We start from the raw sequence: 56001 nt of genomic DNA on the forward strand, positions 1-56001 counted from the left end.
CGGCCCAGCTCGAACTCGGTCACGTGGCGGCGGTACTCGCGCCACTCGGCCCGCTTGTTGCGCAGGAAGAAGTCGAAGACGTGCTCCCCCAGCGTCTCGGCGACCAGCTCGCTCTGCTCCATGACGGCGATGGCCTCGTCGAGCGACTGCGGCAGCGGCCGGATGCCGAGGGCGCGGCGCTCGGCGCTGGTGAGGGTCCAGACGTTGTCCTCGGCGGCGGGCGGGAGCTCGTAGCCCTGCTCGATGCCGCGCAGCCCCGCCGCGAGGACGAGCGCGAAGGCCAGGTAGGGGTTGCAGGCCGAGTCGAGCGAGCGGAACTCGATGCGGGTCGAGCCCCCCTTGTGCGGCTTGTACATCGGGACCCGGACCAGGGCCGAGCGGTTGTTGTGGCCCCAGCAGATGTAGGAGGGCGCCTCGCCGCCCTGGCCGGCGATGGCCTCGGCCCCGCCCCACAGACGCTTGTAGGAGTTGACCCACTGGTTGGTGATCGCGGTGATCTCGGCGGCGTGCCTGAGCAGCCCGGCGATGAACGACCGGCCGATCTTGGAGAGCTGGTATTCGGCGCCGGCCTCGTAGAAGGCGTTGCGGTCACCCTCGAACAGCGACATGTGGGTGTGCATGCCGGAGCCGGGGTGCTCGGTGAACGGCTTGGGCATGAACGAGGCCCAGATGCCCTGCTCCAGCGCGACCTCCTTCATGACCAGGCGGAAGGTCATGATGTTGTCGGCCGTGGTCAGCGCGTCGGCGTAGCGCAGGTCGATCTCCTGCTGGCCGGGGGCGCCCTCGTGGTGGCTGAACTCCACCGAGATGCCCATCGACTCCAGCATCATGATCGCCTGGCGCCGGAAGTCGTGGCCGGCGCTGTGCGGGGTGTGGTCGAAGTAGCCGCCGGAGTCGATCGGCTCGGGCCGCTGCCCCGGCTCGGGCCGCTGCTTCAGCAGGAAGAACTCGATCTCCGGGTGGGTGTAGAAGGTGAACCCCATGTCGGCGCACTTGGCCAGCGTGCGCTTGAGCACCCAGCGCGGGTCGGCGTGCGACGGAGAGCCGTCGGGCATGAGGATGTCGCAGAAGATGCGCCCCGCCCCCGGTGTCTCGCTGCGCCACGGCAGGATCTGGAACGTCGCGGGGTCGGGCTTGGCCAGCATGTCGGACTCGTAGACGCGGGCGAAGCCCTCGATGGCCGACCCGTCGAACCCGATGCCCTCGGCGAAGGCGCCCTCCAGCTCGGCCGGTGCGATGGCGACCGACTTGAGGAAGCCGAGCACGTCGGTGAACCACAGCCGGATGAACCGGATGTCGCGCTCCTCGAGCGTGCGGAGCACGAACTCCTGCTGGCGGTCCAAGGCATCCCCTCGCGGAAGTACGGTACGGCTGTTGCTACCAGAATGCCGTGTCGTTGTTTCGCACAGGTTACGGCAGCCGCCGGTGCGAGCCTCGCTGACAAACAGTCCGCCCCCACCTACTGTGATCTTCGCAGTCAGTCTCGGGGGAGGCACGGGTGGCCATCGACCTGCTCAATCACAAGCTCGATCGAGCGTTCGACCACATCGACGCGGCCGGCCGGGAGGTCGTGGACCGCGAGGATCTGCTGGGGCTCGGCGCCCGCATCCTGGTCGGCTTCGGTGAGTCGCCGACCTCGCTCGCCGGCAACCGCCTGGTCGGCGGTCTCGGCGGGATCTGGGCGAGCCTGTCGGACGCGCTCGGCCGTGACGGCGACTGCCGGCTGACGCGGGAGGAGTTCCGTACGGCGATGACGAAGGCGTTCGTCGCCGGCGACGCCTACGAACCGGTGTTCCACCCGGCCGTCGTGGCCGTGGCGGAGATCTGCGACGGCGACGGGGACGGCCTGGTCGGGGCGCGGGAGTTCCGGACGCTGCTCAGCGCGTACGGCACCGCCTACGACGACATGGACGCGGCGTTCGACCGGCTGGATCACACGGGCAGGGGCGTGCTGACCGTGGCGGAGCTCATGGTGGCGGCACGGCAGTACTACACGGGCACCGACCCGGACGCGGCGGGCAACTGGCTCTTCGGGCCCCTGTGAGCCGGCTGTGAGCACCATGTCGAACGGCTCCGCGAACGACTCCGCGGGCGTGATGACGACCGTCCGGACCGCGCTGCGGTCCGTGCTGCAGTGGCGGCCGCCCGCGCCGCGCCGGGGCGCCCCGGCCGCGCACGCGCTGCTGCGGCTGACCGAGCGGGTGCCGGCGCTGGCCACTCCGTGCCGCATGCATCCCGCCGTGTACGCCATCGAGGCCGCCGTGATCGACTGGGCTCGGCGCACCGGGCTGCGCGCCGATCCGGGGGTGGGCTTCCACCGGATCGCCGGACGGGCGTTCGCCGAGTTCGACGCCGCGGCGGCGGCGCTGTTCGCGCAGTGGCTGACGTGGCTGTTCCATCTGGACGACGAGATGGACGAGGGCCCGGCCCGGCTGGAGATCTTCCACGGCATGCTCGCCGGCGGCGCGTCCCACCCGCTGGAGGCGGCCTTCGCCGACCTGTGGCGGGTGACGAGCGCCCGGATGAGCGACCAGTGGCGGGCCAGGTTCGCGGTCAACCTGCGCCGGCAGCTCGACGCCTGCCGGGTGGAGGCGGCCAACCGGGCGGCGGGCCGCATCCCGTCGCTGGAGCAGTACCCGGCGCTGCGCAGGGGCACCGTCGGCCCGTACCTGTACGACCTGGTGGAGCCGTGCCTGCGGGTGGAGGCGCCGGCGTGGCTGCACGGCTGCGAGCCGTGGCGGGAGCTGGTGGACGCCTGCAACGACGTGACGGCCTGGTGCAACGACGTGGCGTCCCGGCCGAAGGAGCGCGGCGACGGCCACAACCTGGTCGTCGTCGCCATGCACGAGCTGCGCCTGGACGAGCGGCAGGCCGTGGGCTGGGTGCTGGACCGGATCGCCGAGCGCTGCGAGGACATGCGCCGGGCGGCCGGGCGGCTGCCGCTGGACGAGCTGGGGCCGCGCGCGGCCAGGGACGTCAGCAAGGTCGCGTGCGCCTACCTGGCGGCGCCGCGCGCCCACATCGACTGGCTGGTGGAATCGGCCCGGTACGCCTGATCCCGTCACGGCGTACCGGATCCGCCGGTGCCTTCGTCCGGCCCCGGCGGGGCGCGCGCCCGCTACAGCCGGCCGGCCGGGCAGGCCAGCGCGTCGCCCGTGGGGGTGCGGCGGTAGACGACGTCCTTGCCCACGCGCATCCCCACCGCCAGGCCGCTGCCCCGGAGCACGCCGAGGTGCTGGCTGACCGCGCCCGGGGTGAGCGCCATCCGGCGGGCCAGCGCCGAGGTGGTGCTCGGCTCGGCCAGCGCGAGCAGGATCTGCGCCCGGCTGCGGCCGATGAGGGCGGCCAGCGCGCCCGGCGCGGGCGGCGGCCCCTCCTCCCACAGCGTGCCGATCCCGCGCACGGGGTAGATGAGCGTCGACTGGTAAGGGGCCGACAGGACGGCCGTGGACGGCCAGTAGAAGGCGCTCGGCACCAGCAGCAGCCCGTCGCCGTGCAGCCCGTCGGCCGAGAACACGCAGGGCCGCTCGACGACGAGCCGCTCCCCCGTCCAGGCGACCGACGGGTCCAGGTCGGCGAACAGCTCCCGCGCCCCGCCCCGCGCGAGCTGCCGCGACCTGCGCAGCACGTCGCGCTCGAGCAGCGCGTACACGCGCGGCCAGAACTCGGCGAAGCACGCCTCCCAGTACGCCCGCAGCGCCCCGGCCACGCGGGCGACGCCGGCCGCCGGGTCGCGCCTGAACCGTTCGATGGCCGCCGGGTCCTCGCTGACCACCCGCCCGGCCTCCTCGCCGGCCAGGTCGGGCGGCGTGCACCGGACCCGGTCCAGCTCCTCGGCGAAGTCGGGCAGCGGCGTCTCGGGCGGCGGGGTGAGGAAGTCGGGCAGGTAGCCGGACGGCGGGACGAGCGCGAGCAGCTCGGCGAGGTCGAGGTCCGCCAGGCGGGGCCGGACGGCCTTGATCCACGGCAGGTGGACCGACTGCCTGGCCGGGTCGCGCAGCGTGCGCAGGCTGGCCACCAGCTCCCACATCGGCGAGAACGCGAACCTGATCCGCGCCACGTCCTCCGGCCTCATCACCCAGGTCACCGCCACACCTTTTAGTGTGCACTAAATGGATCGCCCGCCGCGCGACGGGTCGGCACGCTTGGGCGGGTGAGCATGCGATTCGTTGACAAGCCCGGCTTCCTGCGTTCCGCGATGGGCGGGCTGCCCCGCCCGTTCTGGGCCCTGTGGAGCGGCACCCTGGTGAACCGCCTGGGCACCATGGTCATGCCGTTCACCGGCGTCTACCTGACCCAGGCGCGCGGCATGTCGGTGGCCACGGCCGGGCTGGTGATGGCGGTGTTCGGGGCCGGGTCGCTGCTCTCGCAACTGCTGGCGGGGGTGCTGGCCGACCGGATCGGCCGCCGGGCGACGCTGGCCGGCAGCATGGTGGCCACGGCGGTGACGATGCTGGCGCTCGGCTACAGCACGTCGCTGCTCGCCGTCACCACGTCGATGTTCGTGCTCGGCCTGGTGATCGACGCCTACCGGCCCGCGTCGAACGCGCTGGTCGCCGACCTGGTGTCGCCGTCGGAGCGGCCGCGCGCCTACGGGCTGCTGTTCTGGGCGATCAACCTCGGGTACGCGGTCGGCATGACGGCGGGCGGCTGGCTGGCCGGGATCGGGTTCCTCTGGCTGTTCTGGATCGACGCGGTCAGCTGCGTGGCCTTCGCGCTCCTCGTGTGGCGGGCGGTGCCGGAGACCCGGCCGGCCGGCCGCGAGTCGCAGGGTGGTTTCGGGGTGGTGCTGAGGGACCGGGTGATGATGGGCTTCACGCTGACCGCGCTCGGCAACGCCGTCATGTACATGCAGACCGTGACGATGCTGCCGGTCGCGATGACCGAGGTGGTGGGGCTTCCCACCGGCCAGTTCGGCCTGGTCATGGCGTTGAACGGGGTGCTGATCGTGCTCGTCCAGCCGCTGGTGTCGAGCCGGCTCGGCCGCTTCGACCCGTCCCGGTCGCTGGCCCTGGGCCTGGCCGTCATGGGGGCGGGCTTCGCGCTGACCGCGTTCGTCACCTCCGCCGCGGGGCTGGCGGCCACCATCGTGGTGTGGACTGCCGGGGAGATCGTCACCGCGGGACTGGGGGGCGCCATCGTCGCCTCGCTCGCCCCTGCCCACCTGCGGGGCCGCTACTCGGGCATGTACGGCTTCGCCTGGTCGGCCGCCAGCGTGCTCGCGCCGCTGACCGGTGGCGTGCTGCTCCAGGCGGGGCCGGAGGCGCTGTGGTTCACCGTCGGCGGCGTGGGGGTCGTGTCCGCGGCGGGGATGCTCGTGCTCGGCCCGGCGATCAGGCGCCGCGCCGCCACGGGGCTGGGCGAGCCGGCCGCGCTCAGCGCCGCCTGACGCGGCCGGCGGGGCGCCCGCGACGGCGGCCCGGCGGGCACTGTGCAGATCCGCCATATGCTCACGCGCCGTTCGGCCCTACGCTTACCCCTGCCATGCTGACATTCACCGCACTAGGACCGTTCCAGGCCTGGACCGGCGACACCCCCCTCGACCTCGGCGGCCAGCGCCAGCGGGCGGTGCTCGCGCGCCTGCTCGTCGCCGGCGGCCGGGCCGTACCCGTGACCACCCTCATCGACGAGCTCTGGCCGGGCCGGCCGCCCGCCCAGGCGCTGTCCACCATCCAGGGGTACGTCTCCCGGCTGCGGCGCGCGCTCGAACCCGGGCGGGCTCCCCGGGAGGAGGCGGCCGTCCTGGTGTCGGCCGCGCCCGGCTACGCGCTGCGCGCCACGGTGGAGCAGGTGGACGCCTGGCGGTTCGAGGGCCTGGTCCGCGCCGACGGCGACCCGGCCGCGGTGTGGGCGGCCATGGACGCCGCGCTCGGGCTGTGGCGCGGGCCGGCGCTGGCCGAGTTCGCCGACCTGACCTGGGCGGTGACGGAGGCGGGGCGGCTGGAGGAGCTGCGGCTCGTCGCCGTGGAGCGGCGCGCGGACGCCGGGCTGGCGCTCGGCCGGGCGACCGCGCTGGTGGCCGACCTGGAGGCGCACGCGTCGGCGTATCCGCTGCGCGAGGAGGCGTGGCGGCTGCTGGCGCTGGCGCTCTACCGGACCGGGCGGCAGGGCGACGCGCTGGGCGCGCTGAGGCGGGCCCGGAAGGTGTGGCGGGACGAGCTGGGCCTGGACCTCACGAGCGGGCTGCGCCGGTTGGAGGGCGACATGCTGGCCCAGCGGCTGGAGGAGCCTCCGGCCCCGCCCGCGGCGCGCGCTTCGGGCGGCGCCGCGAGCGGCTCTTCGGGCGGCGCTTCCGGGGGCGCTTCGGGCGCGGCCCCGTTGCGGGTGCTGGTGGCCGACGACCAGGCGCTGGTGCGGGCCGGACTGCGGACCGTCCTGAGCGACGAGGACGGCATGGAACCGGCCGGGGAGGCCGCCGACGGCGAGGAGGCCATCGCGGCCGTGCGCGCGAGCCGCCCCGACGTGGTGCTGCTCGACATCCAGATGCCGCGCCTGGACGGCCTGGCCGCCGCCCGGCGCATCCTGGCCGAGGACCGGCCGCCCAAGGTGATCGTGATGACCACCTTCGGCAGCGACGAGAACCTCTACGCGGCGCTGCGGGCCGGGGTGAGCGGGTTCGTGCTGAAGACCTCGCCGCCCGAGCAGCTCGTGGCCGCCGTCCGGGCCGCCGCGGCGGGCGACGCCCTGATCGACCCGGCCATGACCACCCGGCTGATCGCGGGCTTCGCTGGCACGCCCGACCCGGCCGGCCCGCCGGGCCTGGCCGGGCTGTCCGACGGCCGGCTCGACGTGCTGAAGCTCGTCGCCCGCGGCCTGACGAACAAGCAGATCGCGCAGACCCTCTGCCTGCCTGAGCCGGTCGTCGCCGACGAGGTGGGGGCGCTGCTGGCGCACCTGGGGCTGCTCGACCGGGCGCAGCTCGTCGTGGCGGCGTACGAGTCCGGGCTGGTGACACCCGGGGCCGCGGTGTGAAACACCCCACTTCTCGTCGTTTGGACGATAAAAATCACCGCGTACTAGTCTGGTCGGGTGGCACACCTCCGCATTGCCCTGGCCCAGACCAACCCGACCGTGGGCGACCTCGCCGGCAACGCCGCCAGGCTCGTCGCCTGGACGCGCGAGGCCGCCGGCCGCGGCGCGCATCTGGTGGTCTTCACCGAGATGTTCCTCACCGGCTATCCGGTGGAGGACCTCGTGCTGCGCACCTCGTTCGTGGACGCCAGCGTCAGGACCCTTGAGGAGACCGCGGTCCGGCTGCGCGAGGAGGGGCTCGGCGAGCTGCCGGTGGTCGTCGGCTACGTCGACCGGGCCGGCCTGGCGCCACGCGTCGGCCAGCCGAAGGGCGCCCCGCTCGACGCCGCCGCCGTGCTGTGGCGCGGGGAGGTGGTCACCCGGACGGCCAAGCACCACCTGCCCAACTACGGCGTGTTCGACGAGTACCGCTACTTCGTCCGCGGCGACCGGCTGCCGATCTTCCGGCTGCACGGGGTGGACGTCGCCGTCGCCGTCTGCGAGGACCTGTGGCAGGAGGGCGGTCCCGTGGCCGTCGTCGGGCAGGCCGGCGCCGGTCTGCTCGTGGTGCCGAACGCCTCGCCGTACGAGAAGGAGAAGGACGACGTCCGCCTGGAGCTGTGCGCGCGCCGGGCGCGCGAGGCCGGCTGCGCGCTCGTCTACGTCAACCAGGTCGGCGGGCAGGACGAGCTGGTGTTCGACGGCGACTCGATCGTGGTCGACGCCTCCGGCGAGCTGGTGGCGCGGGCCGGGCAGTTCCGCGAGGAGCTGCTGACCGTCGACCTCGACCTGCCGGAGTCGGCCGCCGAGCCGGGCCGGTTCCCCTACGACGCGGGCGACGGCTCGACCATCACCGTGGACCGGATCGTGCTGTCGGACGAGCCCGTCCCGCCCTACCCGGCGCTGCCCGCCACCGTCGCCGACCGCCTCGACCTGCCCGCCGAGGTCTACTCGGCGCTGGTGCTGGCCGTGCGCGACTACGTGGCCAAGAACGGCTTCCGGTCGGTGATCCTCGGCCTGTCGGGCGGCATCGACTCGGCACTGACCGCCACCATCGCCGCCGACGCGATCGGGCCCGACCGTGTGCACGTCGTGCTGATGCCGTCGCGCTACTCCTCCGACCACTCCGTCCACGACGCCGAGGAGCTCGTCCGCCGTCAGGGGCTCAACGCGCGGATCGCGCCGATCGCCGACATCGTCGACGCCTTCGAGAAGGAGATCGACCTGTCCGGCCTCGCGGCCGAGAACCTCCAGGCGCGCGTGCGCGGCATGATCCTCATGGGTCTGTCGAACGAGCACGGCCACCTCGTGCTGACCACGGGCAACAAGAGCGAGCTGGCCACCGGCTACTCCACCCTGTACGGCGACTCGGCCGGCGGCTTCGCCCCGATCAAGGACGTGCCGAAGACGATGGTGTGGGAGCTGTCCCGGTGGCGCAACGCGCACACCGACCCGTCGTTCCTGCTGCGCGCCGAGCGGCCGATCCCCGAGAACTCGATCACCAAGGAGCCGAGCGCCGAGCTGCGGCCCGACCAGCGCGACACCGACTCCCTGCCGCCGTACGAGGTGCTCGACCGGCTGCTGGACGACTACGTCGAGAAGGACATGGGCTCGCGGGAGCTGATCGCCGCCGGGCACGACCCGGACCTGGTGACGCGGATCATCCGGCTGGTGGACCTGGCCGAGTACAAGCGCAGGCAGTATCCACCGGGCCCGAAGATCACGCCGAAGAACTTCGGCCGCGACCGGCGGCTGCCCATCACCAACCGGTGGCGCGAGAGCACCTGAGCCCCGGCCCGGGCCCGGCCGGCGGCAGGGTGCCCGAGCATGGTGGCCGCCGGCCGGCGGTGCCCGAGACGCCGGCCCTCACGGGGGGAGGGCTGCGGCGACCGCCTCGAGTCTCGTCCTGGGGCCGGCGATCGGCTCGCCGTGGCCGACGCAGGCGACGTTCGCGTCGATCTCCGCGAGCTTGCCGAACGAGCGCAGCGTCTCGGCCCGGTCGAGGGTGAACACCCCCGCTGCTGCCCGTGGCACCCCTGACGCCGCGTCCCCGGCCCGTGCGACCGTGGACGAAACCGGGCGGATCGTGAGGGATCTTTCAGCCGGAACGTGGCCACGGCGCCGCAGGAGTGGGACCATCCTGCCGAGGAGGTCCGCCGTGAGGAGCCGTTACCCGATCGTCCGGCACCGTGAGCTGCGGCCGTTCTTCCGGTACGGCGCCCTGCGCCAGCGCAGGCGTCCGCTGGCCGCCGGGCGGGACGAGGCCCTCGTGTACCGGATCGGCGCGCAGTGCACAGCGGGCGACGTCGACGCCGTGACGGCCAGGCGAGCCACCGCCGTGAGTGTGGTGGATCTCCGCCCCAACGTGATCGTCGCTGTCGGCCGGGACGTGGCGGCAGCCGGCCACGTGCTGGACTTTCCCGTCACGGTGACCTTCGCCTGCACCGTCGTCGATCCCGTCGCCGTCGTCCACGCGCGTCACACCGAGGCCGTCGGCGACATGGAGCACTTCCTCGCCCAGGATCTCGTGTCCCTGCCGGACGGCGTCCATCCTCCCGGCGAGGGCGAGGAACTCCGCCGGGCTGTCACCGCGTGGCTCCGACCACGGGCGGCCGAGTACTGGATCCCCGGGGTGGATGTCGTCTTCGCCGGCGTCGACGTGGGCCCCGCCTACATGCAGGAGGCGTGACCTCCGCGGCTCGGCGCGCTGCCGGCCCTCGGCGCCGCCGAGCGGATCCGCGCCAGCTCCCGGGTGAAGTCGCGGGACGACAGCCACAGCTTGAACATGATCGCGGCCTCGAAGACCAGCAGCAGCGCGGCGGCGCCGAGCGTCACCGGGGCGACGGCCCCGGTGAGCGGGCCGACGACGAAGACGGCCATCTGGAACTCGATGCCGCTGACCAGGTGGGCGCGCACGCGGTGGTCGCGCAGCCAGTCGCGGACGCGGATGTACCAGGCGAACCGCGCGCGGAAGTTCTGCTGCAGGTCCACCGCGTCGGCCGAGGGGACCCCGTCGGCCGCCGGGTGTTCGGCGCCGGTGGCGGCCGGGACGCCGGTGACCTCCTCGATCGCCTCGATCAGCCTGCGGCGCATCTGGCGGCGCACCTTGGCCACTTGCAGCGCGTCCACGTACCGCAGCATGTCGAGGAAGACGATCAGGACGCCGAGCAGCAGGTAGGACTCCTCGCCGGTGGCCTCGAACCGGCCCCAGGTGAGCGCCAGCGCGCAGGCGAGGACCCGGATCCGGTCGAAGACGTAGTCGAGCCAGCCGCCCATCACGGTGCCGGTCCCCTTGAGACGCGCGATCTTGCCGTCCACGCAGTCCAGCACGAAGCTCAGGTGGTAGAGGACGGCGCCGGCGAGCAGCCACTCCCAGCCGGCCATGAGGAAGCAGGCCGCCGAGCCCAGGCCGAGTGCGAACGCGCCCCAGGTGACCTGGTTGGGGGTGACGGAGGTGCGGTTGGCCAGCACGACCACCAGCCGGCCGGCGAGCGGATCCACCAGGAACACCGTCCACCAGGCGTCCCGCGGCTTGTAGGTGCGTGACCGCACCTCCTCCAGGGTGAATGCGGGCATGCCGAACAGAGCCATCGTCGAGCTCCCTGTCAGATCAGTCGGTACGGGTCAGTGAGTGCAGGCCGGTCAGTGCGGGCCGGGCGGTGCGGGCCAGTCGGCGGTCAGTCGGCGGGCCGGTCGTCGGTCCAGCCGATCTCCTGGTAGGCGGTGAAGGAGCCGACCTGGGCGTCTCCGCCGTCCGCGAGCCTGGCGGCGCTCCTGGACTCCACGGCCAGCGGCAGCCCGCTCGCCGGGTCGATCACCAGCCGCTCGTCGCTCGGCCGGCCGTCCTCGACCACCTGGTAGGTCAGCGCCTGGCCGGTGCGGCCGAGCGGGTCGGTGACCTCGCCCTGCGCCGTCATGCCGGGCAGCGAGGCCAGGATCCGGTACGCCGCGGCGCGCAGTTCGGGCGACACCGGCAGCCGGGAGATGATCTCCATGCAGGTCTCGCGGAGTTCGGCCTCCATCTCCCGGCCCACGTACGCGCCGTTCTCCCGGGCGATGCGGGACACCAGGTAGGCGCGCAGGCGGGCGGGGTCGTCCGGGAGGCCGTCCAGGGCCGTCCAGCCGGTGAGCTGCTTGGTGAGGATGCCGTCCGCGTCCCGCCAGCCGACGCGGTGCGGCCCGCTCGCGGGGGCGCCGGGGGCGGCCTCCACCAGCGCCTCGGGGGCGACGCGGCCCAGACCGGCCACGTCGGCCGGGTACCGCCACGCGGACGGCGAGCCGGCCGCCCGCCAGGCGGCCTCGTCCCGCGGGGTCGCCGGTCCCGCGCCGAGGTACCGGCCGCTCCACCGGTCCCGCCCGCCCTCCCGCCCACCGTCCCGCCCGCCGTCCCGTCCGCCGTCCCGTCCGGCGAGCCAGGTCTCGCGGGTGGAACGCCGCAGGATGACGTAGCGCCGGTCCGGGGAGAGGAGGTACTGCCCGGTGACGACCCTGGTCCGCCAGTAGGCGCCGGCCGACGGCTCGGCGGTCGTGGCGGTCGCGGCGGCCAGCAGCACCTGCCTGGCGTCCGGCCGCTCCGACCCGGCCCCGTCGCGACCCGGTCCGTCGCGACCCGGTCCGTCGGGACCTGGCCGGGCGGGATCGCTCGCCGCCGGGCCGGGCGAGAGGTGGATCGGCGAGCCGGACGGCAGGGTCAGGGCGAGCGCCAGCGCGCAGGCCGCCGCCACACCGGCCAGCCCGCCCCGGACCTGCCCCCACCACCGGGCCCGGCCCCGTGCAACCGCCCGCCTCCCGCTCCCGACCCCGAACAGCAGTCCCCGGCCCGGCCTGGAGTTCAGCCCCGAGCCCGTCCCCGAGCTTGTCCCGGAGACCAGCTGGAGGCGAGGCCTGGAGCCCGTCCCGGAGTTCGGTCCGAAGTTCGGTCCGGAGCGGGGCCCCGGGCTCGGGTCGGGGCCCGGGCTCGGGTCGGGCCCCAGAGCGTGCGTCCGGGCGGCGGGTGTCGGCACCGTCACCTCGCCCGTCCGGGCGGTCTCGGCCATCTCGGCCAGCAGCCTCGCCCGGCCGGACGCGACCGCCTCCGGTGAGGGCCCGGGCCGGGAGAAGACGGCGCGTACGGCGTCCAGTTCGTCGGCGGGGTGGCCGTTCCGCTCATCCATCGGAGCCTCCGATCATGGGATTGACGCCGCCAAGCCCGCTACGGAGCTTCCTGCGCACCCGGTTGAGCCGGGAGCCGACGGTCCCGAACGGGATGCCGAGCGTCTGCGCGACCTCCTGGTAGCTGAGGTCGGCGAGCGCCACGAGGAACAGGACGTCACGATCGCCGGCGGACAGCCGCCTGATCGCGGCCGCGAGCCGCCCCTGTACGCTCGCGGCCGTCACCCGTGTCGCCACGCTGTCCTCGTGCCCGCCGTCGAACGCCTCTCCGGCGGGTGCCCGCCGCAGGGCCTCCAGCCCGCGCGTCTCCCTCCGCCGATGGTCGGCGAGCAGGTTGGTGGCGATCCCGTAGAGCCACGGTCGCACCGCGCCGCGGTCGGGGTCGAACGTCCGCCGCTTCCTGAACGCCACCAGGAACGTCTCGGCGGCCAGGTCGTCGGCGAGGTGGGTGCCGAGCCGGCCGGCGACGTAGCGGTGGATCTCGGCGAAGTATCGGTCGTAGAGCACGGCGAACGATTCCGGGTCGTGCCACGACCGCTCGACGAGTGCGGCGTCGTCTGCTGCCACCGGCGCGTCCGGAGGAGCGGCCATGCGCGAGATGTCCCTTCTGTGGGTTACATGACTATTCCGCCGCAACCCGCATCCCGCTTCACACTTTTTTCGCCCCAGGCCGGATCTCCCGGTCCGGCCTGGGGCTCAGGCTGCGAACAGCAAGGTCAGACCACCGAGGGTGTAGGCCAGCATGAGCACGAACAGCGGGATCTGGCCCGCCACCGCCCGCGCCTCGGGCAGCAGCCGCACGGACCGGTCGTGGGCGGCCACCACACCTGCGACGTGCCCGGCCACGATGGCCAGCACCTGCACGATCGCGATCGTCTCCGGGGCGACGGCGTTCTGGTCCACCACGAGGTCGAGGCGCAGGGCCAGGACGAGGGTGCGCTGCCCCTCGATGACGAACAGCGAGAAGTAGTGGGCGACCAGGTAGCCGAGGGCGATCGGGACCAGCGTGTGGGCGAACCGGGGCGCCAGGCCACGGGTTCCGCCGATCAGCCCGGCCAGGCCGAGGCACCCGCCGTACAGCAGGGCCACCACGGCGACCGTCGCGAGCAGCCCGAGCGTGCCGAGGGCCGTGCGGCCGAGAGGGCCGGACTGCAGGGCGTCCACCCACGCGGGCGCGGTCGAGAAGCCGTCGTAGCCGGTGCTCCCCAGCAGCACGCACACCGTGGCGACCAGGCCGGGCGCGGGTTCGACGGCGTCCAGGCCGTCGAACGGGTTGCGCAGCACCCGTGTCCCGTCGGCCCGCCTGCCGAGCGGTGACAGCTGGCCGACCAGCGTCGAGTACGCCTCGAACGGGTCGCCGCGCTCCAGCCAGGCGTGCCCGTACACGCGGGTGCCGGCGAGCTGGACGGCGGCGTACCCGGCGCCGAAGACCAGCAGGGTCGGCGGGGCGGCGGGCTCCGGCGCGACGAGTTCCGTCCAGGTGAAAGCCAGCAGTCCTCCGGCGGCCGGCCAGTAGCCGAGCCGGGCGGGCAGCGCGCGCCGCGGCCGGTCCGGGAGCAGCCGGAACGGGCTCAGCGACCGCCACACCGGCCCGAACAGCAGCGACGCCGGCACCAGGCCGACCCAGAACAGCACGTACACGAGGTGGGGTGCGGCGTTGTCCTCGACCGGCCCCAGCAGGAGCAGGCCCGTGGTGTGGAGCGCCAGCAGGAGCGTGACGATCCGCGCCGGCCGGCCCGGCAGGCGCAGCGGGACCACCCGTCCCGCGCGGTCGCCGCGGAACCGGGAGTCCGCCCACAGCAGCCCGAGTGCCAGGAACGACACCACGAGCGCCGCGAAGGCCCCGGCGTAGGCGTAGAACAGCGGGATCGGCAGGTCGCTCCGCTCCCCCACCCCGTGCGCCAGCGCCTCCGTCATCGCACGGCCAGCTGGGTCAGCACGAGCCCGCTCCGGTGCGTCTCCACCTCGAACACGCCGGTCAGGTCGGCCCGGAACCGCACCGTCACCGGTTCCCCCGGCCTGAGCTCGGCCGTGCGGTCGTAGCCGTGGACGTGCAGCTCGTCCGGGACGTCGCTGGTGACCGTGATGGCGATCCGCTGGCCTCGCCGGGCCTCGACCCAGCCGGGCGGCGGGCTGACCCGCCCCGCCCGTACGGTGATCTCAGCACGCGCCTCCCCGCCGGTGCTGCCCGGCGGAGCGGTGGCCACCTCGTGGCTGTTGCCCGGTTCGCGGTGCGTCTCGGACAGCGGACCGCAACCCGCCACCGTCCCCGCCAGCCAGGCCACGCCGGCCAGCCACACCATCCCGGCCCGCCAGACCATCCCGGCGAGCCAGGACGGCCGGGCCGTCCTGGCTCGCCGGTGCGGGGACGCCTCCTCCGCCCGCGCCCCGCCGCTCACGCGGGTTCCTCCACCTGACCTGGGGACCTCTCCCCCGTACGGCGGCGCCGTGGCGCGAGGACGACGACCGCCCACAGCACCCACACCCCGGTCAGCAGCCCGCGGACCCAGCCGGGACCCAGCGGGACGACGGGGATGAGCTGTACCGTCCGGTCGTAGGCGTCGGCGGCGGCCAGCACGCCGAGCGCGATCGTGAACCAGCCGAACACCGGCCGGTCCGGCCGCAGCGCCACTCCCAGCGACAGCCACCAGCCCGCCATGAGCAGCAGCGCCACGGCGGCCAGGAGCGTGCCGTCCACGGCCGCCGCCACCACGTCGAGCACCAGCCCCGCCAGACCCACCGCGGTCCCGGCGACGACGAGCCGCCGCCCCCGCCGCGAATCCACCCCCCAGCCTGTCCCCGTTCCCGAACCCGGACCCGAACCCGGACCTGTCCCCGCTCCTGGAGCCGTTCCCGAGGCCGGACCCGTTACCGGACCCGAACCGGGACCCGAACCTGGTGGGCGGCGGGTGCGGAGCCAGAACAGCGCCGCCATCAGTCCCAGCACCGCCGAGCCACCCAGTGCGAGCTGGGCCTCCACCCTGCCGAGCCCCGACGCGCCGAACCAGTCGCAGCCCGCCGGCAGCCTCGCCTCCGAGGCGCTGAAGTCGGCGCACAGGTACAGCTTGACGACCTTGACCGGCTCGGCCAGCAACCGGCTCGCGCCGCCCGACAGCTCGGGCGCCCGCGCCGCGCAGACCGGTAGGACGGCGGGCGTGGAGGCGACCGCGTCGGCCTGCCAGCAGTTGCCGGTGCCCTGACCGTCCCACCACACGTCGAGACCGTTCGGCCGATGCTCGCCGGTGGGGCTGACGCCGAGCCGGTTGCCCTCGAACCGGTTGAAGTCGGAGGTGTCGAACTGCCGGTCGAGGCGGTCCTCACCGCGTACGAAGGCGGGCACGCCGAACAGGTGGAACGCCGCCCGCTCATGGCCCCAGACCTGGTTGTTCCGGAAGACGTTGTAGTTGCCTCCGGCGACGATCACGCCGGTGCCCGGCGGGACGCCCACCTGGGAGCAGACCACGCCACGCTCGTAGCCGCGCTGGGCGGGCGGCCTGGCGCAGGTGCCGTCGCGGGTGTGGTGGTAGTAGTCCTTGTTGTTGTCGTAGATCTTGTTGTTCTCGAACAGGGCGTGGTTCTGCGGCAGACCGGGGTGGCCGGGCCAGAGGCTGTCCATCGTGGCGCCGACCATGTTGTCGTAGAACTCGTTGTCGTGGACCCACATCGAGTCGCCGGCGGTGCCGGAGTAGCCGAGGGCGTTGTCGTGGCTCTTGCAGCGGCGGATCTCGATGGCGTAGCGGGGGACGTCGTGCCCGCGGCCGTCGTTGAGGTTGGAGGCGCTGCCCGGGTACAGGCCGCCGTCGCCGTTGCCGTACGCCTCGCAGTCGGTGTAGAGGCCGTGGTCGCTGGCGAAGGTGAGGAAGCCGTACTCGTCGTTCCAGCGGGTGAGGACCCGGTCGATGACGAAGCCGTCGGTCTCCAGGATGTACAGCGAGTTGAACGTGGTGCGCTGGGCGGTGAGGTTGCGGAAGTAGACGCCGTCCGCGCGGTCGGCCCGGATGGCGTTGAGCTTGCGGTACTCGGCGTCGACGATCACGTCGAGCGGGCCGGCTCCGGTGCCCTCGATCTGGAGGTCCTTCTTGCCGAGGACGGCCACCAGGTTCTGGTTGTGCGGGCACTGCCGCTGCTGTTCGTAGGAGAGGATCTGGTATCCCCACGTGGACCAGCGGGCCGGGAGGTTCGCGCAGGCGCCCGCGGGCGCGGCCTGGCTCGGCTCCTCGCGGTAGAGGCCGGGCAGGATCGCGATCGTCATGCCGGGCTCGTCGACCTGGTCGACGGCTTCCTGGAGGTGCCTGTACCCCTTGTCCTGACATTTCCGGAAGAGGGCCAGATTTCGCTCTTTGAGGTCCGCCGGGAACGCGGCGACGCGCCGCTCGAAGTCGGCCGCGTCCCGCTTGCAGACCAGCAGGTCGGGTTCCTCGCTGCGCAGCACCGGCACGCTGCCCGATCCGTCGGGGAACGTCACCGGCCGCTCCTCGTGGGCCAGGGCTGCTCCGGCCGGCAGCAGCAGTCCGAGGGTCAGGGCAAGCGCGATCGCGATCCGGCGTAAGGGGGGCATGGCCGCGACAGTAGAACAGTGCTCACGTTCTGCCTAGGGCCCCTGTGGATCTTGCCCGGCGGCGGAGCGGTGGTGGCGTCCGCGCGCGGCGGCTCCCGGCGGGCGCCGCCGCGCGCGATCGAGCAGAGCCGCTCCGAGCGTCAGGCGGCGAGGCCCGGCAGGACGTGGTCGACGATCCGCTCGGGAAGGTCCTCGGGGAGGTCTCCGGACGCCCACTTGGTGTACCAGATCATGGTGCCCGACAGGATGGCCATGCCCATCTCGACGTCCAGGTCGGCGCGCAGCTCACCGGTGCCGATGCCGCGCCGGAGCACCTCGCGCATGGCCTCCTTGCGCGGCTCGATCGCCACCTTCCGGAAGCGCTCCATGAGCGCCGGGTAGCGGTCGGCGTCGCTCATCATGACGTTCATGACGCAGCGCGTCCGGGACCGGTCCTTGTCCTCCCGCATCGCGTTCAGCAAGCTGATCAGGTCGTCACGGACCGACACCCCGGCGAGCGGCGGGAGCGGCGCCTTGAGCGTGGCGAGCGCGTCGGCGACCAGCTCCTCCTTGTTGGACCAGCGCCGGTAGATGGTGGTCTTGCCGACGCCGGCCCTCGACGCGATCGCCTCGATGGACAGCTCGGCGACGCCCATGCCGTCGCCGATGAGGTCGAGGGTCGCCTCGATGATCGCCTTCTCGGCCTTCTCGCTGCGGGGACGGCCCGCCGGGCGGGCCGTGACCGGTTCCTGGATCGTCATCGCGGCCTCACACTACCGCCGGTTCCTTCACATCCACGTGCTGGACGGGCCTGGGCTTGCCCGGCATCCACTTCGCGACCACGGCGACGCCGGCCAGCGCGATCACCGCGGAGACCAGGGCCGTGACGTGCATGCCGTCGATGAAGGCGGCGAACGCCGGCTTGAGGATGGCCTGGCCCTGCGCGCCGAGGCTCTCGGCCGCGCCGACCGTCGCCATGATCGACTCACCGGCGGCGTGCTGGGCGTCCGCGGGCAGCGCGGACAGCGCGGGGGCGACCTCGCCGCGGTAGGTGGACGACAGCACCGAGCCGAGCACGGCGACGCCGAGGGCTCCGGCGACCTGGCGGACGGTGTTGCTCATGGCCGAGCCGACACCGGCCTTCTCCCGGGGCAGCGACTCCATGATCGCGGTCGTGGCGGGCGGCATGATGTTGGCCATCGCGGCGCCCTGGACGAAGAAGACGACCTCGATGAGCAGGATCGGGGTGTTCGCGTCGAAGAGCGCGTAGCTGGCCAGCACCAGGGCGATCACCGTCATGCTGACCGTGGAGGCCAGCTTGGCCCCGAACCGCTGGTTCACCCGCTGGCTGAGCGGCGCGAAGATGAGCTGCGCCGCGGCGAACGGGATCATCAGGGCTCCCGCCTCGATCGGGCTGAAGCCCAGCACGATCTGCAGGTAGAAGGTCAGGAAGAACATCCCGCCCATCATCGCGAAGAAGACGATGCCCATCATGCCGATGGCCGAGGAGAAGCGGACGTTGGCGAAGCTGCGCACGTCGAAGATCGGGTGGTCGATGCGCCGCTCCCACCAGACGAACAGGCCCAGCACCGCCACGCCGACGAGCGCCGGGACGTACACCTCGGGGCTGGTCACGGTCGCCAGCTCGCCGCCGCGGATGATGCCGTAGACCACGGCCACGAGACCGATGATCGACAGCAGCACGCCGACGGGGTCGAGCCGGGACGGCTTCGGGTCACGCGACTCGGGCACGATCGTGGCGATGAGCACCATGCTGATCAGCACGATCGGCACGTTGATCAGGAAGACGGAGCCCCACCAGAAGTTCTCGATCAGCAGGCCGCCGGTGACCGGGCCGATCGCCACGGCCAGGCCGACGCCACCCGCCCAGATGCCGATCGCCTTGCCGCGCTCGGTGGGCGGGAAGATGTTGGAGATGATCGCCAGCGTGGCGGGCATGATCGCCGCGCCGCCGATGCCCATCGCCGCCCTGGCCAGGATCAGCTGGGTCGGGTCCTGGGCGTAGGCGCTGGCCAGCGACGACAGTCCGAACAACGCCATGCCGACGAAGAGCATGCGCTTGCGGCCCGTGCGGTCGCCGACCACCCCGAAGGTGAACAACAGGCCGGCGAACACCAGCGTGTAGGAGTTGATCGCCCACTCCAGCTCGCTCTGGGTCGCGCCCAAGCCCTGCACGGGGTCGGCGATGGTCTTCATCGCCACGTTGAGGATGGTGTTGTCGAGGACGACCGCCAGCAGGCTGAAGACCAGCACGCCGAGGATCGTCCACCGGCGTGGGTGGCCTGTGTCCGTGTTCATGAGGGACCCTTCAATTTCGATACGACAAAGTTTCGCAACAGGACCGTATCGCATCATATTCCGATACGCAACAGTGCCGTTTCGGAATCCCGGGCCCCTGCCGCACCCCACCCGTCCGCGCGCCTCGTCCGTCCGCCGGGGACGGCATGCCTCCGCCCGTCCGCCTTCCACCCACCCGGCCGCCATCCGGCCGTCCGCCGGGGACGGCCCGTGTTCGCCCGGGCGGATGCGGGCCGTCCCCGCAGCCGCCCGGCGGGACTATCCCGCCGCCACCTTCTCCTGCGCCTCGGCGGGCACGGGGCGCTGCGCGGGGCGGGGACGCCGCCGCCAGAACGGCAGCGCCACCACCGCCACGGCCACGCTGACCGCCCCCGCCACCGCGAACGCCCACCCCGGCCCGTGGGAGTCGATGATCAGCCCGGCGAGGGGCGCGGACGCCGCCCCGCCGACGAGCAGGGCCGTGCCGTGGAACCCCATCGCCTCGCCCCGGGCCGCCGCGGGCACCCAGCGGCTCACCGCGTCGACCGTGGACGACAGCGCCGGGGCGCACAGCACCCCGGCGGGCAGCAGCGCCAGCACCAGCCACCGCCAGTCGCCGCCGGCCAGGCCCACCGGCACGGTCAGCAGCCCCATCGACGCGATGAGGACGAGCGGCGAGGCACCTCGGCTCAGCCCGCCGTACACGAACCCGCCGAGCAGGGAGTAGGCGCACCAGATGCCCACGGCGAGCCCCACCCACTCGGTCTCCCCGGCCTGCTTCATGGTGCCGACCAGCGCCAGCTCGCTCGCGGTGAGCACGAACGTGGCCGACGCGGCGATGCCCAGGAGCGCGACGAAGCCGGGCGTCAGCCACTGGCGGCGCGGCACCCGCGCCACCGGCTCCTCGCGCTCCGCCGCGGAGCGGACCGGAGGGTTCAGCACGATCAGCGTGAGCCCCGCCACGGTGAGACCGGCCGCCAGGAAGCCCAGCGTCGGGCCGCTGCCCAGCGTGGTCATCCCGGCCACGGCCAGTGCCGGCCCGGCCATGTAGGACAGCTCGACGAGCATCGAGTCGAGGGAGAAGCCCAGGCGGCGCTGCTCCAGCGGCACCATGGCGGCCAGGCACTGCCTGATCACGCTGAACACCGGAAGCGCCAGCAGGCCGGCGACCGCCCCCGCGACGACGAGCACCGGATAGGGCAGCGCCCAGGCGCACGACCAGAAGACGGCCTGCGCGGCTGTCGTGACGGCGAGCACGGGTCGCAGCCCGTGACGGTCGACGAACCTTCCCGACAGCGGTGAGCCCACCGCCATGCCGACGGTGCACGCGGCGGTGGCGAGCCCGGCCCTGCCGAACCCCAGCCCCAGGCCGTGGACGACGTGCAGCGTGAGCGCCATCCCCATCGCGGTGGACGGCACGCGCGCCAGCAGCCCCACGAGCAGCAGCGTCCGGAGACCGGGCAGCCTGAGCAGCCGCCGGTAAGGTTCAATGGACATGTTGGTTGATTACCTCCCTGCCTATTGTGGCAAGAGGTACCGACAGTTTCGCCACCGAGTTTCGCGATGGCATCATCGGAGGAGTCCGGGGACGCCACTGGGGCGCCTCGAGACCGTTTCCCGGAGGGTCGATCATGTCCTCTTCCACCATCCCCCCGAACACGGGCGCGCTCTACGGCGGCATCGCGGGTCGCAGGGTGACCGTCCGCGACATCGCGGCCGCCAAGGAGCGCCACGAGAAGTGGCCCGTGCTCACGGCCTACGACGCGATGACGGCCCGGGTGTTCGACGAGGCGGGCATCCCCGTCCTGCTCGTCGGCGACTCCGCGGCCATGGTCGTGTACGGCTACGACTCCACGGTGCCCGTCACCGTCGACGACCTGCTGCCGCTGACCGCCGCGGTCGTCCGGGGCTCCTCACGCGCCCTCGTCGTGGCCGACCTGCCGTTCGGCTCCTACCAGGCGTCGCCGGAACAGGCGCTGGAGTCGTCCGTACGCTTCCTGAAGGAGGCCGGCGCGCACGCGGTCAAGCTGGAAGGCGGGCGCAGGGTCCTGCCCCAGGTGGAGACCCTGGTGTCGGCCGGCATCCCCGTCATGGGCCACCTCGGCCTCACGCCGCAGTCGGTGAACGTCCTCGGCGGCTACCGCGTCCAGGGGCGCGGCGAGTCGGGCGAGGAGCTCATGAAGGACGCCAAGGACCTGGAACGGGCCGGCGCCTTCGCGGTGGTGCTCGAATGCGTGCCCGCCGACCTGGCCGAACGGGTGACGACGTCGCTGTCCATCCCGACGATCGGCATCGGCGCCGGGCCGGGCACGGACGCGCAGGTCCTGGTCTGGCAGGACTTCATGGGTCTCACGCCCCGCCCGGCCAGGTTCGTCAAGCGCTACGGCGACCTCGCCGCCGACCTGGACCGCGCCGCCCGAGCCTTCGCCGCCGACGTCGCCGACGGCGCCTTCCCGGCCCCGGAACACACCTACACCTGACCCGGCACGTCCCACCCGCGTCTGTCGGACACGCGTGGCCGTCCTCGGAGGGCGCCACGCGGGTGCCCTTGGAGGGCGCCACGCGGGTGCCCTTGGAGGGCGGCCGCGTGGCGCCGCGCCGGTCGGGGACCGTACGTGGCGCGCGTGTCGGCGCGTGGAGGCGTGACCGTCCTGAAGCGGGCGGCCACCCGCGCGGGAGGCTCCGGGCAGCGCCCCCGGGGGCGGTCAGGCCAGGGTGAGGGTGGCAGGGTCGGTGTTGGAGCCGCAGACCACGACCGCGACCCGCTCCCCCGGCCCGGGGACGTAGGCGCCCGACAGCAGCGCCGCGTACGCGGTGGCGCCCGCGTGCTCGGCCACCACGCGGTGCCGCTCCCAGAGGGTTCGCCGGGCCGCGACGATGGCGTCGTCCGTCACGAGGACGCTGTGCACCCCGGCGCGCGAGCAGATGTCGTAGGCCGTCCGGCCGAGCCTGGTGGCGCCGAGCGCGTCGGCCGCCACCCCGCCGACCTCCACGGGCACCGGTTCGCCCGCCTTCAGGGCCGCGTGCAGCGTGGGGATGCGCTCAGGCTCGACGGCGACGATCCGCGGCACGGACCCGGGCTTGCGTGCGGGGCCGGGCCCGGGTGCGGGTCCCGGTCCGGGCCTGAGCGCGGGTGCGGGTTCGAGTCCCGGCCAGGCTTCGGGTACGGGTTCGGGGGCCGGGAGTGCCGGTGGGGTGGAGGGGGGCGGGGCGCCGGTGCCGACGGTGATGCCGGCGACGAGGCCGCCGCCGCCCACCGCCACCAGGACCGTGTCCACCCCGCCGGTCTGGGCGACGATCTCCAGGCCGATGGTGCCCTGACCGGCGATCACCTCGGGCTGGTCGTAGGCGTGCACCTGCAGCGCCCCGGTGGTGACCGCGCGCTCGGCCGCCGCGTGTGCCGCCTCCGCGTAGATCGCCCCCGTCTGACGGATCTCGGCGCCGAGGGCGCGCAGCCCGGCGACCTTCACCGGGCTCGTCACCTCCGGCACGAAGATCTCGGCCCGGACGCCGAGGGCGCGGGCCGCGTAGGCGACGGCGAGCCCGTGGTTGCCGCCGCTGGCGGCGATCACACCGCTGTCGGGCAGCCGTCCCGCCGACAGTATCCGGTTGAACGCCCCGCGCGCCTTGAACGACCCCGAGTGCTGCAACTGCTCCAGCTTGAGGACCAGCCCCGGCGAGATCTCGAGCACCGGCGTGCGCAACACGTGGCCGGCGATCCGCCGGGCCGCGCCCACCACGTCCTCGTAGGTCACCGTCTCCATGCCCGCCCCCGCGTCGTCCGCCCTGCCCTGCTCCACCCGGTTCGCCCGAGTCCTGCTGAGGGCTTGCATGCTATGCCAACGCCTGCTCGATGTCGGCCCAGAGGTCCTCCGGATGCTCGATGCCCACGGCGACGCGGACGGTGCCCTCGCCGATGCCGTGCCTGGCGAGTTCCTCGGCGCCGAGGGAACGGTGCGAGGTGGTCGCCGGGTGCAGCGTGAGCGTCTCGACGCCGCCGAGCGAGGGGGCCAGCAGCGCCAGCCGTACCGAGCGCATGAACCTCTCCCCTGCGGCGCGCCCGCCCTTCAGGTCGAACGAGAAGACGCCGCCGAAGTCCGGCAGCAGCTTGCCGGCGATCTCGTACGACGGGTGCGACGGCAGCCCGGGCCAGTGCACGGCGGCGACCGCCGGGTGCTCGGCGAGCCGGGTGGCGAGCAGGCGGGCGTTGGAGCAGTGGCGCTCCATCCGCAGCGCGAGCGTCTGCATGCCGCGCAGCGTGAGCCAGGCGGCGAACGGGTCGGCCGAGGCGCCCAGCTCGATCGCGTGGTGCCACACCTTCCTGTACAGCTCGTCGGTGGCGGCCACGGCGAGCCCGCCGACCACGTCGGTGTGCCCGGACAGGTACTTGGTCGTCGAGTGGACGACGATGTCGGCGCCGTGCTCGATGGGGCGGCAGAGCAGGGGCGAGGCGAAGGTGTTGTCCACCACCGAGACCAGTCCCAGCTCGCGCGCCACCGCGCACATGGCGGGCAGGTCGGCGACCAGCACCATCGGGTTGGAGATGGTCTCCAGGTAGAGGAGTTTCGTCTCGGGCCGGACGGCGGCGCGCAGCGCGCCGGGGTCGTTCTCGGGCACGTGGGTCACGGTGACGCCGAACCTGGCGGCCAGGTCGTTGAGCACCGCCGCCGTGCCGCCGTACAGGGACTTCTGGGCGATGAGGTGGTCGCCGGGCCGGAGCAGGCCGAGCAGCACGGTGTTGATGGCGCCCATGCCCGAGCCGGTGGCGACGGCCCCGGCGCCGCCCTCCAGATCCGACACCGCCTGCTCCAGGGAGCGCACGGTGGGATTGGTGTAGCGGCCGTACACGTACGGCCCGTCGGGCCGTCCCATCGCGTCCGCCATCACCGCGGGGTCGTCGAAGACGAATCCCGACGTCTGGTAGAGCGGCATGGTGATCGGGCGGCTCTGTTCGACCGGCGGCTGGGGCAGGTGGACGGTCCGGGTTTCGGGACGGAGTGGGGTCATGCCTTCCAGGATGTCCGGTGAAGGCGCGGGATGTCAGATCCAATGACGCATAATTGGTCCATGAATGGGGCCAATATGGACGACCTGGTCGATCTGCTGGGGCGGTGGGCGTCCGGGCGCGGGCCGCTGTACCTGCTGCTGGCGGCCCGGCTCCGGGCCCTGATCGACGACGGGGTGCTGGCACAGGACACCCTGCTGCCGCCCGACCGGACGCTGGCGCGGCGGCTGGCCGTGGGCCGGGGGACGGTGGTGGCGGCGTACGAGCTGCTGCAGCAGGAGGGCCGGGTCACGCGGCGCCAGGGCAGCGGCACGAGGGTGGCTCCGATGGAGCTGCCAGCGACGAGGACGGCCGACGGCGTGGCGACCAACCCGCTGCTCCAGCACATCCTGCCCCCGCCGGACGGCGTGCGGCTGCTCACCTGCGCGGCGCCGGACGGTCCTCCGGCGGAGCTGCTGGAGGCCTACCAGGAGGCCGCCCGGCGGATGGCGTCCGTCCGCGATCTGGGCTACCACCCGGCCGGCCGCGCGGAACTGCGCGAGCAGCTGGCCGCGTACTACCGCGGCCGGGGACTGCCCACGACCGCGTCGGAGATCCTGGTCACGACGGGGGCGCAGCAGGCGCTCACCCTGCTGACCGGGCTGCTGGTGTCGCCCGGCGACACGGTGCTCACGGAGTCTCCGACGTATCCGGGGGCGCTGGAGGTGTTCCGGCACGCCGCCGCGGTGGTGCGGCCGATCTCCCTGGCCGGCCCCGCCGGTCCCGGCGAGGCGGCCTCGGGCGCGGACCTGGCGCGGGAGCGGCCCGCGCTGGTCTACGCGGTGCCGACGGCGAGCAACCCCGCCGGCTCCGTCATGGCGGCCGGCGACCGCAGGCGGCTGGCACGGCTGGCCGCCGAGCACGACGTCCCGCTGGTCGACGACGAGGTGTGCGCCGAACTGTGCTTCTCCGGCGAGACCCCGCCGCCGGTGGCCTCCTACGCGACCGGGGAGCAGGTGATCACCATCGGGTCGATGAGCAAGCTCGTGTGGGGCGGGCTGCGGATCGGCTGGATCCGCGCCTCCGCCCCGCTGATCTCCCGGCTGGCGCGGCTGCGAGCCGTGCACGACCTGGGCGGCGAGGCGCTGAGCCAGCTCGCCGCCACGGCGCTGCTGCGGCGGCTGGAGGAGATCCGGCCGGAGCGGGTGCGGGCGCTGCGCGAGGGACACGACCACCTGTGCGCGCTGCTGCGCGAGCACCTTCCGTCGTGGTCGTTCGAGCCGGCGCTCGGGGGCCAGACGCTGTGGGTACGGATCCCGCGCGGCGACGTGGACTCCTTCTCCCAGGTGGCGCTGCGGCACGGGGTCGCGGTGCCGCCCGGCCGGGCGTTCGATCCGCTCGGCGGGCACGCCGACCACATGCGGCTGCACTTCCTGTTCGGTCGTGAGGAGCTGTCGGCGGCGGTGCGCGACCTGGCCGCCGCCTGGCACGCCTACGACGGCACCAGGCGGGCGGCGTCACGGCACGCCCTCATCGTCTGACGCCCTCGTCGGTCCGCCCTGAGCTGACACGGCCGCCGGCGTCCCCGGGGTTGCGCCAGCCTTGGGGCATGACGACGACTTTCCTGCTCGTGCACAGCCCGGCCGTGGGGCCCTCGACCTGGGCGCCGGTCGCGGCCGCGCTGGAGCGCCGGGGGCACGCGGCCGTGGTGCCCGACCTGACGGGTGTGACGGCCGGCGGCCCGCCCTACTGGCCGCGCGTGGTGGAGGCCGTGCGAGCGGCGGCGCAGACGCCCCACCACACGCAGTCCGACATGCCGGCGGGGACACGGCCGGCGGGGACACGGCCGGCGAGGCCGGTCGTGCTGGTCGTCCACAGCAACGCGGGGCTGTTCGCCCCGGTGGTCAAGGAGGGTCTCGGCGACCGGGTGGTGGCGTGCGTGTTCGCCGAGGCCCGCTTGCCGCCCCGGGCCGGTCTGGTGCCGGCGGCCGAGGAGGATTTCCTGCCGTTCCTGCGTGACCTGGCCGGGCAGAGCGGGCTGCTGCCCCGGTGGACCGACTGGTGGAGCGAGGCGGACGTCGCGGCCCTGCTGCCCGACCCCGCCGTGCGGGCCGCGGTGGTGGCCGAGCAGCCGCGACTGCCGCTCACCTACTACACCCAGCCGGTTCCGGTGCCGGCGGGCTGGGACGATGTGCGGTGTTCGTTCCTGTGGTACGGCCCGCCGTACGAGGAGGTGGCGCGGGAGGCCGGCCGGCGCGGCTGGCCCGTGAGGCGGGTGCCCGGCGCCCACCTGCACCAGGTCGTCGATCCGGAAGCGGTCGCCGAGGCGCTGCTCATCCTGTCGCGCAGGTCGTGAATTCCTCACTGTCGGCCGCCGCCGCGTCCCGGCAGAGTCGTGGGCATGACAGCGATCCAGGTGGACGGGCTCAGGAAGAGCCATGGCGGGTTCGAGGCGGTGCGCGGCATCTCGTTCGAGGTGGCCGCCGGGGAGATCTTCGCCCTGCTGGGCCGCAACGGCGCGGGCAAGACCACGACGGTCGAGGTGCTGGCGGGCCTCCAACGGCCGGACGCGGGCACCGTCCGGGTGCTCGGACTCGACCCGGTGGCCGACCGCGCGGCCGTGCGGCAGCATCTCGGCGTCATGGTGCAGGAGGCGGGGTTCTTCCCCGACCTGACGGTCGCGCAGACCGTCGACACCTGGCGTGACTTCACCGCGGCTGCCCGGCCCCGCGGGGAGGCCCTGGAGCTGGCCGGTCTCGCGGCGAAGGCGGGCACCAGGGTCCGCCAGCTGTCGGGAGGCGAGAAGCGGCGGCTCGACCTGGCGCTGGCGCTGCTGGGCAGGCCCGACGTGCTGTTCCTGGACGAGCCGACCTCCGGGATGGACCCGCAGGCGCGCCGTGACACGTGGGAGGTGGTGCGCGGCCTGGCCGGCCAGGGCACGGCGGTCCTGCTGACCACCCACTACCTCGACGAGGCGCAGCGGTTGGCGTCCACCATGGCGATCATGGAGGCGGGCGAGATCGTCGCCGCCGGCGGGATGGCCGAGACCCTGGCCGCGCGCAGCGGCCGCGTCGCCTTCCGGCTCGGGCATCGAGGCGTTCCTGGTGAAGGACGCGCCGGGCGAGCGGCTCACCGAGGCCGTCAGGCGGACCGCCGCGGGGCTGCGGGTGCTGGACGGCAAGCTGGTGTCCGCCGCCCTGGAGTACGGCGAGAGCCCGCTGACCCCGCGCGAGACGACGGTCCTGCGGGAGGCGGCGCGCGGCGCCTCGGCCGAGGAGATCGCCGGCCGCCTCCACCTGTCGGCCGGCACCGTGCGCAACTACCTCACGAATGCGATCACCAGGACCGGCGCCCGCAACAAGCTGGACGCCGTCCGGATCGCCGAGGACGCCGGCTGGCTCTGACCTCCCCCGGCCGCCCCTCGCAGCGGCGAGGTCAGATGTCGGTGACGCGGATGCCGGCGTGCGCCTTGTACCGGCGGTTGATCGAGATGATGTTGGCGGTCAGCGCCTCCACCTGGAAGGCGTTGCGCAGCCGCCCGCCGTAGACGCCCCGCACGCCCGGGATGACCGACGCCAGGGCCTGCACCAGGTCGGTCGCCTCCCGGTCGTCACCCAGCACCAGCACGTCCAGGTCCACCTTGTCCACCGACGGGTCCATGAGCACCACGGCCGACACGTGGTGGAACGCCGCCACCACCCGGCTGCCGGGCAGCACGGCGGCGGCCTGCTGCGCGGCGCTGCCCTCCTCGACGGGCAGCGCGTAGGCGCCCTGCCTGTCGAAGCCGAGCGGGTTCACGCAGTCGACGACGATCTTCCCGGCCAGTTCGGCGCGCAGCGACTCCAGCAGCGCCTTGTGTCCCTCGTACGGCACGGCGACGATCACGACGTCGGCCTCGGCGGCGACCTCGGCGTTGGCCGCCCCCCGCGCGCCGGACCCGACGGAGTCGGCCGCCTCCTGGGCCCGCTGGGCGTTGCGCGACCCGATCAGGACGGGGTGGCCGGCCATCGCGAACCGCCTCGCCAGCCCCTTGCCCTGGTCCCCGGTGCCGCCGAGGATGCCGATGGAAAGCCCGTTTACGTCAGTCATATCCCCGATGATGCCAGTCGCCCGCCCCGGCGTTCACCGCAGGGACGCCGGGGGCGGCGCGCCGGGCGAGGCGATGGTGACCCCGGCCCGGCGCGCCGCGCGGCGGCTCAGCAGTTGCCGAACGCCGGCAGGCCGAGCAGGCGCAACGTCAGCCACTCGACGGCCAGCGGCCCGCCCTCCACCGCGCCCGTCACGTGGTCGGGCGCCGGCAGCGACACCCAGCGGGTGTTGACGCCGGCCCGGCAGTACTCCGAGCGGAGCGTCTGCCCGACCGCGTACGGGATGATCTGGTCGCCCCGCGCGTGGTAGAGGAACATCGGGACCCGCGGCGGCAGCGCGCCGAGCCGGTTCGCGGTCAGCCGCGCCTCCCACTTCGGCTGGTTGAGCAGGTCAACCGGGCTCAGGTCGGAGAAGCGCAGTCCGGCGAGCTTGTCGAGGTCTCCCACGCAGTCGTCGGCGGCGTCCGCCATGAGAGCGCGGCCCCGCTCGTTCAGGTCGGCCTCCAGGTCCAGCTCGGGATAGGCCGCGTCGAACCCGACACCGGCCGCGGCGGCCAGGCCGAAGTCGGGCCCGCCCTCCAGGTGGGTCGCGACGGCGCGCAGGTCGGCGGGCACGCCGCCGGCGGCCGCGCCCTTGAGCCGGAGGTCGGGCGCGTACGAGGGCTGGAGCTGCGCCGCCCAGCCGGCCGACGCGCCGCCCTGCGAGTAGCCCATGACGGCGACGGGCGCCGACGCGGACAGGCCCGAGCCGGGGACGCGGACGGCGGCCCTGATGGAATCGAGCACGGCGTGGCCCTGCGAGATGCCGGCCATGTAGGTGTGGGTGCCGGGCGTCCCGAGGCCCTCGTAGTCGGTGACCACCACCGCGAAGCCCTTGAGCAGCAGGAGGCTCACGAACGCCAGCTCCGCCTCGCGGCCCTCCCGCATGCTGGCCGACGGGGCGCACTGGTCGCCGAGGCCGTGGGTCCCGGTGGCGTAGCCGACGATGGGCCGCCTGCCGAGGGCGTAGGACGCCTTGGGCACGAGCAGGGTGCCCGACACCGCGTTCGGCGCTCCGGTGGCGGAGGTGGAGCGGTAGAGCACGTGCCAGGTGTTGACCGGGACCTCCAGCAGCTTGCCGGGCAGGAGGTAGACCGTGGTGGGCTGGGCGGAGATCACGTCACCCGCCACCGCCGCGCGGGCCGGCGTCGCGCCGGCGGACACGGCGAGCGACGCGAGGAGCAGGAGGATCGAGAACATGCTGACGCGGACACGAAGAGTCATGTGCCGCCCCTCTCCGGGGGATCGCTCTGTGGGGGGAGGCGGCGCCGCGCCCCGATCGTTACCCGGCGGTAACCCGCTGTCAAGGCCCGGAATGACAGCGAACCCGGCCACGGGTCAGGCGAACGGGCGAAAACGGCACCGGAGCGGTGCCGATCGTGCACCATGGGTTCGTGGCTCCCTCCGGCCAGGGGTAGGCCGGTCGACGCAGGAGGTTGCCGATGGACGCCGGCTCGGTCGCCCTTCTTCGCGAGGTCCTCGCCGAGACGGGATGGCTCGACCGCACCCGCGAGCTGGGCCGGGCACTGCGGGCCACCCGGTCCCCCGGCGGGCTGCTGGTGGTGGGCACGCCCGACGACGAGCCGTGGCATCTGGCCGCGCACCTCGGCGACGAGGCCCGGCTGTCCGGCCTGCCGCAGCTCGCCCCCACGCTGGTCCGCTGGCGGCCGCCCCGTGACGCGCCCGCGCACCTGCGTGTCGGGCTGGACCGCGTCCAGCGGGCGGGGCGCGGCGAGACGCTGTTCGTGGTGGCCGAGCGGCAGGCGCCGGTGCCGCTGCTCGAACGGGTGGACGACGCCCGCCGCACCGGTGCGACGATCCTGGCGCTGGAGGGGTCCGAGGCGGAGCTGGCGGGGCTGGCGCACGACGCCATCGCCGTGCCGCCCGGTTCGCCGGTCACCTTCGACGGCGCCCAGCACCTGGTCAGCGCCGCCGCCGGGGAGCTGCCCCGGCAGCCGGGTCTGCGTGAGCGGCTCGCCGTCCTCCTGGAACGGCTGACCGGCCCCCGCGTGCACGACTGACCGCGCGGACCGGCCGCCGCGCCCCCCCGTCAAGCGGGTTGGAGGTGGCCCTTCAGGGAGGCTTCCAGTGCGGCGGTGGCGTCCTCGATCGCGCCGATCACGACCGCCTGCACCGGGTCGGGCTCGCCCGACCGGGTGCGGCTGACGCGGGTCACGGCATCGAGGCGGCGCGCCCCCACGTCGCGCAGCTCGCTCACCCGCACCTCGCCCTCCGGCACGTCGAGCAGGGCCAGCGTCGGCACGATCGCCACCCCGTGCCCGGCCGCCACCAGCGCCAGCGTCGGGCCGAACTCCGTGATGACGTGCACCTTGCGCGGCTCGAAGCCGTGCAGCGCGGCGAGCCGGTCCAGCGCCTGGCCGCATGCCTGGTCGGGCTCGCTCGCCACCCAGGGCACGTCGGCCAGGTCGGCCACCGAGCGGGGCGGGTCGGGCCACTCGGGGGGCACCACGACGCGGTACTCGTCCACGTACAGCGGGCGGGTGGCCAGCGACGGCTGGGCCAGTACGGGCAGGCTCATGTCGCGCTCGGTGATGAGCACGTCCACGGCGCCGAGCCGCAGCTCCTGCAGGGCGGGCTGGCCGTACACCTCGTGGATGACAGGGACGATCTTCGGGTGCCGGGTGGCGAGGTCGCGCAGCGCGGGCACCAGCATGTGCCTGATCACCGTGGGGAACGCCGCGATCCGCACGGGGCCGGCCAGCCGCTCGGTGAACCGGGTGAGCTCGCGACGGGCCTCGTCCAGCTCCTCCTCGACCCGTTCGGCGTAGCCCGCCAGGACCCGGCCCGCCGGAGTGAGGGAGACCCGGCGCTGGGAACGGTCGATGAGGGCCAGCCCGACCTCGCGCTCCAGCTGGGCGAGCTGCTGGGACACGGCGGAGGGGGTCAGGAACAGGGCCTCGGCCGCGCGCATGACCCCGCCGCGACGGGCGACCTCGTGCAGCACCCGCAGCCGCCGGGGATCGATGTCCATACAGATGAGCTTACGCCATGGTTTAGATGTCTTTAATTGCGCTTTAGGGCATTTAATTCGGACAATAGGTGCATGGATCTCCTCCTCGACGCCGTCGGCTGGATCGGCGCGGGTCTGCTTCTCTTCGGGTACGGCATGGTCTCCACCGGGCGCATGTCCGGCGACAGCGCGTCCTACCAGGTCGCCAACTTCGCCGGGTCGGTCGCCCTCATGCTCAACAGCGCCCACAACGACGCCTGGCCGTCGGCGGGGCTCAACCTGATCTGGGCCGGCATCGGGGCCATGTCGCTGGTGAAGCTGGTCCGGCTGGGAGCCACCCGGTGATCGTGGAACTGAGCCACCGCATCGTGGCGGGGATGGTCACCTACCCCGGCGTGCCGGGGCCCGTGCTGGGCACGCACCTGAGCCGGGAGGAGTCACGGCAGGTGTACGCGCCGGGCACGGAGTTCGAGATCGGCACGATCACCCTGGCGGCCAACACCGGCACCTACCTGGACACGCCCCACCACCGCTACGCGGGCGGCGCCGACCTGTCGCAGGTGCCGATCGACCGGCTCGCCGACCTGCCCGGCCTCGTGGTGCGGGCCACCCGCCGCGACGGCAGGCGGGTGCTGGTCGACGACCGGCTCGACGTGCGGGGCCGGGCCGTGCTGATCCACACCGGATGGGACCGCCACTTCGGCACCGAGGACTACCTGCGCGACCATCCCTACCTCGCGCCCGAGTCGGCCCGGCTGCTGGCCGAACTCGGCGCGGCGCTCGTCGGCATCGACTCGCTGAACATCGACGACACGCCGCCGCGCGGCGAGCGGCCCGCGCACACGATCCTGCTCGCCGCCGGCATCCCGCTGGTCGAGCACCTGACGGGGCTGGCCGCGCTGCCCGACGAGGGCTTCAGGTTTCACGCCGCCCCGCCGATGGTGGCGGGCATGGGCACCTTCCCCGTGCGGGCGTACGCGGTCGTCTGACACCCGCCTCCGGGGATGGTCCTCGAAGGTCAGTCGTCGTCGAGGTCGGCCTCCTCCCACGCCTTGTTGCGCTCGGCCGCCCGCTGCAGGGCGCCGGCGGCCTCCTGCTCGGTCGCATAGGGGCCCATGCGGTCCTTGTTGGGGCAGCCCTGCTCGGGCTCGACGCGCATGTGCTTGAGGCAGAACCACCACTGGCCATCGCTCACGGGGGCTATTCTGCCCCGTACACTCGTGTTTCATGACGACACTGCTCCAGCCAGGGCGAGTCTCGCCCATGCGCAAGGTCCCCGCCCACATCGAGCGGCCGGAGTACGTCGGGAAGAAGCGCCCCAGGACGGGCGAGTCCGACGTCAAGACCCCGGAGACCATCGAGCGGATGCGCGTCGCGGGCAGGATCGCCGGGCAGGCCCTGGAAGAGGTCGGCAGGCACGTCCGGCCGGGGGTCACCACCGACGAGCTCGACCGGATCGGCCACGAGTTCCTCCTCGACCACGGCGCCTACCCCAGCACGCTGGGCTACAAGGGCTACCCCAAGTCGCTGTGCACCTCGATCAACGAGGTCATCTGTCACGGCATCCCCGACGACACGGTGCTGCGCGACGGCGACATCGTCAACGTCGACATCACCGCCTACATCGGCGGGGTGCACGGCGACACCGACGCGACCTTCCTGGTCGGCGAGGTGGACGAGGAGTCACGGCTGCTGGTGGAGCGCACCCGCGAGGCCATGATGCGGGCCATCAAGGCGGTCGCGCCGGGCCGGCAGCTCAACGTGGTGGGCCGGGTCATCGAGGCCTACGCCAAGCGCTTCGGCTACGGGGTGGTGCGCGACTTCACCGGGCACGGCATCGGCACAACCTTCCACTCGGGGCTGATGGTGCCGCACTACGACGACCCGTCGCTGGTGGTGGAGCTGGTGCCGGGCATGACGTTCACGATCGAGCCGATGCTGACGCTCGGCACGATCGAGTACGAGATCTGGCCCGACAGCTGGACGGCCGTCACCAAGGACCGCAAGCGCACCGCCCAGTTCGAGCACACGATCGTGGTGACCGAGACCGGCAGTGAGATCCTCACCCTGCCGTAGGCGTCACCCCCGGCCGGTCATCACCGCCTGGGCACCACTCCGGTCACGGTGGTGCCCTCGCCGAGCACACTGTTGACGGACAGGCTGCCGCCGGCTGCGGCGAAGGCGGTCCGCATCCGCTCGATGCCCGGCCCCGTCCGGGCCGGGTCGAACCCGCGGCCGTGGTCGCTCACCGTCATGCGCAGCCCGCCGCGGCCGACGGTCACCGCGATCGACACGATGCTCGCGCCGCTGTGGTGCTCGACGTTGGCCAGGGCCTCGTCCAGCGCGGCGAGCACGGCCCGGGCGATGGGCGCCGGCGCGTCGGAGGAGGGCAACGCCCAGATCTCGACGCGGACACCGGTGCGCCGCGACCACTCGGCGAGCCTGCTCTCGAGCGTCTCGGCGAGGCTTCCCCCCTCGCGCATGCGGGTCTCTTCCGCCAACTGATCTCGCCTTTCCGGGCACCACGGATCTCCGTCGGCTCCCCCCGCCGGCGGTCCCCGCCCGAGGTGCGCGCGACCCCCCTACGGTCCTGCGCGCACCACTGCGGAGGTGATGCCCTTCTCCCCTTGCGGCAAGGCTACCCGTCCGGTTCGGGCCATGCTGCGAGAAGATAGATTGCCGTGGCCTGACAGCTACTCGCCCTTGTCGGCGGCCCTGTCAACGCCTCTGTCGGCGCCTCTGTCGGCGCGGTCCAGCCGGGCCAGGTAGGCGTTGTAGCTGTCCAGCTCGCTGTCGCCCCCGCCGCCGCGATCGGCCTTGCGGTCGTCGCGCCGGGCCTTGCGGTCCTCGTCCTGGTACCACTGCACGGCGATGGCCAGCAGCACCATCAGCGTCGGGATCTCACCGAATCCCCAGGCGATCGCGCCGCCGTTCTGCTGCTCCTCCAGCAGCGGGCCGCCCCAGGTGCGGCCGAGCTGGTCGTAGTACACGGAGGCGATGACGCTGCCGGTCATCATGAGCGCGACGCCGAAGAAGGCGTGGAACGGCATGGTGACGAAAAGGGTCAGCAGTTTGCCCACGTACGGCAGGCGGTGCGGTGCCGGGTCCACTCCGATGATCACCCAGAAGAACAGCGTGCCGCTGATGAGGAAGTGCAACGTCATCCAGATGTGGCCGAGGTGCTCCTGCATGGCCTCGGCGTACAGCGGTGTGAAGTACAGCGCGTACGTCGACGAGATGAAGATCGCGGTCGCGATGGCGGGATGGCCGACGATCCGGGCGAACCGGCTGTGCAGGATGGTCGTCAGCCACTCACGCGGCCCGCGGTCGCCGCGCCGGGCCGCGGGCTTCAGCGCGCGCAGCGCGAGGGTGACCGGGCCGCCCAGCACCAGCAGGATCGGAACGACCATGGACAAGGTCATGTGCTCGATCATGTGGACGTCGAACATGACCTTCGCGTAGCGGGCAAGGCCGCTCTGCGTGGCGAAGACGAGGATGACCACGCCGGCGAACCAGGAGGCGGTGCGACCCCACGACCAGGCGTCGCCACGGCGCCTGAGTCTGACCACCCCGGCCCCGTAGAGGCCGCCGAGCAGGACGGCGACGACCGCGAAGAACAGGTCGAGCCACCACAGGGAGAAGATGTTGGCCAGCGAGATCGGCGGCGGCATCGGGTAGCCGAGCAACTCGAAGGCACGGTCGGCGGGGATGCTGGAGGGCGGCGGCTCCGTGCGCGACAGCGCGACGGCCAGGCCGACGGTGGCGACCATGAGCAGCGCCTCACCGCCCGCCAGCCGGGCGAACGAGCCCGGCGAGCCCTTCGCCAGGGCGCCGATCGTGCGCTCGCGGTGCCACCAGCCGGCGTAGCCGAGCAGCACGAAGGCGATGATCTTGGCCACGACGAGCACGCCGTAGGCCGACGTCCACAGGTCGGAGAACGAGGTCAGCCTGGCCAGCACGCTGAACACGCCCGAGGCGCCCACTCCCACATAGCACCACAGGGCGAGGCGGGAGAAGCGGGCGGCGGCGATGTCGAGCTGCGGCGCGCCGCGTACGGCGTGCAGCGCCAGCACGACGAGCCCGCCGACCCACAGGGCCAGCGTCACCACGTGCAGCGACACGGCGTCGGTGGCGAGCCCGTGGTTGGGCGAGGAGGAGGCGTGCCCGGTCAAGGTGGGCGGCAGCAGCGTCACCACGGAGAACCCCAGCAGCCCGAGCGCCGCGCCCGCCGTGATGGCGCCGCGTGCGAACAGCGCGATCGCCAGGCCGAACAGGACCACGAGCGTCAGGGCGATGCCCTGCTCGGTCTGCGTGGCATAGCTGTTGAGGTAGGCGCCGTTGAGCAGCACCTCGGTGACCGGGACGGCGACGGTGTCGGCCACACCGAAGATCAACGTCGCGAACGCCGCGACCGACCAGGCGAGGGCCGTCCAGGACGCCGCCCGGACGTAGCCGGTCGCGCTCTTGCCGAGCACGCCCTTGTCCCCGGGCAGCAGGATGGCGGCCGTGGTCAGCAGGCCGACGGTGAGCATGCCGGCCATGTTCATGCCGAGCCTGGACAGCGGCAGGCCCCAGCGGGTCACCACGCCGGCGTCGGGCAGTCCGGGGATGATGCGGGGGAAGGCCGCGCCACCGGCGATCATGGCGAGGACCAGGCCGGCGATCGCGGCTCCGGCCGCGGCGAGCGCCAGACGCGCGGCCCTCGTCACGTACGCTTCTTTCGCACGCTGAGCACGAGGCCGATGCCGATGCCCGCCAGGGCGCCGACGACCACGAGCAGCCAGACGGGGAAACTCGCTCCGGCGCCCGACTCCTGCGCCGCCGGTGCCGTCGCGGCGGCCGTACCACCCTGCGCAGCCGGCTCGCCGGTGGCGGGTTCGCCGGTGGGCTCAGGGCTGGGCGGCGCGCTGTCCACGGCGGACGAGGTTTCCGACGGAGCCGCGGACGGGGTGGCGCCCTTGACGGTGAACGGGATCTCGCCCTCGATCGGGTGACCGTCGGAGGAGACGACCCGGTAGGCGATGGTGTACCTGCCGTCGGGCAGCGCGCCCTTGAGCTCCTGCGTCACCTCACGCTCGTCGAGCTCCGGCTTGCCGAGCTGGTGCTGCTCGTCTCCGGGGCCGTGCACGACCACGACCGGCATGCGGACCCGGGAGGTGAACTCCAGGGTCACCTTCTCCACGGTCTTGACGGTGGAGCCCTTGGCCGGGTCGCTGCTCTTGAGCGAGTCGTGTGCGAGGGCCGGCCCGGCCGTGCCGAGCAGGAACAGGGCGGCGAGGATCGCGGTGATCGCCGCGAGAGGGGATCTCTTCATGACACCCTCAAGGCTACCCACGCCACCGCCCGGTCCCTCCCCCGCTACAGCCCCACGCAGGCGAGCGCGCGCTGGTAGGCCTCCGCGGCGCCGTGGGCGTCGCCGAGCTGCTCCATCGTCTCGGCCGCGGCGTACCAGGTGCCGGCGACGCGGCGGGAGTCGGGCAGCGGGGCCAGCCAGTCGCGTACGGCGGCGAGCTCGTTCTCGGCCTCGGCCGTCCTGCCGAGACCGCCGTAGGCGCGGCTCAGCAGCAGGTGGGCCTCGGCCTCCAAGGCGCGGGCGGTGGTGGGCAGCATCGCCTGGCCGGCTCGGCCGTGGGCGACGGCCTGCTCCAGGTTTCCGGCGGTGATCTCGGCGCGGGCCAGTTCGACCTGCGTGTTGGCCCGGTCGAGCGTGCTCGCGGAGGTCTGCGCGAGCTCCTCGTCGGCGCGCAGCAGCAGGCCGCGCACCTCGTCGACGGCGTCGGAGCGGATGCGCAGCTTCAGCGTGGCGTACGCCACGCGGGTGCGGGCCAGGCTGCGGGGCGTGCCGGTCTCGGACTGGATGGCCAGGGCGCGCTGGGCGAAGGCCAGCGACTCCTCGCCGTGACCGGTGCTCTCGGCCACGATCGCGGCGTTCCAGCAGGCGGCGACGATGGCGCGGGGTGTGCCGAGCATGTCGGCGGCGTTGAGCAGCTCGGCGGCGAACTGGCGGGCGCGCAGCAGGTCGCCGCTGTGGAGGTAGGCCGTCAGCAGGGTGGCGCCCAGCTCGACCATGCCGTCGTTCCAGGCGGGGCGGGCCGATTCGCCGAGGACCGCCTCGCCCACCTGGATGGCCTCGCTCAGCCGGTCGCTCTGCCGGTAGACCCGGCACAGCACGATGGCGATCTCGATGCGGCGGTCGAGGCTCACCTCCTCGTCCTGCAGCCGGCGGAGCATGGAGATCGCCTGGTCGAGCTCTCCGCACGCCTCCAGAGCCAGCGCGAGCCCGTACTGCGTGTCCTGACGCAGCGAGGTGAGACCTGCCAGGTTGTGGTTGGCCAGCAGCTCGGCGAACCGGGTGCGAGCCTCCTGCACCTCACCGTTCTCGAGGGCCATCCTCGCGTAGCCGAGCGAGAGCTCGATGTCCTCCATCTGCTCGGCCGTCACACCGTTGAGGAGGTAGGACAGCGAGCAGTCGAGCTTCTGCGCCAGAAGTTCGAGAACGGCCGGAGTCGGGGTACGCTTACCACTCTCGATCAAGGAGACGTAGCTGTCCGACAGCTCCGGGTGCGCGAGTTGTGCCTGCGACAGGCCCCGTTGCCGCCGCACGGTCTTGATGCGGAGTCCGATCAGGTCAGATGTGGTCACAGGTCCCGCTCCCTGAGATGATGATGGCCGAGCAACCCATAGGCGAGGGAGAACCCCATGCGCACGCGCATTGCCCTGTCCGTACTCGTGGCGTTGGTGACGGCAGGTGTCACCGTCGCAGGCAATGCTACGGCGGCAGCAGCCGACTCGTCTGCATCCGCGTCGAATGTCATCATGGCCACCTACGAGGTTCCCAGCTGCTGCTGACCGTCGTTCCCGGGCCGGTGCCGCCTTCCGCACACCACGGCGGCATCGGCGCGTGAGCTCGTGGCACGGCCATCTCCCCTCACCCGGCCCGCAGGGCCAGGAAGAAGTCGACCCGGTCCGCCATGGCCGACAGGTCGCGGCCGGTCAGCTCCTCGACCCGCCTGATCCGATAGCGCACCGTGTTGACGTGCACGTGCAGCAGCGCCGCGCAGGTGTTCCACGAGCCCGCGCAGTCGAGATACGTGGCCAGTGTCCGCACCAGGTCCGACTGGTGGCGCCGGTCGTAGTCGAGCAGCGGCTCCAGCGTCCGACCGGCGAACGAGCGGCGCACGTCGCCGGGCACCGTGGCGAGCAGCAGCGCGTGCGTGTAGATCTCGTCGCTGGTGACCACCAGCTCCGCACCGCCCGGCCCGCCCGCCGCCGTCACGCCGCCCGCGCTTCCCGAACCGCCCGCCGCCGTCACGCCGCCCGCCCCGCCCGCGCTCGCCGGCCTGCCCGCCGCCGTCACGCCGTCCACCCCGCCCGCGCTTCCCGGCCTGCTCGCCGCGTCGGCGCGGGCCTCGGCCAGCCGCCTGGCGTGGCCGGCCTCCTCGATCCCGCCCCTGAGCGCGGCCGCTCCGGTCAGCGCGCCGCTGAGCCCGGCGAGCAGCCGCGTGCCCGGCAGTGCCGCCAGCGTCCCGGCTCCCCGCCGCAACCGCCGGGCGAGTTCCCCCACGGTCTGCCCGCGCAGCGGCACCAGCGCCACCGCGGCGTCCGCGCGCGCCGCCGCCACGACCTCGCGGTCCAGCAGCTCCTCCAGCACCTGCCCGCCCACCGTCGCCAGGTCGCCCACCGCCGCGAGGTCCGCCCCGCTTGTCGCGGAGGCACCCGGCCGGACACCGCCCGGCCCGCTCGTCGCGGGGGCACCCCACCCGATGGCGCCCGGCCCGACACCGTCCGGCCCGGTGGCGCCCGGGGCGGCGGCCGGTCCCGGGGCGGCGGGCCCGCGCGCCTGCGGGGACCCCGACAGGGTGGCGCTCACGACCGCGTACGGCTCGGCGGCGTCGATGCCGCAGGTGCGCAGCCGGGCGTTCAGCTCGGCCGGGTCGGTGTCCGCGAGCGCGGCCGTGACGAGCTCGCCCGCCAGCCGCCGCTCCACCCGGCGGCCCTCCTCCATCCGGCTGCGTTCGAGCGTCACGCAGGCGGCCAGCTCGTAGCCGAGGTCGGCCCGGTCCATCAGGTCGCCGTCGCAGGCCAGCACCCAGCCGGCGGCGCGGGGGCCGCGGCCGACGCCGAACAGCGTGTGCCGGCCGGCCCGGCAGGGCAGCCGGGCGGCGGTCAGGTAGGCGCGGGCCAGCCGTTCGGGCTCGTCGGCCGAGCCCGCGATCATCCGGCCGGTGGCCGACAGCACCGCGCCCGTGACGCCCAGCTCGGCGGCGGTCGTCGCGAAGAGTTCCGGCAGGCCGCCGCCCTCGGCGACCGCGGCGACGAGCCGGCGGTGGCGGCCGAGCGCGTCGCGGACGTCGCCCGGCAGGCGTCCGGCCGGGCCGCGGGCGGCCAGGTCGGCGAGCGTGCGGAAGGACACCTCGGTGGGCACCTCCAGCAGGGTGATCCCGGCGCCGGCGCAGGCGGCCACCAGGTCGTCGGGGACGTGCCCGAGCCAGGCCTGGCCGGCGCCGAGGGCGGACACGCCGGCCGCGGCGAGCGCGGCGACGAAGGCGGCCGAGTCGGCGGGCCCGTGCCACCACAGCAGCCCGGTCAGCACCAGTTCGCCGCCTGACAGGTAGCGTCCGGGGTCGGGCAGGTCGGTGATGTGGACGGTGTCGAACTCCCGGCCGGGGTCGCCGCCGAGCAGCCGCAGGCCGAGTTCGCCGACGGCCAGCAGGTCACTGATGCGCACTTGGAGGAATATACAAGTTCGTAGGTGGACTGCGGACGGTGATTTCACTTCTCGCGCATAGGAGGGCTCCGGCGGCGGTGCTCTACTCGAAGGATGACGGAGACGGCGGGCAGGACGGCGCGCGAGACCCGGCCGCCCGGGGTGCTGGGCGTCGGGGAGAGCGCGCAGCGCCCCGACGCGACGCTGAAGGTGACGGGCGAGTTCGCCTACGCCTCCGACCTGTGGCTCGACGGCATGGTGTGGGGCGTGACGCTGCGCAGCCCGCACCCGTCGGCGTGGATCAGGTCGATCGACGTGGGGCCGGCCCTGGCGGTGCCGGGGGTGCGGGCCGTGCTGACGCACGAGGACGTGCCCGGCGAGAAGTACTACGGACTGGAGCTGAAGGACCAGCCGGTGCTCGCCGTGGACGAGGTGCGCTACCAGGGTGAGCCGGTGGCGCTGGTGGCGGCCGACCATCCGGAGACGGCGCGCAGGGCGGCGGCGGCGATCGTGGTGGACTACGAGCCACGCGAGCCGGTGACCGACCCCCGCAGATCCCGAAATATCGTCAGGTATCAGCCGGTGCGGGTGGGTGACACGTTCGAGGCCGACGTCGTCGTGACCGGCGAGTACGAGGTCGGCATGCAGGACCAGGCGTTCCTCGGGCCGGAGTCGGGGCTGGCGGTCCCGGCCGAGGACGGCGGCGTCGACCTGTTCATCGCCACCCAGTGGCTGCACGTGGACCGCGACCAGCTCGCGCCCTGCCTCGGACTGCCGCCGGAGAAGGTGCGGCTGACGCTGTCCGGGGTGGGCGGCGCGTTCGGCGCCCGCGAGGACCTGTCGATGCAGGTGCACGCCTGCATGCTGGCGCTGCGCCTGAACCGCCCCGTCAAGATCGTCTACGGCCGCGAGGAGTCGTTCTTCGGCCACGTGCACCGGCACCCGGCGTGGATGCGCTACGAGCACGGCGCCACCCGCGACGGGCGGCTGGTCTACGTCAAGGCCGACATCCTGCTCGACGGCGGCGCCTACTGCTCCTCCTCCCCCGCCGTCGTGGGCAACGCGGCCTCGCTCGGCGTCGGCCCGTACGTGGTGCCGAACGTGCGGGTGGACGCGACCGGCGTCTACACCAACAACCCGCCGTGCGGGGCGATGCGCGGGTTCGGGGCGGTGCAGGCGTGCTACGCGTACGAGTCGCAGATGGACCGGCTGGCCGCGGCCTGCGGCCTGTCGCCCGTGGAGATCCGCGCCCGCAACGCCGTCTCGCAGGGCTCGGCCCTCATCACCGGCCAGGTCATCGACTCGCCCGCGCCTCTCGCCGAGATGCTGCGCGAGCTGGAGGCCATGCCGCTGCCACCGCCCCGCTCGGGAGCCGACCTGCGGTCGCTGCCCGGCGGGGTGTCGCAGACCACCCACGGTGAGGGGGTGCGGCGCGGTGTCGGCTACGGCGTCGGCATCAAGAACATCTGCTTCTCCGAGGGCTTCGACGACTACTCGACGGCCCGGGTCCGCGCCGAGCTGGTCGCCGGCCGGCCGCACGTCACCGTGCACACCGCGGCGGCCGAGGTGGGCCAGGGCCTGGTGACCGTGCAGGCGCAGATCGCCAGGACCGAGCTGGGCGTCGAGCACGTGACCGTGGCGACGGCCGACACCTCGGTCGGATCGGCGGGCTCGTCGTCGGCCTCGCGCCAGTCGTACGTCACGGGCGGCGCGGTGCGGGCCGCCTGCCAGGCCGTCCGCGCCCGCTTCGAGGGGATGCCGGCGCGGGAGGCGCTGGAGAAGTTCGGGCCGATCGAGGAGACGCGCGAGTACCGGCACCGGCCCACCCACCCGATGCACCCCGAGACCGGGCAGGGCGACTCGCACACCCAGCTGGCCCTGTGCGTGCACCGGGCCGTGGTGGACGTGGACGTGGAGCTGGGCCTGGTCAAGGTGGTCGAGCTGGCGGCCGTCCAGGACGTCGGCCGCATCCTGAACCCGCAGCAGCTCGAAGGGCAGATCCACGGCGGCTCGGCACAGGGGCTCGGGCTGGCGCTGATGGAGAAGATCCAGGTGCGCGACGGCCGGGTGCTGAACCCGTCGTTCACCGACTACCTGATCCCCACCGTCCTGGACATGCCGCCCATGACACTGAAGATCCTGGAGAACCCCGACCCGGCGGCCCCGTACGGGCTGCGTGGCGCGGGCGAGCCGCCCACGCTGTCGTCGACGCCCGCCATCGCCGCGGCGGTGCGGGCGGCGACCGGCCGCGAGTTGACGCGCGTTCCGATCAGACCAGAAGATATCGCCTTGGCGTGACACGCCCGGTTAGGCCGGAGCCTGCGCGCCCGACACCGACCAGACCCGCCCGACGATCCGCGTACCGGATCGCGGGCGAGGGGCGAGCGGGCCGGGGAGCCCGGTCCGGCGAGCCCGCGACCAGGGGGAGGCACCGATGACGGACGCACGCGAAGCGGCCAAGGCGGAGTTCGAGCGGTACGACAGCGACGGCGACGGGCTGCTGTCCGCGGCCGAGATCAGGCAGGTGAACCAGGCTCTCGGCGGCCAGGGCGTGACGGACGCGGAGATCGAGGCGTTCATCGCGGCCGCCGACAGCGACGGCGACGGCAGGATCGGGCTGGACGAGTTCGTCGCCCTGGTGGGTGGCGGCAAGCACGAACGCGGCTGAGCCGGCTCCCGCCGCCCGGACCGGGCGGCGGGTCACCGGATGTCGGCGGTGTTGCAGGCGACGCCGTTGCCGTCGAGATCCTGGTACCAGGCGTACTCGGCGTGGCGTCCCCGGGTGTACGGGCCGAGACCTGCGGCCACGGCCTCCTTGCACGAGGCGAACCTCCGGTCGCCGCCCGTCGCGGCGCCCGGCCCGCCGGAGGCGGGCGTCGTGCCGCCCGGCTGGCCCGTGGCCGGCTGCCCGGTCCCCGGCTGGCCCGTGCCCGGCTGCCCCGTGCCTGGCTGGCCCGTGCCCGGCTGGCCCGTGGGGTCGAGCGGGTTGGGAGCGCCGGTCGGGGAGAGCGGGTCGGGGGCGCCGGTGCTCGCGCCGCCCGTGCCGGTGTCGCCGGTGGCGGGGCCGGTCGGCGCGGGGTCGCCGGTCGGCCCGCCGGTGCCGGGCGCCGCGCCCAGCAGCCGGGCGACGAGCGCCTCGGCGTCCTGCCGGGTGAAGCCCGCGATGCTGAGGCTGTCGCCGTCCATGCTCTGGGTGACGACCGGTGTGGCGATCACGGTCTTGGGCACCAGGACGACCGCGAGCTGCCGCTGGTCCTGCACCATCTCGTCGATGAGCTGCACGACCTTGTCCTTGAACGCCGGCGCGATGGCGATGCGCACGGAGTAGGTGCCGTCCTTCTCGCGCACGGGCTCGATCCGTTGCACGGCGCCGACCGTGACCCCGTCCTCCAGCAGGTAGCAGGTGGACTGCCGCTCGTCGAGCACGGCCTCGGCTCCGGGGCAGGGGGCGGGCAGGCTTTCCCTGACCGGGGCGAAGTGCACGGCCGTGGGCAGCCGCTGCGGCGGCGCCGCGCCGAGCAAGGGGGTGTCGGGGCTGCGGGTCATCAGGACGGCGATGGCGCCGAGGACGCCGGCCACGACGACCACCAGGACCAGCGAGACGACCAGCACGACGGTGGTGAGCCTGCTGGCGCGGGGCCTCCCCGGCGGGCCAGGGGGCTGCTCCTCCGGCTTGTCCATCCTTGACGATCCCATCCTGACGTTCGGGCTGCCGGTGAGCTTATCGAGGACGGGGCTTGGCGAGGTAATCAGCCGAATAATCCTCACCTTCGCGCGATACAAGCGCAGGATGGGAGGAAGGAGGACGGGAGGACAACAGTCCCATCCGCCCGTCGAACCGGGAGTAGATCATGAAAGTCGGCGTTCCTCGCGAGGTCAAGGACAACGAGTATCGGGTGGCGCTCACCCCGGCGGGCGTCCTCGAACTGGTGCGCCACGGCCACCAGGTCTTCGTCGAACGGGACGCGGGCACCGGCTCGTCCATCCCGGACCACGACTTCCAGGCCGCCGGCGCCGTCATCCTCGACGAAGCGGACGAGGTCTGGGGCACCGGCGACCTGATCCTCAAGGTGAAGGAGCCGGTGGCGGAGGAGTACCACCGGATGCGCAAGGGGCAGGTGCTGTTCACCTACCTGCACCTGGCCGCCTCCCGGCCGTGCACCGCGGCCATGCTCGACTCCGGGGTCACCGGGATCGCCTACGAGACCGTCCAGACGGCCGACGGCGCGCTGCCGCTGCTCGCGCCCATGTCGGAGGTCGCCGGCCGGCTCGCGCCGCAGGTGGGCGCGTACCACCTGATGCGGACCGGCGGGGGCCGGGGCGTGCTGATGGGCGGCGTGTCCGGCGTGCGGGCCGCGAACGTGGTGGTGATCGGCGCGGGCGTGTCCGGGATGAACGCGGCGGCCATCGCGCTCGGCATGCAGGCCGAGGTGCTGCTGCTCGACCGCAACATCGACAAGCTGCGCCAGGCGGACGTCGTCTACCAGGGGCACTGCCAGACGCTCGCCTCCAACACGCTGGAGATCGAGCGCGCGGTGCTGGAGGCCGACCTCGTCATCGGCGCGGTGCTGGTGCCGGGCGCGCGGGCGCCGAAGCTGGTGACCAACGACCTGGTGAGCCGGATGAAGCCGGGCTCGGTGCTGGTGGACGTCTCCATCGACCAGGGCGGCTGCTTCGAGGACTCCCGGCCCACCACGCACGCCGAGCCGACCTACCGGGTGCACGAGTCGGTGTTCTACTGCGTGGCCAACATGCCCGGCGCCGTGCCGCACACCTCGACGTACGCGCTGACGAACGTCACGCTGCCGTACGCGCTCGCCATCGCCGACCTCGGCTGGCGGCGGGCGCTGGCCGAGGACACGGCGCTGGCGCGCGGGCTGAGCACGCACGAGGGGCACCTGACGAGCCGGCCGGTCGCCGAGGCGCACAGCCTGGAGTGGGTGCCGATCGAGGAGGTGCTCGCCCGCGCCGCCTGACGGGCTACTGCTGCGACTGGCTGGGCGCCGGGGTGGCCGACTCCATCGGCTGCTGGCCGGTCGGCTCCGGCGGGAGCGGCGCCTGGTCGGCCGTGGTGACGATGGCGTCATTGCCGCCGCAGGTGGCGCCGGGCTCGGGGGTGTCCTTGCCGTTCTGGTACTTCTTGATAAAGGCGGTCAGCTTGGGGTCCTCGGGGTTGTCGAGCTTGAGCTGGTGCCCCCACGAGGAGACCACGATGGGCGAGGACAGGCCGGGGAACGGGCTCACCAGCATGTAGTCCTGCTGGCCGGTCGAGCCGGCCACCTTCTTCAGCGCGTCGACCTGCGCCTTGGGCAGGTCGGGCCGGTAGGTGATCCAGATGGCGCCGTGCTCCAGCGAGTGCACCGCGTGCTCGCTGTGGATGGGCTTGTCGTAGACGGCGCACTGCTGCCAGTAGTTGTTGTGCTCGCCGCCGACGGGCGGCGCCTCCTTGTACGAGACCTTGCTCCAGACGTGCTGGCCGGCCTCGTAGGAGTAGTTGGACACGGCGTCGAGAGAGGTCTCGCGGGACTGCTTGACCAGGTAGAACCCGACCACCCCGACGAGCAGCACGATGACGAGGCCGCCGGCCCCCCACATGAGGAACGCCATGCGGCGCTCCTTGCGCTTCTGCTCGGCGCGCATCTTCTGCAGGTGCTCGCGCCGCGCCTGCGCCTTCTCCTTCATCGTTCCTCCATCGGCGGTCCCACTGCGGCAACCCTATGCCCTCCGGTCGTATGCGGAGAATAAGACCTCAAACCCGAAAGATCACGGCTTCGCATGGGATCGGCGCGGGGATGGGTACGCTGGAGACGCCATGGAGAACCCCGGAAAGTCCGCCAAGCTGTTCGCCGCTGCGGCCGTCGTGGTCGTCGTCGCCGCGGCGCTCTTCCTCGTCCTCGGCCGTGGCGGCACGCCGGGCGACGCCTCGCCGGAGGCGGGGTTCGCCCGTGACATGGCCACGCACCACGCCCAGGCCGTCGAGATGGCGTTCGTCATCAGGGACAAGAGCGAGTCGCGGGAGATCCGCAGCCTGGCGTTCGACATCATCAACACGCAGGCCAACCAGCGCGGCATGTTCCTCGGCTGGCTGCAGCAGTGGGGGCTCAACCCCGTGGGCGAGCAGCGGCCGATGGCCTGGATGGCCGGGCACGGCCATGACGGCGCCTCCGCCGCGCCGGGCGCGATGCCCGGCATGGCGACGGCCGCCGAGCTGGACAGGCTCGGCGAGCTGCGCGGGACCCAGGCCGAGGTGCTGTTCCTGCAGCTGATGACCCGTCACCACGAGGGCGGCGTGCAGATGGCCGAGGGCCTGCTGAAGCTGTCCGACCGCGAGGAGGTGGCCGGCATGGCTCGCAAGATCGTCACCGGCCAGGCGGGGGAGATCAAGCTGATGACCGACATGCTGCGGCACCGGAACGCCCAGCCGTTCCCGTCACTGCTCAAGTGAGCGCTCGGGACGGGGCTCACGTGAGGGGTCCGATGAGCGCTCGGGGCGGGGCTCGGGTGAGCGCTCGGGGCGGGGCTCGGGGCGGGGCTCGGGTGAAGGCTCGATCGAGGTGAGCGCCGACGCGGTGGTCGTCGGGTCGGGTCCGAACGGGCTCGTCGCGGCGGTCCTGCTGGCCGAGGCCGGGCTGCGGGTGACGCTGCTGGAGGCTGGCGACGGGTTCGGCGGCGGGCTGCGCTCGGCGGAGCTGACGCTGCCCGGCCGGGTGCACGACCTGGGCGCGACCGTGATGGCGCTGGCCCTGGCCTCGCCGGCGTTCCGCGAGCTGGGCGTCGAGCGGCTGGTCGAGTTCGCGCATCCGGCCGTGCCCGCCGCGCATCCGCTCGACGACCGGCCCGCCGTGCTCGTCCACCGCGACCCGGCCCGCACCGCCGCGGGGCTGGGCGCGGACGGCGCGGCGTGGCTGGCCGGGCCGGGGGCGACGGCCCGTGCCGGCTCCCCGCTGACGGACCTGTTGCTGAAGCCGCTCGGCCCGTGGGAGGCCGACCCGCGCGCGTTCGCCGCGGCCGCCCGGTTCGGGCTGGGCGGCGCGCTGCCCGCCACCGCCTACGCCAGGCTGGTGTTCCGCACGGTGGAGGGCCGCGCGGTGTTCGCCGGCATGGCCGCGCACTCGCTGCTCGACCTGCGCTCCCCCATCACCGCCGGGTACGGCCTGCTGCTGTCGGCCCTCGCGCACCAGGTGGGCTGGCCGCTGGTCAGGGGCGGCTCCCAGGTGCTGGCCGACGCCCTGGTGGCCAGGCTGCGGGCGCTGGGCGGCGAGGCGGTGAGCGGTCACCGGGTGCGCGACCTGAAGGAGCTCGACGCCCCGACCGTGGTTCTCGACGTGACGCCGCGGCAGTTCCTGGAGCTGGCGGAGCTGCCGCCGGGCTACCGCGACCGGCTGCGGCGCTTCCGCTACGGGCCCGGGGTGTTCAAGGTGGACTGGGCGCTCGACGGGCCGGTGCCGTGGCGCGATCCCGCCGTGGCCGCCGCCGGGACCGTGCACCTCGGCGGCACGCTGGAGGAGATCGCGCTCAGCGAGGCGGAGACGGCCCGGGGCTGGCATTCGCCCCGCCCGTACGTGCTGGCAGTGCAGCCGTACGCGGCGGACCCGTCGCGCGGCGGGCACACCCTGTGGGCCTACTGCCACGTCCCGAACGGCTCCCGCGTGGACATGACGGGGGCGATCGAGGACCAGATCGAACGGTACGCGCCGGGGTTCCGCGACCGCGTGCTGGCCCGGCACGTGATGGGGCCGGCCGCCTTGGAGGCGGTCAACCCCAACCTGGTGGGGGGCGACATCGGGGGCGGGCTGGCCGCTCTGTCGCAGTTCGTGCGGCGGCCGGTGTGGTCGACCGCCCCGTGGCGCACGCCGCTGCCGGGCGTCTTCCTGTGCTCGGCGTCCACCCCGCCGGGAGCGGGCGCGCACGGCATGGGCGGCTGGCAGGCCGCCCGCCTCGCCCTGTCCGCCGTCGGAGCCTCCCGAGGAGGCCGTCGCCGCTAGCGACAGGTGGGCCCACCAGGCCGGGCCCACCCGGGGCGAGCCGGATCAGGTGTGCGCCGCGGGGGTCGTGGCGCGCAGGACGGTGACGCCCCACGGCGGGAGGGTGACGGTGCGGACCGGGCCGTCCGCGGGCTCCAGGGCGGCCGTCCAGTCGCCGTCGAGCGTCACGTCCTGCTTGCCGTCGGTGTGGTTGAGCAGGATGAGGAAGGCGCGCCCGGCGCCGGTGCGCAGGCTCGCCTGCACGCCGGCCGGCAGCCCCGCGACGACCGGCCGCACCCCGGCCTCGGCGAGCGCCCGGCCGAGGACGGCCCGCATGGTCGCCTCGTCCACCCGGGTCGGCAGGTAGCGCGCGACACCCTCGCCGAAGGCGTGCCGGGTGAGCGCGGGCCGCCCCTCCCAGCCGGGGGCGTCGAAGACCAGCTCGGCCTCGGCCCCGGCCAGCCGCAGGTCCTCCCGCCACAGGTCGGCGGTCCCGGCCGGCCCGTCGAGGACGCCGCTGCCCCGTACCGGGAACGTCTCCCCCTCGGCGGCCGGCCAGAACTCCTCGGTCCGCACCCCGAGGACCTCGCGCAGCGGGCCCGGGTAGCCGCCCAGGTGGACCCGGTCGTGCTCGTCCACGATGCCGCTGAAGAACGAGACGACCAGCGCGCCGCCGCCGCGCACGTACGCGGTGAGCCGCTCGGCGTCCTCCTCGCCCAGGAGGTACAGGTTGGGCGCGACGACCAGGGCGTAACCGGTCAGGTCGGCCGACGGCGGCACCACGTCCACGCCCACGCCGAGGTCGGACAGCGGGCCGTAGTGGTCGAGCAGCCGGTCCCTGCTGCCGCACCGCGTCGGAGGGGCGGGAGTCGAGCTCCAGCGCCCACCAGCTGTTCCAGTCGAGGAGCAGCGCCACCTGGTTGCGCACCCGGGTGCCGGGCAGGTCGGGCAGCGCGGCGAGTTCCCGGCCGAGCGCGGCGATCTCGCGGTGCACCCGGGTGTCGGTGCCTGCGTGCGGCACCATGCCGGAGTGGAACTTCTCCGCGCCGCCGCGTGACTGCCGCCACTGGAAGTACAGGACGGCGTCGGCTCCGTGGGCCACCGCCTGCCAGCTCCACAGCCGCATCCGGCCCGGTTCCTTGACGGCGTTCCTGGACCGCCAGTTGACGGCGCTGGGGGCCTGCTCCATGAGGATCCACGGGTCGCCGCCGCGGGCGCCGCGCATGGTGTCGTACACGAGGCCGGGGAGCAGGTGGGGGCGCTCGTCGAGCGGGTCGGGGTAGGAGTCGACCGAGACGACGTCCAGCCGGGGCGCCCAGTCGAAGACGTCCACGGCCTTGAGACCGAGCAGGAAGTTCGTGGTGACCGGGACCTCGGGCGTGACCCGGCGCAGGACGGCGGCCTCGGTCTCGAAGCAGGCGCGCAGCGCCTCGTTGCTGAAGCGCAGGTAGTCGAGCTGCTGGGCGGGGTTGGGGTAGGTGGGGGCGACGCGGGGCGGGCGGATGTGGTCGAAGGTGGCGTAGCGCTGCGACCAGAAGTCGGTGGACCAGGCGTCGTTGAGCGCGTCGACGTCGTCCGCGTACCGCTCGCGCAGCCAGCGCCGGAAGTCGGCGGCGGAGGTGTCGCAGTAGCAGGCGGGGATGTGGCAGCCGTACTCGTTGCCGACGTGCCACAGCCCGAGCGCCGGATGGCCGCGGTAGTGGGTGGCGAGCCGTTCGACCAGGGCCGCGGCGCGGTCCCGATAGACCGGGCTGGACGGGCAGAAGTGCTGGCGGCCGCCTGGACCGAGCACGGTGCCGTCGGCGGTGACCGGCAGGATCTCGGGATGCTCGTGGGCGAGCCACGGCGGCGGTGACGCGGTCATGGTGGCGAGGTCGGCGGTGATCCCGTGGGCGTGCAGGTCGTCCATGACGCGGTCGAAGAAGGAGAAGTCGTAGGCGTCGCGCGCCGGTTCCACGCGGGCCCAGGCGAAGACGCCGATGGTGACGAGGTTGACGCCGGTCTCGCCCATGAGGCGCAGGTCCTCGGCGCGGGTCTCGGCGGGCCACTGCTCGGGGTTGTAGTCGCCGCCGAAGGCCACGCCGCCGAGCCGGCGCCAGAGCCTGTCCACCGGCCGGCCGCCGGCCACGCGGCCACCGGAGGCACCGTCGTGGTGACATGGTCGTGGGAGACATGGTCGTGGGGGGCGCGGTCGTGGAGGGCGCGGTCGTGGAGGGCGCGGTCGTGGGGGGTGGGGCTGTGGGGTGCGGGGTTCATCGTCGGCGCGGCGGGCCCGGGGCGTGCGCGGGCGCGCCGCTCCTCCTTTCGCTGGGCCTGCGGGACGGGGCGGGACGGGGCGGGGCGGGGCTGGTCAGCGCGGCGGCGTGCCGGTGCTCTCCCGGACGACGAGCCGCGGCGGCAGGAGGACGGCGGAGCCCGGCGCGGCGCCCGTCGCGATCTGGTCGATCAGGAGGGAGACGATGCGCTCCGCCACCACGTCGAAGTCCTGGCGGACGGTGGTCAGCGGCGGGGAGAGGAACGCGGCCTCGTCGAGCCCGTCGAACCCGGCGACGCTGACGTCCCCGGGGACGCGCCGCCCTGCCTCGGCCAGCGCGCGCAGCACGCCGATGGCCATCTGGTCGTTGGCGGCGAAGATCGCGGTCACGCCGGGCCGCCGGGCCAGATGACGGCCGGCCTCGTGGCCGCCCGCGGCGCTCCAGTCGCCGTACAGCACGGGCGGCACGGCGGCCCCGGCTTCCTTGAGCGTGGCGTGCCAGGACGCGGCGCGGTGTCGGGCGGCGTAGGAGTCCTCGGGGCCGGAGACGTGCCAGACGGTCTCGTGGCCGAGGTCGAGCAGGTGCCGGGTGACGAGCCGGGCGCCGAGGGCCTGGTCGGTGTCGACCATGGCGTGGTGGTGGCCCGCGTCGCCGCCGGCCACCACCACGGGGACGCCGGGGGGCAGGCGCAGCGCCGGGGTGTCGAGGATCTGCGCCTCGATGAGCACGATGCCGTCGACCGCCTGCATGGTGAGCCGGCCGAACGCCTCGTGCACGGCCCGCTCGGTTCGCGTCTCGACGGCGACCATGTTGACCGTGTAGCCGGCGCGCTGGGCCGCTCGGGTGACGGCCTCGACGGTGCGGGCGTTGCCGAAGGTGCCGAGAGTGGAGCTGATCAGGCCGAGGGTGCGGAACTGGCCGGTGACCAGGGCGCGGGCGGCGGTGTTGGGCCGGTAGCCGAGCACGCGCATGGCCGACAGGACCCGCTGCCGGGTCTCCTCCTCGACGTTGCTGCGGTTGTTGGCCACGCGGGAGACGGTCTGGTTGGAGACGCCCGCCAGCGCCGCGACGTCGGCCATGGAGGGCCGTCTGGGTGAGCGCCGCGCGCGGGCGGATGGCGTCCCGTCTGCTGTCACCCGATCGATGTTCACGTAAACATGGCCGATCGTCCGCACATCCACCCGGTTTGGCGGCATTTATGGTGGTTCGGTCATCGCAATCTCATCCACCTGACGAGGTCACGTGAACATCGGACAGCCGGAAACGCCGGAGCGGCCGGCCCGGGGCACTGTCCCCGGGCCGGCCGCTCCGCACACGGTCTAGGCCAGCTCCTCCGCGACGGCGGCGGCGAAGGCGTCGACGTCGTCCTCGGTGGTGTCGAAGGCGCACATCCAGCGCACCTCGCCGGTCGCCTCGTTCCAGGTGTAGAAGCGGAAGCGCTTCTGCAGCCGCTCGGTCACGTCGCGGGGCAGGATCGCGAAGACCGCGTTGGCCTGCACCGGGCGCGGCACCTCGACGCCGGGCAGGCCGCGCACCGCCTCGGCCAGCCGGCGGCCCATGGCGTTGGCCTGGCGGGCGTTGCGCAACCACAGGTCGCCCGACAGCAGCGCCTCGAACTGGGCCGAGACGAACCGCATCTTCGACGACAACTGCATGAACGTCTTGCGCAGGTAGTCGACGCCGGTCGCCGCCTCCGGGTTGAGCACCACGACCGCCTCGCCGTACAGCATGCCGATCTTGGTGCCGCCGAACGAGAGCACGTCCACGCCCGCGTCCGTGCTCAGCGCCCGCATCGGCACGTCGAGGGCGGCGGCGGCGTTCGTCAGCCGCGAGCCGTCGAGGTGGACCAGCAGGCCCAGGCCGTGGGCGTGGGCGCAGATGGCGGCCACCTCGTCCGGCGTGTAGACGGTGCCCAGCTCGGTGGTGTTGGAGATGGACACCACGCGCGGCTGGGCGCGGTGCACGTCGCCGAACCCCCACGCCTGGCGGTCGATCAGCTCCGGGGTGAGCTTGCCGTCGGGCGTGGGCACGGTCAGCAGCTTGATGCCGCCCGTCACCTCGGGGGCGCCGCCCTCGTCGGTGTTGATGTGGGCGGTCTCGGCGCAGATGACCGCTTCCCAGTGCGCGGTCATGGCCCGCAGCGAGACGACGTTGGCGGCGGTGCCGTTGAACACCGGCCAGGCGTGCGCCCGCTCGCCGAAGTGCCGCCGGAAGACGTCCTGCAACGCCTCGGTGTAGACGTCGTCGCCGTAGGCGATCTGGTGGCCGCCGTTGGCCTCGGCGATGGCGGCCAGGATCTCGGGGTGCACGCCCGCGTAGTTGTCGCTGGCGAACGCCTTGAGGGCTGGGTCGTGCCGGAGGGTCACCGCGTGAGGTCCCATCGGATGCCGTTGACGTCGTCGGCCGGCCGCTCGTACAGCTCCCCGACCGCCCGCGCGAGGTCGCGCACGTCGGTGAACCCGGGGAAGCGCCCCTCGGGGTTCGCCGCCCGCATGGCGTCGTTGACCAGGGCCTTGACGACGAGGATCGTGGCGGCGCTGCCGGTGCCGCGCAGGGCGTCGGCCAGCGACAGCGTCCACGCCTCGGCGGCGGCCTTGGCGGCGGAGTAGGCCGCCCCGCCCGCCGTGGGCCGCTCGGCGGCCTTGGCGGAGACGATCACGAAGCGGCCGTTGGGGCTGCGCCGCAGCTGCGGCTCGAAGGCCAGCGAGACGTGCTGGAGCGTACGGATCAGCAGGTCGTGCAGCAGGTCCCAGTCGCCGAGGTCGGTGTCGGCGAACGACTTGCCGCCGCGCCAGCCGCCGACCAGGTGCACCACGCCGTCGACGCCGCCGTGCTCCTTCTCGATCCGCGCGGCGAGCTCCTGGACGGCCGCGCGGTCCAGCAGGTCCACCTCGTCCTTGTCGACGGCGATGACCGTGTGGCCCTGCTCGCGGAAGTAGCCGGACACGGCCTGGCCGGTGGGGCCGCCGCCACCCGTCACCAGAATGATCATCCGCGGATCCCCCTCGTCGACTCGACCACGTCGGCCAGCTTACGACGCAGCGCCTCGTAGAACATGCTCAGGGGGAACTCGTCCGGCAGGACCGCGTCCACCTTGGCCTTCTGCTCCTCCGGCAGGGCCTCGACGCCCTTGGCCCAGGTGGAGGCCGGGTGCGGCTCGACGTAGGCGCTGACCAGCTCGTAGGCGGCCAGCCAGTGGGCCAGCTTGGAGCGGTCGATGCTGTCGCGGTAGAGCTTCTCGACCTCGCCGCGCAGGTCGGCCACGCCGTCCGCGACCCGCTCCCAGTCGATGCTGAGCCGGTTGTCGGTCCAGCGGACGATGTCGTTGCGGTGCAGGTAGGCGAACAGCAGCTGCCCGCCGAGCCCGTCGTAGTTGCGCACCCGCTCACCGGTGATGGGGAAGCGGAACAGCCGGTCGAACAGGATCGCGTGCTGGACGTGACGGGCGTACGGCACGCCCTGCTCCTCCAGCTTCACGGCCTCGCCGAACGCGGTCAGGTCGCAGCGCAGCTCCTCCAGGGAGTACAGCCAGTACGGCATCCGCTGCTTGATCATGAACGGGTCGAACGGCAGGTCGCCGTGGCTGTGGGTGCGGTCGTGCACCAGGTCCCACAGCACGAAGGTGTCCTGGGCGAGCTGCTGCGACTCCAGCAGCCGGGCGGCGTCCGGCGGCAGGTCGAGCCGGAGGGTGGCCGTGGCGGCCTTGGAGACGGTCCGGAACCTGGCGGCCTCGCGGTCGGCGAAGATGCCGCCCCAGGTGAAGCGTTCGGGGGTCTTGCGCACGGCGACGGTCTCGGGGAACAGCACGGCCGAGTGGGTGTCGTAGCCGGAGGTGAAGTCCACAAACGAGATCGGCACGAACATGGGGTTGTCGTAGCCGCCGGCCTCCACCCGGGCCAGCCACTCGGGCCAGATGGTGCGCAGCCAGACCGCCTCCAGGTTGCGGCCGGGGTTGCCGTTCTGGGTGTACATGGCGAACACCACGAGGTGCTCCAGGCCGTCGACGCGCTGGGTGTCGGGGTGGAAGAGGTTCAGCGAGTCGAGGAAGTCGGGGACGTCGAGGTCGCGGCCGGCCCACGCGGCGAGGTCGGCGCGCACGGCCTCCAGGTAGGCGGCGTCGTGCGGGAAGTACGGCGCCAGCTCGCCCACCTTGGCGGCGATCACGCCGACGAGCTCCTTGGCCCGCTCCTTGCCCTCGGGCACGGACCCGTCCTTGGCCTGCAGCGGGCGCAGCTCCTCGACGGCCGCCTTGAGCTCGCCGAACAACGCGGCCTTGGCGTCGCCGTCGGAGCCCGGTGCGGTGGCGGCCTGGGCGGGGACGCGGGCGGCCCAGGTGACGACGTTGCCCCAGAGCGTGCGGTGGTCGTGGTCGTCGAGGGAGTCGTCGCCGAACAGGTCGGAGTCGGCGAAGACGACGACGCGGCCCGCGCCGTGGCGCAGGGCGACGGCCAGCGGGGCGTTCGCCGGGGCGGCGGCCGGCCCGGTGGCGAACAGGACGGTCGCGTCCGCGCCGGGAACCAGCGCGCCGGAGCGGTAGAAGCAGGCGCTCTTGACGCCGGCCAGCAGCCCGTCGGTGGTGGCCGGCCGGGCGACGACCCAGGTGGCGACGTCGCGGTGGGCGTTGCGGGGGTCGCGGACGGTGGTGTGCAGCACGCCGACGCCGAACGCGGCGAGCAGCTCGGCCACGTTGTTGCCGTACTTGTCCTGCTCCTCCTCGGCCAGCACGACGAGCCCGCCGCCCCCGGCGACGAAGTCGCGGACGGCGGCGATCTCGGAGGCGGAGAAGACGGGCTCGCCGAGGCCGGTGGTGCGCTCCCAGCGCTCTCCCGACGGGTGCGCGATGACCAGCACGTCCTGCTCGGCGAGTGTCTCCGCGGTGAGCGGGCCGCCGGTGTGGGCGGTCACCGTGTGTCCCAGGTGCCGCAGCAGCGCGGCGGCACGGGCGTAGCTGTTGTCGTCGGGGTGGGCGGGGTTGATGGCCTCGGCCACCTCGCGCCGGATCGTCCACGACTCGCTGTGCGCCTCGTCGAACAGGACCCTCGGGAAAGCCTGCATGAAAGATCTCCTGTAACTCCGCCGTTCTCCCGGAAAATATACACACAGGCCGCCCGAAACCCCCAAAAAGGGTCCACAGGATGAGACTCAGGTCACTCCGGGCCGCACCACCCCCGTCTCGTAGGCGAAGACGACGGCCTGCGCCCGGTCGCGCAGGCCGAGCTTCATCAGCACCCGGGCCACGTGCGTCTTGACCGTGGCCTCGCCGACGTACAGCTCGGCCGCGATCTCGGCGTTGGTGATGCCGCGCGCCAGCAGCCGCAGCACCTCCAGCTCGCGCGGCGTCAGCTCGGCCAGCAGGGGCGAGGGCGCCGGCTCGCGCCGGCCGGCGAAGGTGGCGATCACCCGGCTGGTCACGGCCGGGTCGAGCAGCGCGTCGCCCGCGTGCACCACCCTGATCGCCTCGATGAGCTGCTCCGGTGGCGACACCTTCAGCAGGAAGCCGCTGGTGCCGGCCTGCAGCGCCGCGTAGAGGTTCTCGTCGCTGTCGAACGTGGTCAGCGTGATCACCTTCGGCGGCGACGGGGTGTCGAGCAGTTCCCTGGCCGCCGAGAGCCCGTCGAGGCGCGGCATCGAGATGTCCATGAGCACGATGTCCGGCCGGGTGCGCCGGGCCACCACGATCGCCTCACGCCCGTCGGCGGCCTCACCGACCACCTCCATGCCGGGCTCGGTCTCGACGATCATCCGTAGCCCGGCTCTGATCATCGCCTGGTCGTCCACGATGACGATGCGTATTCCCACAGGCGGAGCGTAGACAACGCCGGGGGCCTTGAACACCCAGGTCAAGCCGTACGCAAGTCACTCACAAGAGCGTCGGCGGCCGCCGGTCACGACAGCCGCACGCTCTGCCGGACCCGGGCCTGCGTGGCGTCGTCGCAGGTGTTCCTGGCGCAGAAGTACAGCAGCAGCAGGGGCTTGGGCTCGCGCTCCACCACGTA

At 73.5% G+C, this 56001-nt stretch carries 52 protein-coding genes and 2 pseudogenes (1 of these 54 only partly in view); 20 read left to right on the plus strand and 34 right to left on the minus strand.

Features of this window, described 5'->3' with window-relative positions:
• The coding region (locus CXR44_RS02620) for a glutamine synthetase family protein (RefSeq protein ID WP_101783500.1) at positions 1 to 1343 on the minus strand (1343 nt) is incomplete at its 3' end.
• Between the two features lie 155 nt (positions 1344 to 1498).
• On the opposite strand from CXR44_RS02620, the gene CXR44_RS02625 reads away from it, so the two are divergent.
• Both CXR44_RS02625 and CXR44_RS02630 read left to right on the plus strand, forming a co-directional pair.
• Positions 1499 to 2044, plus strand: coding sequence for an EF-hand domain-containing protein (locus CXR44_RS02625; RefSeq protein WP_101783190.1), 546 nt, complete (start codon positions 1499 to 1501; stop codon positions 2042 to 2044).
• A 16-nt stretch (positions 2045 to 2060) separates the two neighbouring features.
• Positions 2061 to 3056, plus strand: a complete 996-nt coding sequence (locus CXR44_RS02630) for a terpene synthase family protein (RefSeq protein WP_245898829.1) — start codon at positions 2061 to 2063, stop codon at positions 3054 to 3056.
• Between the two features lie 62 nt (positions 3057 to 3118).
• Here the strand turns inward: CXR44_RS02630 and CXR44_RS02635 are convergent, their stop codons facing one another.
• Positions 3119 to 4087, minus strand: coding sequence for a DUF5937 family protein (locus CXR44_RS02635; protein WP_245898771.1), 969 nt, complete (start codon positions 4085 to 4087; stop codon positions 3119 to 3121).
• A gap of 72 nt (positions 4088 to 4159) precedes the next feature.
• Here CXR44_RS02635 and CXR44_RS02640 point away from each other — a divergent pair, with 72 nt between their 5' ends.
• The 3 genes from CXR44_RS02640 (at position 4160) to CXR44_RS02650 (ending at position 8799) form a co-directional block, all read left to right on the plus strand.
• Positions 4160 to 5389: an MDR family MFS transporter gene (locus tag CXR44_RS02640; protein ID WP_101783192.1), complete on the plus strand. Its 1230-nt coding sequence runs from the start codon at positions 4160 to 4162 to the stop codon at positions 5387 to 5389.
• A 95-nt stretch (positions 5390 to 5484) separates the two neighbouring features.
• Positions 5485 to 6972, plus strand: a complete 1488-nt coding sequence (locus CXR44_RS41910; RefSeq protein WP_101783193.1) for a BTAD domain-containing putative transcriptional regulator — start codon at positions 5485 to 5487, stop codon at positions 6970 to 6972.
• Between the two features lie 57 nt (positions 6973 to 7029).
• Positions 7030 to 8799, plus strand: a complete 1770-nt coding sequence (locus CXR44_RS02650; RefSeq protein WP_101783194.1) for an NAD+ synthase — start codon at positions 7030 to 7032, stop codon at positions 8797 to 8799.
• Between the two features lie 78 nt (positions 8800 to 8877).
• Here the strand turns inward: CXR44_RS02650 and CXR44_RS39245 are convergent, their stop codons facing one another.
• On the minus strand, positions 8878 to 9024 hold the full coding sequence (locus CXR44_RS39245; RefSeq protein WP_219601640.1) for a hypothetical protein: 147 nt from the start codon (positions 9022 to 9024) through the stop codon (positions 8878 to 8880).
• 145 nt (positions 9025 to 9169) lie between these two features.
• Between CXR44_RS39245 and CXR44_RS02655 the strand changes: the two genes are divergently transcribed.
• A complete protein-coding gene (locus CXR44_RS02655) occupies positions 9170 to 9700 on the plus strand; it encodes a hypothetical protein (RefSeq protein ID WP_101783195.1) in 531 nt (176 codons plus the stop codon).
• On the opposite strand, the gene CXR44_RS02660 is transcribed toward CXR44_RS02655, so the two are convergent.
• The 9 genes from CXR44_RS02660 to CXR44_RS02700 form a co-directional block, all read right to left on the minus strand.
• On the minus strand, positions 9682 to 10602 hold the full coding sequence (locus CXR44_RS02660; RefSeq protein WP_342748521.1) for a CDP-alcohol phosphatidyltransferase family protein: 921 nt from the start codon (positions 10600 to 10602) through the stop codon (positions 9682 to 9684). The two genes, CXR44_RS02655 and CXR44_RS02660, sit on opposite strands and share 19 nt — an antisense overlap.
• An 86-nt stretch (positions 10603 to 10688) precedes the next feature.
• Complete coding sequence (locus CXR44_RS02665; RefSeq protein WP_101783196.1) at positions 10689 to 12164, minus strand: hypothetical protein; 1476 nt, start codon at positions 12162 to 12164, stop codon at positions 10689 to 10691.
• The gene (locus CXR44_RS02670; protein WP_245898773.1) at positions 12157 to 12729 is read right to left on the minus strand and encodes an RNA polymerase sigma factor; all 573 of its coding nucleotides are present in this window, start codon (positions 12727 to 12729) and stop codon (positions 12157 to 12159) included. The genes CXR44_RS02665 and CXR44_RS02670 overlap by 8 nt, the downstream gene beginning before the upstream one ends.
• Before the next feature lie 129 nt (positions 12730 to 12858).
• Complete coding sequence (locus CXR44_RS02675) at positions 12859 to 14079, minus strand: hypothetical protein (protein ID WP_101783198.1); 1221 nt, start codon at positions 14077 to 14079, stop codon at positions 12859 to 12861.
• A complete protein-coding gene (locus CXR44_RS02680; protein WP_101783199.1) occupies positions 14076 to 14561 on the minus strand; it encodes a cupredoxin domain-containing protein in 486 nt (161 codons plus the stop codon). The genes CXR44_RS02675 and CXR44_RS02680 overlap by 4 nt, the downstream gene beginning before the upstream one ends.
• Positions 14558 to 16720 (minus strand): right-handed parallel beta-helix repeat-containing protein, encoded by a 2163-nt coding sequence (locus CXR44_RS41535; RefSeq protein WP_101783200.1) that lies wholly within the window; start codon positions 16718 to 16720, stop codon positions 14558 to 14560. The genes CXR44_RS02680 and CXR44_RS41535 overlap by 4 nt, the downstream gene beginning before the upstream one ends.
• Before the next feature lie 140 nt (positions 16721 to 16860).
• Positions 16861 to 17460 (minus strand): TetR/AcrR family transcriptional regulator, encoded by a 600-nt coding sequence (locus CXR44_RS02690; protein ID WP_101783201.1) that lies wholly within the window; start codon positions 17458 to 17460, stop codon positions 16861 to 16863.
• Between the two features lie 7 nt (positions 17461 to 17467).
• Positions 17468 to 19018 carry an MFS transporter gene (locus CXR44_RS02695; RefSeq protein ID WP_101783202.1) on the minus strand — a complete coding sequence of 517 codons (1551 nt, stop codon included), beginning with the start codon at positions 19016 to 19018 and terminating at the stop codon, positions 17468 to 17470.
• A 258-nt stretch (positions 19019 to 19276) separates the two neighbouring features.
• A complete protein-coding gene (locus CXR44_RS02700) occupies positions 19277 to 20494 on the minus strand; it encodes an MFS transporter (RefSeq protein ID WP_101783203.1) in 1218 nt (405 codons plus the stop codon).
• 134 nt (positions 20495 to 20628) lie between these two features.
• Between CXR44_RS02700 and panB the strand changes: the two genes are divergently transcribed.
• The gene (panB, locus tag CXR44_RS02705; RefSeq protein ID WP_101783204.1) at positions 20629 to 21477 is read left to right on the plus strand and encodes a 3-methyl-2-oxobutanoate hydroxymethyltransferase; all 849 of its coding nucleotides are present in this window, start codon (positions 20629 to 20631) and stop codon (positions 21475 to 21477) included.
• A 225-nt stretch (positions 21478 to 21702) separates the two neighbouring features.
• Here panB and CXR44_RS02710 read toward each other — a convergent pair whose 3' ends face one another.
• Positions 21703 to 22830, minus strand: a complete 1128-nt coding sequence (locus CXR44_RS02710; RefSeq protein WP_281260234.1) for a threonine/serine dehydratase — start codon at positions 22828 to 22830, stop codon at positions 21703 to 21705.
• Position 22831: 1 nt separating this feature from the next.
• The gene (locus CXR44_RS02715) at positions 22832 to 24004 is read right to left on the minus strand and encodes a trans-sulfuration enzyme family protein (RefSeq protein ID WP_101783205.1); all 1173 of its coding nucleotides are present in this window, start codon (positions 24002 to 24004) and stop codon (positions 22832 to 22834) included.
• A gap of 60 nt (positions 24005 to 24064) precedes the next feature.
• Between CXR44_RS02715 and CXR44_RS02720 the strand changes: the two genes are divergently transcribed.
• From CXR44_RS02720 to CXR44_RS39990, 4 genes and pseudogenes are all read left to right on the plus strand, one after another.
• A complete protein-coding gene (locus CXR44_RS02720; RefSeq protein WP_101783206.1) occupies positions 24065 to 25522 on the plus strand; it encodes an aminotransferase-like domain-containing protein in 1458 nt (485 codons plus the stop codon).
• A gap of 68 nt (positions 25523 to 25590) precedes the next feature.
• On the plus strand, positions 25591 to 26337 hold the full coding sequence (locus CXR44_RS02725) for an alpha/beta fold hydrolase (RefSeq protein ID WP_101783207.1): 747 nt from the start codon (positions 25591 to 25593) through the stop codon (positions 26335 to 26337).
• Positions 26338 to 26382: 45 nt separating this feature from the next.
• Positions 26383 to 26931 (plus strand): annotated as a pseudogene (locus CXR44_RS39985) (ABC transporter ATP-binding protein); the annotation flags it as partial.
• Between the two features lie 235 nt (positions 26932 to 27166).
• Positions 27167 to 27385 (plus strand): response regulator transcription factor, encoded by a 219-nt coding sequence (locus CXR44_RS39990; protein WP_245898831.1) that lies wholly within the window; start codon positions 27167 to 27169, stop codon positions 27383 to 27385.
• Between the two features lie 31 nt (positions 27386 to 27416).
• On the opposite strand, the gene npdG is transcribed toward CXR44_RS39990, so the two are convergent.
• A complete protein-coding gene (npdG, locus tag CXR44_RS02735; protein ID WP_101783209.1) occupies positions 27417 to 28070 on the minus strand; it encodes an NADPH-dependent F420 reductase in 654 nt (217 codons plus the stop codon).
• A gap of 107 nt (positions 28071 to 28177) precedes the next feature.
• Positions 28178 to 29332 (minus strand): lipase family protein, encoded by a 1155-nt coding sequence (locus CXR44_RS02740; protein WP_101783210.1) that lies wholly within the window; start codon positions 29330 to 29332, stop codon positions 28178 to 28180.
• 218 nt (positions 29333 to 29550) lie between these two features.
• Between CXR44_RS02740 and CXR44_RS02745 the strand changes: the two genes are divergently transcribed.
• Positions 29551 to 30129, plus strand: a complete 579-nt coding sequence (locus CXR44_RS02745) for an NUDIX hydrolase (protein WP_101783211.1) — start codon at positions 29551 to 29553, stop codon at positions 30127 to 30129.
• A gap of 29 nt (positions 30130 to 30158) precedes the next feature.
• Here the strand turns inward: CXR44_RS02745 and CXR44_RS02750 are convergent, their stop codons facing one another.
• Complete coding sequence (locus CXR44_RS02750) at positions 30159 to 31100, minus strand: LysR family transcriptional regulator (protein ID WP_101783212.1); 942 nt, start codon at positions 31098 to 31100, stop codon at positions 30159 to 30161.
• A 72-nt stretch (positions 31101 to 31172) separates the two neighbouring features.
• Here CXR44_RS02750 and CXR44_RS02755 point away from each other — a divergent pair, with 72 nt between their 5' ends.
• On the plus strand, positions 31173 to 31424 hold the full coding sequence (locus tag CXR44_RS02755) for a CBU_0592 family membrane protein (protein ID WP_101783213.1): 252 nt from the start codon (positions 31173 to 31175) through the stop codon (positions 31422 to 31424).
• Positions 31421 to 32068: a cyclase family protein gene (locus CXR44_RS02760; protein ID WP_101783214.1), complete on the plus strand. Its 648-nt coding sequence runs from the start codon at positions 31421 to 31423 to the stop codon at positions 32066 to 32068. The genes CXR44_RS02755 and CXR44_RS02760 overlap by 4 nt, the downstream gene beginning before the upstream one ends.
• Positions 32069 to 32097: 29 nt before the next feature.
• On the opposite strand, the gene CXR44_RS39250 is transcribed toward CXR44_RS02760, so the two are convergent.
• The gene (locus tag CXR44_RS39250) at positions 32098 to 32274 is read right to left on the minus strand and encodes a hypothetical protein (protein WP_180903157.1); all 177 of its coding nucleotides are present in this window, start codon (positions 32272 to 32274) and stop codon (positions 32098 to 32100) included.
• A gap of 32 nt (positions 32275 to 32306) precedes the next feature.
• Here CXR44_RS39250 and map point away from each other — a divergent pair, with 32 nt between their 5' ends.
• Positions 32307 to 33155 (plus strand): type I methionyl aminopeptidase, encoded by an 849-nt coding sequence (gene map, locus CXR44_RS02765; protein WP_101783215.1) that lies wholly within the window; start codon positions 32307 to 32309, stop codon positions 33153 to 33155.
• A 20-nt stretch (positions 33156 to 33175) separates the two neighbouring features.
• Here the strand turns inward: map and CXR44_RS02770 are convergent, their stop codons facing one another.
• The 6 genes from CXR44_RS02770 to CXR44_RS02795 form a co-directional block, all read right to left on the minus strand.
• Complete coding sequence (locus CXR44_RS02770) at positions 33176 to 33562, minus strand: sensor histidine kinase (protein ID WP_101783216.1); 387 nt, start codon at positions 33560 to 33562, stop codon at positions 33176 to 33178.
• Between the two features lie 210 nt (positions 33563 to 33772).
• Positions 33773 to 35788 (minus strand): bifunctional copper resistance protein CopD/cytochrome c oxidase assembly protein, encoded by a 2016-nt coding sequence (locus CXR44_RS02775; protein ID WP_101783217.1) that lies wholly within the window; start codon positions 35786 to 35788, stop codon positions 33773 to 33775.
• The gene (locus CXR44_RS02780) at positions 35785 to 36393 is read right to left on the minus strand and encodes a copper resistance CopC family protein (protein ID WP_101783218.1); all 609 of its coding nucleotides are present in this window, start codon (positions 36391 to 36393) and stop codon (positions 35785 to 35787) included. Before CXR44_RS02780 ends, CXR44_RS02775 begins: the two co-directional genes overlap by 4 nt.
• Before the next feature lie 44 nt (positions 36394 to 36437).
• On the minus strand, positions 36438 to 37721 hold the full coding sequence (locus CXR44_RS02785; RefSeq protein WP_101783219.1) for a helix-turn-helix domain-containing protein: 1284 nt from the start codon (positions 37719 to 37721) through the stop codon (positions 36438 to 36440).
• Positions 37718 to 37897 (minus strand): hypothetical protein, encoded by a 180-nt coding sequence (locus CXR44_RS02790; protein ID WP_144069835.1) that lies wholly within the window; start codon positions 37895 to 37897, stop codon positions 37718 to 37720. Before CXR44_RS02790 ends, CXR44_RS02785 begins: the two co-directional genes overlap by 4 nt.
• Before the next feature lie 110 nt (positions 37898 to 38007).
• Positions 38008 to 39807 (minus strand): helix-turn-helix domain-containing protein, encoded by a 1800-nt coding sequence (locus CXR44_RS02795; RefSeq protein ID WP_101783221.1) that lies wholly within the window; start codon positions 39805 to 39807, stop codon positions 38008 to 38010.
• A 93-nt stretch (positions 39808 to 39900) separates the two neighbouring features.
• Here CXR44_RS02795 and CXR44_RS02800 point away from each other — a divergent pair, with 93 nt between their 5' ends.
• Positions 39901 to 42084, plus strand: a complete 2184-nt coding sequence (locus CXR44_RS02800; RefSeq protein WP_101783222.1) for a molybdopterin cofactor-binding domain-containing protein — start codon at positions 39901 to 39903, stop codon at positions 42082 to 42084.
• Positions 42085 to 42220: 136 nt separating this feature from the next.
• Complete coding sequence (locus tag CXR44_RS02805; protein ID WP_101783223.1) at positions 42221 to 42454, plus strand: EF-hand domain-containing protein; 234 nt, start codon at positions 42221 to 42223, stop codon at positions 42452 to 42454.
• A 32-nt stretch (positions 42455 to 42486) separates the two neighbouring features.
• On the opposite strand, the gene CXR44_RS02810 is transcribed toward CXR44_RS02805, so the two are convergent.
• Positions 42487 to 43467, minus strand: a complete 981-nt coding sequence (locus tag CXR44_RS02810; protein WP_101783224.1) for an excalibur calcium-binding domain-containing protein — start codon at positions 43465 to 43467, stop codon at positions 42487 to 42489.
• Positions 43468 to 43637: 170 nt separating this feature from the next.
• Between CXR44_RS02810 and ald the strand changes: the two genes are divergently transcribed.
• Positions 43638 to 44762, plus strand: a complete 1125-nt coding sequence (gene ald / locus CXR44_RS02815) for an alanine dehydrogenase (protein ID WP_101783225.1) — start codon at positions 43638 to 43640, stop codon at positions 44760 to 44762.
• Positions 44763 to 44766: 4 nt separating this feature from the next.
• Here the strand turns inward: ald and CXR44_RS02820 are convergent, their stop codons facing one another.
• A complete protein-coding gene (locus tag CXR44_RS02820) occupies positions 44767 to 45468 on the minus strand; it encodes a thioredoxin-like domain-containing protein (protein WP_101783226.1) in 702 nt (233 codons plus the stop codon).
• Positions 45469 to 45598: 130 nt separating this feature from the next.
• Between CXR44_RS02820 and CXR44_RS02825 the strand changes: the two genes are divergently transcribed.
• Together CXR44_RS02825 and CXR44_RS02830 are read left to right on the plus strand one after the other, a co-directional pair.
• The gene (locus tag CXR44_RS02825) at positions 45599 to 46231 is read left to right on the plus strand and encodes a DUF305 domain-containing protein (RefSeq protein ID WP_101783227.1); all 633 of its coding nucleotides are present in this window, start codon (positions 45599 to 45601) and stop codon (positions 46229 to 46231) included.
• 109 nt (positions 46232 to 46340) lie between these two features.
• Positions 46341 to 47771, plus strand: coding sequence for a phytoene desaturase family protein (locus CXR44_RS02830; RefSeq protein ID WP_101783228.1), 1431 nt, complete (start codon positions 46341 to 46343; stop codon positions 47769 to 47771).
• A gap of 45 nt (positions 47772 to 47816) precedes the next feature.
• Here CXR44_RS02830 and CXR44_RS42070 read toward each other — a convergent pair whose 3' ends face one another.
• The 8 genes and pseudogenes from CXR44_RS42070 to CXR44_RS02865 all read right to left on the minus strand — a co-directional run.
• Entirely contained in the window at positions 47817 to 48545 is a 729-nt protein-coding gene (locus CXR44_RS42070) for a beta-galactosidase (RefSeq protein ID WP_219601641.1), read from the minus strand.
• Between the two features lie 217 nt (positions 48546 to 48762).
• Positions 48763 to 49761, minus strand: a pseudogene (locus tag CXR44_RS42075) (beta-galactosidase); the annotation flags it as partial.
• 339 nt (positions 49762 to 50100) lie between these two features.
• Positions 50101 to 51084 (minus strand): LacI family DNA-binding transcriptional regulator, encoded by a 984-nt coding sequence (locus CXR44_RS02840; RefSeq protein WP_101783229.1) that lies wholly within the window; start codon positions 51082 to 51084, stop codon positions 50101 to 50103.
• A gap of 240 nt (positions 51085 to 51324) precedes the next feature.
• On the minus strand, positions 51325 to 52386 hold the full coding sequence (locus CXR44_RS02845; protein WP_101783230.1) for a threonine aldolase family protein: 1062 nt from the start codon (positions 52384 to 52386) through the stop codon (positions 51325 to 51327).
• The gene (locus tag CXR44_RS02850) at positions 52368 to 52997 is read right to left on the minus strand and encodes an SDR family NAD(P)-dependent oxidoreductase (RefSeq protein ID WP_101783231.1); all 630 of its coding nucleotides are present in this window, start codon (positions 52995 to 52997) and stop codon (positions 52368 to 52370) included. Before CXR44_RS02850 ends, CXR44_RS02845 begins: the two co-directional genes overlap by 19 nt.
• Entirely contained in the window at positions 52994 to 55060 is a 2067-nt protein-coding gene (locus CXR44_RS02855; RefSeq protein ID WP_101783232.1) for a DUF6421 family protein, read from the minus strand. Before CXR44_RS02855 ends, CXR44_RS02850 begins: the two co-directional genes overlap by 4 nt.
• An 87-nt stretch (positions 55061 to 55147) precedes the next feature.
• On the minus strand, positions 55148 to 55804 hold the full coding sequence (locus CXR44_RS02860) for a response regulator (RefSeq protein ID WP_101783503.1): 657 nt from the start codon (positions 55802 to 55804) through the stop codon (positions 55148 to 55150).
• Between the two features lie 86 nt (positions 55805 to 55890).
• Positions 55891 to 56001 carry the end of a serine/threonine-protein kinase gene (locus CXR44_RS02865; RefSeq protein ID WP_101783233.1) on the minus strand. 1395 nt of this gene lie beyond the right edge of the window, so the window shows 111 of its 1506 coding nt (coding positions 1396-1506); its start codon lies beyond the right edge, outside the window; its stop codon occupies positions 55891 to 55893.

This window comes from Nonomuraea indica (assembly GCF_002850745.1).
Classification (GTDB): domain Bacteria; phylum Actinomycetota; class Actinomycetes; order Streptosporangiales; family Streptosporangiaceae; genus Nonomuraea; species Nonomuraea indica.

Bases quoted from the DNA above. Each gene is read 5' to 3' on its own strand.
- CXR44_RS02630 (WP_245898829.1), top strand. From the start codon at position 2,061: ATGTCGAACGGCTCCGCGAACGACTCCGCGGGCGTGATGACGACCGTC.
- CXR44_RS02640 (WP_101783192.1), top strand. From the start codon at position 4,160: ATGCGATTCGTTGACAAGCCCGGCTTCCTGCGTTCCGCGATGGGCGGG.
- CXR44_RS41910 (WP_101783193.1), top strand. From the start codon at position 5,485: ATGCTGACATTCACCGCACTAGGACCGTTCCAGGCCTGGACCGGCGAC.
- CXR44_RS02660 (WP_342748521.1), bottom strand. From the start codon at position 10,602: ATGGCTCTGTTCGGCATGCCCGCATTCACCCTGGAGGAGGTGCGGTCA.
- CXR44_RS02665 (WP_101783196.1), bottom strand. From the start codon at position 12,164: ATGGATGAGCGGAACGGCCACCCCGCCGACGAACTGGACGCCGTACGC.
- CXR44_RS02675 (WP_101783198.1), bottom strand. From the start codon at position 14,079: ATGACGGAGGCGCTGGCGCACGGGGTGGGGGAGCGGAGCGACCTGCCG.
- CXR44_RS41535 (WP_101783200.1), bottom strand. From the start codon at position 16,720: ATGCCCCCCTTACGCCGGATCGCGATCGCGCTTGCCCTGACCCTCGGA.
- CXR44_RS02690 (WP_101783201.1), bottom strand. From the start codon at position 17,460: ATGACGATCCAGGAACCGGTCACGGCCCGCCCGGCGGGCCGTCCCCGC.
- CXR44_RS02695 (WP_101783202.1), bottom strand. From the start codon at position 19,018: ATGAACACGGACACAGGCCACCCACGCCGGTGGACGATCCTCGGCGTG.
- CXR44_RS02700 (WP_101783203.1), bottom strand. From the start codon at position 20,494: ATGTCCATTGAACCTTACCGGCGGCTGCTCAGGCTGCCCGGTCTCCGG.
- panB (WP_101783204.1), top strand. From the start codon at position 20,629: ATGTCCTCTTCCACCATCCCCCCGAACACGGGCGCGCTCTACGGCGGC.
- CXR44_RS02710 (WP_281260234.1), bottom strand. From the start codon at position 22,830: ATGCAAGCCCTCAGCAGGACTCGGGCGAACCGGGTGGAGCAGGGCAGG.
- CXR44_RS02715 (WP_101783205.1), bottom strand. From the start codon at position 24,004: ATGACCCCACTCCGTCCCGAAACCCGGACCGTCCACCTGCCCCAGCCG.
- CXR44_RS02720 (WP_101783206.1), top strand. From the start codon at position 24,065: ATGAATGGGGCCAATATGGACGACCTGGTCGATCTGCTGGGGCGGTGG.
- CXR44_RS02725 (WP_101783207.1), top strand. From the start codon at position 25,591: ATGACGACGACTTTCCTGCTCGTGCACAGCCCGGCCGTGGGGCCCTCG.
- npdG (WP_101783209.1), bottom strand. From the start codon at position 28,070: ATGACTGACGTAAACGGGCTTTCCATCGGCATCCTCGGCGGCACCGGG.
- CXR44_RS02740 (WP_101783210.1), bottom strand. From the start codon at position 29,332: ATGACTCTTCGTGTCCGCGTCAGCATGTTCTCGATCCTCCTGCTCCTC.
- CXR44_RS02745 (WP_101783211.1), top strand. From the start codon at position 29,551: ATGGACGCCGGCTCGGTCGCCCTTCTTCGCGAGGTCCTCGCCGAGACG.
- CXR44_RS02750 (WP_101783212.1), bottom strand. From the start codon at position 31,100: ATGGACATCGATCCCCGGCGGCTGCGGGTGCTGCACGAGGTCGCCCGT.
- CXR44_RS02755 (WP_101783213.1), top strand. From the start codon at position 31,173: ATGGATCTCCTCCTCGACGCCGTCGGCTGGATCGGCGCGGGTCTGCTT.
- map (WP_101783215.1), top strand. From the start codon at position 32,307: ATGACGACACTGCTCCAGCCAGGGCGAGTCTCGCCCATGCGCAAGGTC.
- CXR44_RS02770 (WP_101783216.1), bottom strand. From the start codon at position 33,562: ATGCGCGAGGGGGGAAGCCTCGCCGAGACGCTCGAGAGCAGGCTCGCC.
- CXR44_RS02780 (WP_101783218.1), bottom strand. From the start codon at position 36,393: ATGAAGAGATCCCCTCTCGCGGCGATCACCGCGATCCTCGCCGCCCTG.
- CXR44_RS02790 (WP_144069835.1), bottom strand. From the start codon at position 37,897: ATGATGACATTCGACGCGGATGCAGACGAGTCGGCTGCTGCCGCCGTA.
- CXR44_RS02800 (WP_101783222.1), top strand. From the start codon at position 39,901: ATGACGGAGACGGCGGGCAGGACGGCGCGCGAGACCCGGCCGCCCGGG.
- CXR44_RS02805 (WP_101783223.1), top strand. From the start codon at position 42,221: ATGACGGACGCACGCGAAGCGGCCAAGGCGGAGTTCGAGCGGTACGAC.
- CXR44_RS02810 (WP_101783224.1), bottom strand. From the start codon at position 43,467: ATGGACAAGCCGGAGGAGCAGCCCCCTGGCCCGCCGGGGAGGCCCCGC.
- ald (WP_101783225.1), top strand. From the start codon at position 43,638: ATGAAAGTCGGCGTTCCTCGCGAGGTCAAGGACAACGAGTATCGGGTG.
- CXR44_RS02820 (WP_101783226.1), bottom strand. From the start codon at position 45,468: ATGAAGGAGAAGGCGCAGGCGCGGCGCGAGCACCTGCAGAAGATGCGC.
- CXR44_RS02825 (WP_101783227.1), top strand. From the start codon at position 45,599: ATGGAGAACCCCGGAAAGTCCGCCAAGCTGTTCGCCGCTGCGGCCGTC.
- CXR44_RS02840 (WP_101783229.1), bottom strand. From the start codon at position 51,084: ATGGCCGACGTCGCGGCGCTGGCGGGCGTCTCCAACCAGACCGTCTCC.
- CXR44_RS02845 (WP_101783230.1), bottom strand. From the start codon at position 52,386: ATGGGACCTCACGCGGTGACCCTCCGGCACGACCCAGCCCTCAAGGCG.
- CXR44_RS02850 (WP_101783231.1), bottom strand. From the start codon at position 52,997: ATGATCATTCTGGTGACGGGTGGCGGCGGCCCCACCGGCCAGGCCGTG.
- CXR44_RS02855 (WP_101783232.1), bottom strand. From the start codon at position 55,060: ATGCAGGCTTTCCCGAGGGTCCTGTTCGACGAGGCGCACAGCGAGTCG.